56 protein-coding genes and 4 tRNA genes (2 of these 60 cut by a window edge) are annotated in these 54,860 nt (G+C 74.2%); 28 read left to right on the forward strand and 32 right to left on the reverse strand.

Features of this window, described 5'->3' with window-relative positions:
• On the forward strand, positions 1 to 2,560 hold the 3' portion of the coding sequence (locus ACZ4MO_RS02510) for an ExeM/NucH family extracellular endonuclease (RefSeq protein WP_255436942.1). It extends 2,201 nt beyond the left edge of the window; only the last 2,560 of its 4,761 coding nucleotides appear in the window; the start codon falls outside the window, past its left edge; its stop codon occupies positions 2,558 to 2,560.
• Positions 2,561 to 2,703: 143 nt separating this feature from the next.
• Complete coding sequence (locus ACZ4MO_RS02515) at positions 2,704 to 3,195, forward strand: hypothetical protein (protein ID WP_175007555.1); 492 nt, start codon at positions 2,704 to 2,706, stop codon at positions 3,193 to 3,195.
• A 4-nt stretch (positions 3,196 to 3,199) separates the two neighbouring features.
• Here ACZ4MO_RS02515 and ACZ4MO_RS02520 read toward each other — a convergent pair whose 3' ends face one another.
• From ACZ4MO_RS02520 to ACZ4MO_RS02535, 4 genes are read right to left on the reverse strand one after another with little or no spacing between them, the layout of a single operon-like run.
• Complete coding sequence (locus tag ACZ4MO_RS02520; RefSeq protein ID WP_175007556.1) at positions 3,200 to 4,258, reverse strand: TOBE-like domain-containing protein; 1,059 nt, start codon at positions 4,256 to 4,258, stop codon at positions 3,200 to 3,202.
• Positions 4,255 to 5,148, reverse strand: coding sequence for a sulfate ABC transporter permease subunit (locus ACZ4MO_RS02525; protein WP_175007557.1), 894 nt, complete (start codon positions 5,146 to 5,148; stop codon positions 4,255 to 4,257). The genes ACZ4MO_RS02520 and ACZ4MO_RS02525 overlap by 4 nt, the downstream gene beginning before the upstream one ends.
• A complete protein-coding gene (gene cysT / locus ACZ4MO_RS02530) occupies positions 5,141 to 6,031 on the reverse strand; it encodes a sulfate ABC transporter permease subunit CysT (protein WP_175007558.1) in 891 nt (296 codons plus the stop codon). Before cysT ends, ACZ4MO_RS02525 begins: the two co-directional genes overlap by 8 nt.
• 3 nt (positions 6,032 to 6,034) lie before the next feature.
• Entirely contained in the window at positions 6,035 to 7,093 is a 1,059-nt protein-coding gene (locus ACZ4MO_RS02535; protein ID WP_175007559.1) for a sulfate ABC transporter substrate-binding protein, read from the reverse strand.
• 276 nt (positions 7,094 to 7,369) lie between these two features.
• Between ACZ4MO_RS02535 and purF the strand changes: the two genes are divergently transcribed.
• Together purF and purM are read left to right on the forward strand one after the other, a co-directional pair.
• Positions 7,370 to 8,878 carry an amidophosphoribosyltransferase gene (purF, locus tag ACZ4MO_RS02540; RefSeq protein WP_021479808.1) on the forward strand — a complete coding sequence of 503 codons (1,509 nt, stop codon included), beginning with the start codon at positions 7,370 to 7,372 and terminating at the stop codon, positions 8,876 to 8,878.
• 57 nt (positions 8,879 to 8,935) lie between these two features.
• Entirely contained in the window at positions 8,936 to 10,069 is a 1,134-nt protein-coding gene (gene purM / locus ACZ4MO_RS02545; protein ID WP_175007560.1) for a phosphoribosylformylglycinamidine cyclo-ligase, read from the forward strand.
• A gap of 228 nt (positions 10,070 to 10,297) precedes the next feature.
• On the opposite strand, the gene ACZ4MO_RS02550 is transcribed toward purM, so the two are convergent.
• Positions 10,298 to 10,504: a DUF3073 domain-containing protein gene (locus ACZ4MO_RS02550; RefSeq protein ID WP_021482112.1), complete on the reverse strand. Its 207-nt coding sequence runs from the start codon at positions 10,502 to 10,504 to the stop codon at positions 10,298 to 10,300.
• Between the two features lie 408 nt (positions 10,505 to 10,912).
• Between ACZ4MO_RS02550 and ACZ4MO_RS02555 the strand changes: the two genes are divergently transcribed.
• Entirely contained in the window at positions 10,913 to 11,125 is a 213-nt protein-coding gene (locus ACZ4MO_RS02555; protein ID WP_074805891.1) for a BldC family transcriptional regulator, read from the forward strand.
• A gap of 225 nt (positions 11,126 to 11,350) precedes the next feature.
• On the opposite strand, the gene ACZ4MO_RS02560 is transcribed toward ACZ4MO_RS02555, so the two are convergent.
• The 5 genes from ACZ4MO_RS02560 to ACZ4MO_RS02580 all read right to left on the reverse strand — a co-directional run bounded on the left by ACZ4MO_RS02560 (position 11,351) and on the right by ACZ4MO_RS02580 (position 12,672).
• Entirely contained in the window at positions 11,351 to 11,659 is a 309-nt protein-coding gene (locus ACZ4MO_RS02560) for a DUF3618 domain-containing protein (RefSeq protein WP_074805523.1), read from the reverse strand.
• Positions 11,656 to 12,078, reverse strand: a complete 423-nt coding sequence (locus tag ACZ4MO_RS02565; protein ID WP_175007561.1) for a phage holin family protein — start codon at positions 12,076 to 12,078, stop codon at positions 11,656 to 11,658. The genes ACZ4MO_RS02560 and ACZ4MO_RS02565 overlap by 4 nt, the downstream gene beginning before the upstream one ends.
• 161 nt (positions 12,079 to 12,239) lie before the next feature.
• Positions 12,240 to 12,312, reverse strand: a tRNA-Phe gene (locus tag ACZ4MO_RS02570).
• 50 nt (positions 12,313 to 12,362) lie between these two features.
• A tRNA-Asp gene (locus tag ACZ4MO_RS02575) sits at positions 12,363 to 12,436 on the reverse strand.
• 163 nt (positions 12,437 to 12,599) lie between these two features.
• Positions 12,600 to 12,672 (reverse strand) — tRNA-Glu (locus tag ACZ4MO_RS02580).
• 81 nt (positions 12,673 to 12,753) lie between these two features.
• Between ACZ4MO_RS02580 and ACZ4MO_RS02585 the strand changes: the two genes are divergently transcribed.
• From ACZ4MO_RS02585 to ACZ4MO_RS02625, 9 genes are all read left to right on the forward strand, one after another.
• Positions 12,754 to 13,107 (forward strand): metallopeptidase family protein, encoded by a 354-nt coding sequence (locus ACZ4MO_RS02585; protein WP_061268312.1) that lies wholly within the window; start codon positions 12,754 to 12,756, stop codon positions 13,105 to 13,107.
• A 40-nt stretch (positions 13,108 to 13,147) separates the two neighbouring features.
• Positions 13,148 to 13,465, forward strand: coding sequence for an ArsR/SmtB family transcription factor (locus ACZ4MO_RS02590; protein ID WP_186810318.1), 318 nt, complete (start codon positions 13,148 to 13,150; stop codon positions 13,463 to 13,465).
• A 92-nt stretch (positions 13,466 to 13,557) separates the two neighbouring features.
• Positions 13,558 to 14,484, forward strand: a complete 927-nt coding sequence (locus tag ACZ4MO_RS02595; protein ID WP_074805531.1) for a cation diffusion facilitator family transporter — start codon at positions 13,558 to 13,560, stop codon at positions 14,482 to 14,484.
• Between the two features lie 88 nt (positions 14,485 to 14,572).
• Positions 14,573 to 15,580: a UDP-glucose 4-epimerase GalE gene (galE, locus tag ACZ4MO_RS02600; RefSeq protein ID WP_175007562.1), complete on the forward strand. Its 1,008-nt coding sequence runs from the start codon at positions 14,573 to 14,575 to the stop codon at positions 15,578 to 15,580.
• Between the two features lie 88 nt (positions 15,581 to 15,668).
• On the forward strand, positions 15,669 to 16,583 hold the full coding sequence (locus tag ACZ4MO_RS02605; RefSeq protein WP_175007563.1) for a squalene/phytoene synthase family protein: 915 nt from the start codon (positions 15,669 to 15,671) through the stop codon (positions 16,581 to 16,583).
• Positions 16,580 to 18,250 carry a phytoene desaturase family protein gene (crtI, locus tag ACZ4MO_RS02610; RefSeq protein ID WP_175007564.1) on the forward strand — a complete coding sequence of 557 codons (1,671 nt, stop codon included), beginning with the start codon at positions 16,580 to 16,582 and terminating at the stop codon, positions 18,248 to 18,250. The genes ACZ4MO_RS02605 and crtI overlap by 4 nt, the downstream gene beginning before the upstream one ends.
• Positions 18,247 to 18,585 (forward strand): lycopene cyclase domain-containing protein, encoded by a 339-nt coding sequence (locus tag ACZ4MO_RS02615; RefSeq protein WP_031317163.1) that lies wholly within the window; start codon positions 18,247 to 18,249, stop codon positions 18,583 to 18,585. Before crtI ends, ACZ4MO_RS02615 begins: the two co-directional genes overlap by 4 nt.
• A complete protein-coding gene (locus ACZ4MO_RS02620) occupies positions 18,582 to 18,938 on the forward strand; it encodes a lycopene cyclase domain-containing protein (RefSeq protein ID WP_175007565.1) in 357 nt (118 codons plus the stop codon). Before ACZ4MO_RS02615 ends, ACZ4MO_RS02620 begins: the two co-directional genes overlap by 4 nt.
• Positions 18,935 to 19,804 carry a prenyltransferase gene (locus ACZ4MO_RS02625; RefSeq protein ID WP_175007566.1) on the forward strand — a complete coding sequence of 290 codons (870 nt, stop codon included), beginning with the start codon at positions 18,935 to 18,937 and terminating at the stop codon, positions 19,802 to 19,804. Before ACZ4MO_RS02620 ends, ACZ4MO_RS02625 begins: the two co-directional genes overlap by 4 nt.
• Positions 19,805 to 19,893: 89 nt before the next feature.
• On the opposite strand, the gene ACZ4MO_RS02630 is transcribed toward ACZ4MO_RS02625, so the two are convergent.
• The 3 genes from ACZ4MO_RS02630 to ACZ4MO_RS02640 all read right to left on the reverse strand — a co-directional run bounded on the left by ACZ4MO_RS02630 (position 19,894) and on the right by ACZ4MO_RS02640 (position 23,456).
• Positions 19,894 to 21,357, reverse strand: a complete 1,464-nt coding sequence (locus ACZ4MO_RS02630; protein ID WP_175007567.1) for a D-alanyl-D-alanine carboxypeptidase family protein — start codon at positions 21,355 to 21,357, stop codon at positions 19,894 to 19,896.
• A gap of 348 nt (positions 21,358 to 21,705) precedes the next feature.
• Positions 21,706 to 22,986, reverse strand: coding sequence for a threonine/serine exporter family protein (locus ACZ4MO_RS02635; RefSeq protein WP_186810319.1), 1,281 nt, complete (start codon positions 22,984 to 22,986; stop codon positions 21,706 to 21,708).
• Between the two features lie 53 nt (positions 22,987 to 23,039).
• Positions 23,040 to 23,456, reverse strand: coding sequence for a hypothetical protein (locus ACZ4MO_RS02640; protein WP_175007569.1), 417 nt, complete (start codon positions 23,454 to 23,456; stop codon positions 23,040 to 23,042).
• Between the two features lie 124 nt (positions 23,457 to 23,580).
• On the opposite strand from ACZ4MO_RS02640, the gene ACZ4MO_RS02645 reads away from it, so the two are divergent.
• Complete coding sequence (locus ACZ4MO_RS02645; protein WP_175007570.1) at positions 23,581 to 24,303, forward strand: antibiotic biosynthesis monooxygenase; 723 nt, start codon at positions 23,581 to 23,583, stop codon at positions 24,301 to 24,303.
• Positions 24,304 to 24,332: 29 nt separating this feature from the next.
• Complete coding sequence (locus ACZ4MO_RS02650; RefSeq protein WP_175007571.1) at positions 24,333 to 25,937, forward strand: mechanosensitive ion channel domain-containing protein; 1,605 nt, start codon at positions 24,333 to 24,335, stop codon at positions 25,935 to 25,937.
• A 54-nt stretch (positions 25,938 to 25,991) separates the two neighbouring features.
• On the opposite strand, the gene surE is transcribed toward ACZ4MO_RS02650, so the two are convergent.
• The 5 genes from surE to ACZ4MO_RS02675 form a co-directional block, all read right to left on the reverse strand.
• The gene (surE, locus tag ACZ4MO_RS02655; protein WP_175007572.1) at positions 25,992 to 26,765 is read right to left on the reverse strand and encodes a 5'/3'-nucleotidase SurE; all 774 of its coding nucleotides are present in this window, start codon (positions 26,763 to 26,765) and stop codon (positions 25,992 to 25,994) included.
• Between the two features lie 60 nt (positions 26,766 to 26,825).
• Entirely contained in the window at positions 26,826 to 27,836 is a 1,011-nt protein-coding gene (locus ACZ4MO_RS02660) for a PfkB family carbohydrate kinase (RefSeq protein WP_175007573.1), read from the reverse strand.
• 9 nt (positions 27,837 to 27,845) lie between these two features.
• Complete coding sequence (locus ACZ4MO_RS02665; protein WP_175007574.1) at positions 27,846 to 28,733, reverse strand: glycerophosphodiester phosphodiesterase family protein; 888 nt, start codon at positions 28,731 to 28,733, stop codon at positions 27,846 to 27,848.
• Positions 28,734 to 28,759: 26 nt separating this feature from the next.
• Positions 28,760 to 29,323 (reverse strand): TIGR03086 family metal-binding protein, encoded by a 564-nt coding sequence (locus ACZ4MO_RS02670; RefSeq protein ID WP_175007575.1) that lies wholly within the window; start codon positions 29,321 to 29,323, stop codon positions 28,760 to 28,762.
• Between the two features lie 121 nt (positions 29,324 to 29,444).
• Positions 29,445 to 30,503 (reverse strand): 2,3-butanediol dehydrogenase, encoded by a 1,059-nt coding sequence (locus ACZ4MO_RS02675; RefSeq protein ID WP_021483082.1) that lies wholly within the window; start codon positions 30,501 to 30,503, stop codon positions 29,445 to 29,447.
• A 273-nt stretch (positions 30,504 to 30,776) separates the two neighbouring features.
• Between ACZ4MO_RS02675 and ACZ4MO_RS02680 the strand changes: the two genes are divergently transcribed.
• A complete protein-coding gene (locus ACZ4MO_RS02680; protein ID WP_175007576.1) occupies positions 30,777 to 31,922 on the forward strand; it encodes a VanZ family protein in 1,146 nt (381 codons plus the stop codon).
• On the opposite strand, the gene ACZ4MO_RS02685 is transcribed toward ACZ4MO_RS02680, so the two are convergent.
• The gene (locus tag ACZ4MO_RS02685; protein ID WP_074805561.1) at positions 31,909 to 32,091 is read right to left on the reverse strand and encodes a hypothetical protein; all 183 of its coding nucleotides are present in this window, start codon (positions 32,089 to 32,091) and stop codon (positions 31,909 to 31,911) included. The two genes, ACZ4MO_RS02680 and ACZ4MO_RS02685, sit on opposite strands and share 14 nt — an antisense overlap.
• A gap of 264 nt (positions 32,092 to 32,355) precedes the next feature.
• Here ACZ4MO_RS02685 and ACZ4MO_RS02690 point away from each other — a divergent pair, with 264 nt between their 5' ends.
• Both ACZ4MO_RS02690 and ACZ4MO_RS02695 read left to right on the forward strand, forming a co-directional pair.
• The gene (locus ACZ4MO_RS02690; RefSeq protein WP_222592332.1) at positions 32,356 to 33,969 is read left to right on the forward strand and encodes a methyltransferase domain-containing protein; all 1,614 of its coding nucleotides are present in this window, start codon (positions 32,356 to 32,358) and stop codon (positions 33,967 to 33,969) included.
• A 198-nt stretch (positions 33,970 to 34,167) separates the two neighbouring features.
• Positions 34,168 to 34,773 (forward strand): ASCH domain-containing protein, encoded by a 606-nt coding sequence (locus tag ACZ4MO_RS02695; RefSeq protein ID WP_175007577.1) that lies wholly within the window; start codon positions 34,168 to 34,170, stop codon positions 34,771 to 34,773.
• Between the two features lie 139 nt (positions 34,774 to 34,912).
• Here the strand turns inward: ACZ4MO_RS02695 and ACZ4MO_RS02700 are convergent, their stop codons facing one another.
• Positions 34,913 to 35,515: a pyridoxamine 5'-phosphate oxidase family protein gene (locus ACZ4MO_RS02700; RefSeq protein ID WP_175007578.1), complete on the reverse strand. Its 603-nt coding sequence runs from the start codon at positions 35,513 to 35,515 to the stop codon at positions 34,913 to 34,915.
• 48 nt (positions 35,516 to 35,563) lie between these two features.
• Between ACZ4MO_RS02700 and ACZ4MO_RS02705 the strand changes: the two genes are divergently transcribed.
• A complete protein-coding gene (locus ACZ4MO_RS02705) occupies positions 35,564 to 36,178 on the forward strand; it encodes a DinB family protein (RefSeq protein WP_175007579.1) in 615 nt (204 codons plus the stop codon).
• Between the two features lie 25 nt (positions 36,179 to 36,203).
• Here ACZ4MO_RS02705 and rlmC read toward each other — a convergent pair whose 3' ends face one another.
• The gene (rlmC, locus tag ACZ4MO_RS02710) at positions 36,204 to 37,328 is read right to left on the reverse strand and encodes a 23S rRNA (uracil(747)-C(5))-methyltransferase RlmC (protein ID WP_175007580.1); all 1,125 of its coding nucleotides are present in this window, start codon (positions 37,326 to 37,328) and stop codon (positions 36,204 to 36,206) included.
• A 244-nt stretch (positions 37,329 to 37,572) separates the two neighbouring features.
• On the opposite strand from rlmC, the gene ACZ4MO_RS02715 reads away from it, so the two are divergent.
• Complete coding sequence (locus ACZ4MO_RS02715; protein ID WP_175007581.1) at positions 37,573 to 39,219, forward strand: glucan endo-1,3-beta-glucosidase; 1,647 nt, start codon at positions 37,573 to 37,575, stop codon at positions 39,217 to 39,219.
• A gap of 114 nt (positions 39,220 to 39,333) precedes the next feature.
• Here the strand turns inward: ACZ4MO_RS02715 and ACZ4MO_RS02720 are convergent, their stop codons facing one another.
• Together ACZ4MO_RS02720 and ACZ4MO_RS02725 are read right to left on the reverse strand one after the other, a co-directional pair.
• Entirely contained in the window at positions 39,334 to 39,621 is a 288-nt protein-coding gene (locus ACZ4MO_RS02720) for a DUF4287 domain-containing protein (protein ID WP_034651273.1), read from the reverse strand.
• Between the two features lie 71 nt (positions 39,622 to 39,692).
• Entirely contained in the window at positions 39,693 to 39,932 is a 240-nt protein-coding gene (locus ACZ4MO_RS02725) for a three-helix bundle dimerization domain-containing protein (RefSeq protein ID WP_043655044.1), read from the reverse strand.
• A gap of 193 nt (positions 39,933 to 40,125) precedes the next feature.
• Between ACZ4MO_RS02725 and ACZ4MO_RS02730 the strand changes: the two genes are divergently transcribed.
• Entirely contained in the window at positions 40,126 to 40,587 is a 462-nt protein-coding gene (locus ACZ4MO_RS02730) for an ATP-binding protein (protein WP_209828309.1), read from the forward strand.
• A 44-nt stretch (positions 40,588 to 40,631) separates the two neighbouring features.
• Here the strand turns inward: ACZ4MO_RS02730 and ACZ4MO_RS02735 are convergent.
• Positions 40,632 to 40,704, reverse strand: a tRNA-Lys gene (locus ACZ4MO_RS02735).
• 383 nt (positions 40,705 to 41,087) lie between these two features.
• On the opposite strand from ACZ4MO_RS02735, the gene ACZ4MO_RS02740 reads away from it, so the two are divergent.
• Complete coding sequence (locus ACZ4MO_RS02740; protein WP_021479822.1) at positions 41,088 to 41,369, forward strand: HesB/IscA family protein; 282 nt, start codon at positions 41,088 to 41,090, stop codon at positions 41,367 to 41,369.
• A gap of 166 nt (positions 41,370 to 41,535) precedes the next feature.
• Here ACZ4MO_RS02740 and ACZ4MO_RS02745 read toward each other — a convergent pair whose 3' ends face one another.
• Complete coding sequence (locus ACZ4MO_RS02745) at positions 41,536 to 42,360, reverse strand: M50 family metallopeptidase (protein ID WP_499278586.1); 825 nt, start codon at positions 42,358 to 42,360, stop codon at positions 41,536 to 41,538.
• Positions 42,361 to 42,547: 187 nt separating this feature from the next.
• On the opposite strand from ACZ4MO_RS02745, the gene ACZ4MO_RS02750 reads away from it, so the two are divergent.
• The gene (locus ACZ4MO_RS02750; RefSeq protein ID WP_175007583.1) at positions 42,548 to 44,062 is read left to right on the forward strand and encodes a DEAD/DEAH box helicase; all 1,515 of its coding nucleotides are present in this window, start codon (positions 42,548 to 42,550) and stop codon (positions 44,060 to 44,062) included.
• A 133-nt stretch (positions 44,063 to 44,195) separates the two neighbouring features.
• Complete coding sequence (msrB, locus tag ACZ4MO_RS02755; protein WP_175007584.1) at positions 44,196 to 44,624, forward strand: peptide-methionine (R)-S-oxide reductase MsrB; 429 nt, start codon at positions 44,196 to 44,198, stop codon at positions 44,622 to 44,624.
• On the opposite strand, the gene ACZ4MO_RS02760 is transcribed toward msrB, so the two are convergent.
• From ACZ4MO_RS02760 to ACZ4MO_RS02780, 5 genes are all read right to left on the reverse strand, one after another.
• On the reverse strand, positions 44,593 to 45,054 hold the full coding sequence (locus ACZ4MO_RS02760) for a DUF2809 domain-containing protein (protein WP_175007585.1): 462 nt from the start codon (positions 45,052 to 45,054) through the stop codon (positions 44,593 to 44,595). The genes msrB and ACZ4MO_RS02760 overlap by 32 nt on opposite strands.
• A gap of 19 nt (positions 45,055 to 45,073) precedes the next feature.
• Complete coding sequence (locus ACZ4MO_RS02765; RefSeq protein WP_061266562.1) at positions 45,074 to 45,571, reverse strand: MarR family winged helix-turn-helix transcriptional regulator; 498 nt, start codon at positions 45,569 to 45,571, stop codon at positions 45,074 to 45,076.
• 167 nt (positions 45,572 to 45,738) lie between these two features.
• Positions 45,739 to 47,454: an MFS transporter gene (locus ACZ4MO_RS02770; protein WP_175007586.1), complete on the reverse strand. Its 1,716-nt coding sequence runs from the start codon at positions 47,452 to 47,454 to the stop codon at positions 45,739 to 45,741.
• Positions 47,455 to 47,594: 140 nt separating this feature from the next.
• Entirely contained in the window at positions 47,595 to 48,095 is a 501-nt protein-coding gene (locus ACZ4MO_RS02775; RefSeq protein ID WP_499278587.1) for a MarR family winged helix-turn-helix transcriptional regulator, read from the reverse strand.
• A gap of 180 nt (positions 48,096 to 48,275) precedes the next feature.
• On the reverse strand, positions 48,276 to 49,730 hold the full coding sequence (locus ACZ4MO_RS02780; RefSeq protein WP_175007588.1) for a sugar porter family MFS transporter: 1,455 nt from the start codon (positions 49,728 to 49,730) through the stop codon (positions 48,276 to 48,278).
• A 158-nt stretch (positions 49,731 to 49,888) separates the two neighbouring features.
• Between ACZ4MO_RS02780 and ACZ4MO_RS02785 the strand changes: the two genes are divergently transcribed.
• The 3 genes from ACZ4MO_RS02785 (at position 49,889) to ACZ4MO_RS02795 (ending at position 52,817) form a co-directional block, all read left to right on the forward strand.
• Complete coding sequence (locus ACZ4MO_RS02785) at positions 49,889 to 50,569, forward strand: hypothetical protein (RefSeq protein WP_499278588.1); 681 nt, start codon at positions 49,889 to 49,891, stop codon at positions 50,567 to 50,569.
• 620 nt (positions 50,570 to 51,189) lie between these two features.
• Complete coding sequence (locus ACZ4MO_RS02790; RefSeq protein ID WP_021482999.1) at positions 51,190 to 51,810, forward strand: DUF47 domain-containing protein; 621 nt, start codon at positions 51,190 to 51,192, stop codon at positions 51,808 to 51,810.
• A 5-nt stretch (positions 51,811 to 51,815) separates the two neighbouring features.
• Positions 51,816 to 52,817, forward strand: coding sequence for an inorganic phosphate transporter (locus ACZ4MO_RS02795; protein WP_021482998.1), 1,002 nt, complete (start codon positions 51,816 to 51,818; stop codon positions 52,815 to 52,817).
• A gap of 118 nt (positions 52,818 to 52,935) precedes the next feature.
• Here ACZ4MO_RS02795 and ACZ4MO_RS02800 read toward each other — a convergent pair whose 3' ends face one another.
• Both ACZ4MO_RS02800 and ACZ4MO_RS02805 read right to left on the reverse strand, forming a co-directional pair.
• The gene (locus ACZ4MO_RS02800; RefSeq protein ID WP_175007589.1) at positions 52,936 to 53,973 is read right to left on the reverse strand and encodes an NUDIX domain-containing protein; all 1,038 of its coding nucleotides are present in this window, start codon (positions 53,971 to 53,973) and stop codon (positions 52,936 to 52,938) included.
• A 3-nt stretch (positions 53,974 to 53,976) separates the two neighbouring features.
• Positions 53,977 to 54,860, reverse strand: partial view of an RNA degradosome polyphosphate kinase gene (locus tag ACZ4MO_RS02805; protein ID WP_085386554.1) — the 3' portion only. Its footprint extends 1,381 nt past the window's final position; the window shows 884 of its 2,265 coding nt (coding positions 1,382-2,265); the start codon falls outside the window, past its right edge; it ends in the stop codon at positions 53,977 to 53,979.

Here is a 54,860-nt window from a genome sequence, read left to right on the forward strand (position 1 = left end):
CCTGCTCGCGGGCGACTTCAACTCCTACGAGCAGGAGGACCCGCTGCAGGTGCTCAAGGACGCCGGCTACACCGACCTCGGTGCGTCGACGGGCGAGCACACCTACCTGTTCGACGGGTACGTCGGGTCGCTCGACCATGTGTTCGCGTCGTCGGCCGCGGCGGACGCAGTCACCGGCACCGACGTGTGGAACATCAACTCGGTCGAGCCGATCGCCAACGAGTACAGCCGGTACAACTACAACGCGTCGATCCTCTACGACACGACGCCGTTCCGGTCGTCCGACCACGACCCCGTCCTCGTGGGCCTCCAGCTCGGCGCCGCCGAGCCCGGCACCACGCAGCTCGACCTGCTGGCGATCAACGACTTCCACGGTCGCATCGACGCCAACACGGTGAAGTTCGCGGGCACGATCGAGCAGCTGCGCGCGGCGAACCCGGACGGGACGGCCTTCGTCTCGGCGGGCGACAACATCGGCGCCTCGCTGTTCGCGTCGGCGCTCCAGGAGGACCAGCCGACGATCGACGTGCTGAACGCGCTCGACGTCGCGGCGTCCGCGGTGGGCAACCACGAGTTCGACCAGGGCATGGACGACCTCACGGGTCGTGTCACCGACGAGGCGGACTGGGCCTACCTGGGCGCGAACGTCTACGACAAGGGCACGACGAACCCGGCGCTGCCGGAGTACCAGGTCGTCGAGATCGACGGCCTCGACGTCGGCTTCGTGGGCGTCGTCACGGAGGAGACCCCGACGCTCGTCACGCCGTCGGGCATCGCGGACGTCGACTTCGGCGACCCCGTCGAGGCGCTCAACCGCGTCACCGCCCAGCTCCAGGACGGCGACCCGGCGAACGGCGAGGCGGACGTCGTCGTGGGGCTCGTCCACGAGGGCGCGTCCGCGGGCACGCCCGACGGCGCGACGCTCGAGGAGGAGGTCGCCGCCGGCGGCGCCTTCGCGGACATCGTCACCGAGACCGACGCGCGCGTCGCGGCGATCTTCACGGGCCACACCCACAAGCAGTACGCGTGGGACGCGCCCGTCCCGGGCGCCCCGGGCAAGACCCGCCCGATCGTCCAGACCGGCAACTACGGCGAGTTCATCGGGCACGTGTCGCTCACCGTGGACACCGCGACCCACGAGGTCACGGCGTACACGGCGCAGAACGTCGCCCGCACGACGGCGGACGACGCGACCCTGGTCGCGACGTACCCGCGCGTCGCGGAGGTCAAGACGATCGTCGACGCGGCGCTCCAGCAGGCCGAGGTCATCGGCGCGACCCCGATCGGCGAGGTCACCGCGGACATCACGACGGCGTTCTCCGGCGGCTCGTACGCCGGCCCCGGCGGGACGTACGTGGGCTCCGGCCCGCTGCCGACCACGGGTCGTGACGACCGCGCCTCGGAGTCGACGCTGGGCAACCTCGTCGCGGACTCGCTGCTCGCCACGCTCGCCGACCCGGCGCGCGGCGGTGCGGACATCGGCGTCGTCAACCCGGGCGGTCTGCGCAACGAGCTCTTCCACAACGGCGACGGCGTCATCACCTACGCCGAGGCCAACGCGGTGCTGCCGTTCGTCAACAACCTGTGGACCGTGACCCTCACGGGCGAGCAGGTCGTCGAGATGCTCGAGCAGCAGTGGCAGACGAACCCGGACGGCACGCGCCCCTCGCGTCCGTACCTCGCCCTGGGGCTCTCGGACAACGTGTCGTGGACGGCGGCCACCGCCGACCCGCTCGCGGCGCCGGGGAGCAACGTCTCGTCCGTGACGATCAACGGCGAGCCGATCGACCCCGCGGGCGAGTACCGCGTGGCGACGTTCTCCTTCCTCGCGACGGGTGGTGACAACTTCCGCGTGTTCACGGACGGCACCGACCCGCGCGACTCCGGTCTGGTCGACCGGGACGCGTGGATCGCGTACCTGCAGCAGAGCTCGCCGGTCTCGCCGTCGTTCGACCGCTCCCGCGTGGTCGTCGACGAGCTCCCCGGCACCGTGACGGCGGGCTCCGACGTGAGCGTGGGCCTCTCGGGCCTCGACCTCACCTCGCTCGGGTCGCCGGCGAACACGTCGGTGGACGGGTACCTCGTCGCGGCGGACGCCACGTTCGACCCGGCGAACCCGGGCACTCCGGCGGGCACCGCGACGGTGACGGGCGGGGCCGCGACGCTGACGGCGACGGTCCCGGCCGACGCCGCGGCGGGCGAGTACGACCTGTGGGTCGTCGCGTCGCCGAGCGGCACGACGGCGCGCATCCCGGTCACGGTCGAGGCCGCGGCCCCGACGGTGGAGCTCGTGAACCTCGAGGCCACCGCGCGCTGCACCGGCAAGTTCGTCCACGTCGCGGTCCGCGCCACCAACGGCGAGGACGTGCCGGTCGAGGTCGTCCTCCAGACGCCCTACGGCTCCAAGCGGTTCCCGAACCTCCAGCCGGGCAAGAACGCCTACCAGTCGTTCAACACCCGGGCCACGTCGGTCGAGGGCGGCACGGTCACCGTGACCGCGACGCTCGACGGCGTGACGCAGGAGTACGAGATCCCCTTCGAGGGGCAGACCTGCGGCTGACGCCTGCCTGACGCCGTGCGGCGCCGCCGACGAGGCGACGCCACGTCCCGCGACCCGGGTCCCGTCCGACGGGCCCGGGTCGCGGTGCGTCCGGGACGAGGACTCTGCGGGGAGTCCCAGGAAGCGCGGGTAGGGTCGTGCCCGTGAGCTCCGAGCAGTCCCGCGTGCCCGACGGCACGGCCCCCGACCCGTCCGCCGCGCCCGACGCCGTCGTGCCCGAGGCTGCACGCCCCGAGGCCGGGTCTGAGGCCGCCGAGCCCGCGCCCGCCGGGCCCGCGCCCGCCGGGCCCGCGGCCGCCGGGCCGGAGACGGGGGCGGACGAGACGCCGGGCGCGGCGTCCGACGACGCCGCCTCCGCCGGTGGCGAGGAGGTCGAGATCGAGTCCGTGGTCGACCCGGCGGCCGTCCGCCGCGCCCCCCGCTACCGGGCGTTCTTCACGGTCGGCATCCTCCTCGGCACGGTCCTCGGCCTGGGCATCGGCGGTGCGTGGCTCCAGTCGCCCGCCGCGGCGCCGGTCTTCAAGCCCGGCGTCTACTTCACGGTCATCCTCGTGACGTGCGCGGCGCTCGGTGCCGCGGTCGCGGGCGTGTGGGCCGTCGTCGCCGACCGCCGCAGCCTGCGCGGGCGCCGCTGACCGCTCAGCGGGCGAGCGGCTCGGCCACGCGCCGGGCCGCCGGCTCGGGCGCCGATCCGGTCGGGGCGCCCGCGGCGGGGGAGAGCCGCACCGCCACGCCGGGCGCCAGGCCCAGCGTCCGCGCCTCCGCGCGGGTCACGACGACGGACACCACCTCGTCCCCGGCGGTCACCTCGGCGCGCACCTCGAAGCCCACGCGCGTCGTGCGCGTCACGACGCCGGTCACGCTCGCCGCGTCCGCCGTCTCCCCGGCCGCTACGTCTTGGTGCGCCGACCGGTCGAGCCCGGGCCCGCCGTCGGGCAGCACCTCGACGTGGACGTCGTGCGGGCGCACGAGGACGCCACCGAGGCGGGTCACCGGGCCGAGGAAGCCCATGACGAAGTCGTTCGCGGGACGGTCGTAGAGGTCGTCGGGCGTGCCGACCTGCTCGATGCGGCCCTCGTTGACGACGACGATCTCGTCCGCGACCTCGAGCGCCTCCTCCTGGTCGTGCGTGACGAACACCGTGGTGACGGGGATCTCGTCGTGCAGGCGGCGCAGCCAGTCGCGCAGCTCCTTGCGGACCTTCGCGTCGAGCGCGCCGAACGGCTCGTCGAGCAGGAGGACGCTCGGGCGGATCGCGAGCGCGCGGGCGAGCGCCATGCGCTGGCGCTGCCCGCCGGAGAGCTGCGAGGGCAGCCGGTGCGCGAAGCTCTCGAGGTGCACGAGCCGCAGGAGCTCGTCGACGCGCTCGGCGACCTCGGCCTTCGGCGTGCGGCGGATCTCGAGCCCGAACGCGACGTTCCGCGCGACGGTCAGGTGCTTGAAGGCCGCGTAGTGCTGGAAGACGAAGCCCACGTTGCGACGACGCGCGGGCAGGTTCGTGGCGTCGCGGCCCTCGATCTCGACCTGGCCGGAGTCCGGCACCTCGAGCCCGGCGACGACGCGCAGCAGCGTGGACTTGCCGCCGCCGCTCGGGCCGAGCAGCGCCGTGAGGCGGCCGGTCGGCACGGAGACGGAGACGTCGTCGAGCGCGACAAAGTCGCCGAAGGTCTTGCGGACGTCGCGGATCTCGATGCTCATGCGTCGGCCTCCGTGGGGGCGGCGGGGCGGGTGGACCTGAGGGTGCGGGGGGAGATCGCGGTGCGGGGGGAGCGGCGGGGCCGGGGGCCGGCGGCGTCGTCGGAGCGCAGGAACGTCACGGCGACGATGCACGCCACGGACACCGACGCGAGGAGGAACGCGACGGCGTAGGCGGTGCCCTGCTCGAAGTCCTGGTACCGCTGCTCGACGAGCAGCGTGGACGTCTGCGTGCGGCCCTCGAAGTTGCCGGAGACGACCTTGACCGCGCCGAACTCGCCGAGGGCGCGCGCGAGCGTGAGCACGACGCCGTAGACGACGGCCCACCGGATCGCCGGCAGGGTGATGCGCCGGAACGTCTGGAGGCGGCTCGCCCCGAGGCTCGTCGCGGCGAGCTCCTCGTCGGTGCCGAGCTCCGTGAGGACCGGCACGACCTCGCGGATGACGAGCGGGAGGCACACGAACGCGGTGGCGAGGACGATGCCCGGCGGCGCGAAGATCACCTGGAGCCCGGCGTCCTCGAGCGCGCCGCCGAACCAGCCGTTCTTCCCGTACACGAGGACGAGCGAGAGCCCGACGACGATCGGGGAGACGGACAGCGGGAGGTCGAGCAAGGCGTTGAGGAGGGCCTTGCCCGGGAAGTCGTACCGGACGATGAGCATCGAGATCCCGACGCCGAACACGGTGTTGATCAGCACGACCTGCACCGCGACGGCCGCGGTGAGCTGGAGCGCGAAGACGACGGACGGGTCGGCGAGGGCACGCTGGAACGTCTCGAGCCCGTCGGCGAACGCGCCGCGCACGACGAGCGAGACCGGCCACCCGACGAGCAGCACGAGATAGATGACGACGGCGGCGCGCAGCGTGCGGCGCACCCAGGGAGAGCTATCCACGGCGGGCCACCCTGCGCTGGAGGAGCTGGATCGTCGCGATGACGAGCAGCGAGACGAGGAGGAGCACCGACGCGACGGCCGCCGCCTGCTCCGGCTGGCCGTTCTCCAGGTAGCTGAGGATGCGCACGGAGCCGACCTCGGTGCGCATCGGCAGGTTCCCGGAGAGCAGGACGAGCGCGCCGTACTCGCTGATGGCGCGCGCGAACGACAGCGCGGCGCCCGCGGTGATCGCGGGCGCGAGGGCCGGGAGGACGACGCGGCGGAAGGTCGTGGCCCGCGTGGCGCCCAGCGACGCGGCGGCCTCCTCGACGTCCCGGTCCAGCTCGGCGAGCACGGGCTGCACGCTGCGCACCACGAAGGGCAGCGTGACGAACAGGAACGCGAGGAAGACGGCGGCGCGGGTGTTCGCGACGTCGATCCCCAGCGGCCCCGACGGCCCGTACAGCGCGAGCAGCACGAGTCCGGCGACGATCGTGGGGAGCGCGAACGGGATGTCGATGAGCACCTCGAGGAGCCGCTTGCCGGGGAACCGGTCGCGCACGAGGACCCACGCGATCAGCGTGCCCATGACCACGTTGACGGCGGTCACGGCGAGCGCCTGCGTCACCGTGAGGGTCAGCGCCGCGGCGGTCTGCGGCTGCGTCACGGCGGCGACGAAGGCGGGCCAGCCGCCGACGGACGTCTCGACGAGCACGGCGACCAGCGGGACGAGGGCGAGGGCCGAGAACCACACGAGCGCGACGCCGAGCCCGAGGCCCGAGGTCGCCGTGAGCCGGTAGGGGCCGTTGGGCGCCCGACGGCGCGTGCGGCCGGGAGGCGCGGCCGGGGCCGGACGGTGCTCGCGCGCCGCCCGGCCCGGTCGTTCAGCGAGGGTCGAGGCCACGGTTCACTGCTTCCCGGTCTCGGCCTGGATCTTCGTCACGAGGCCCTCGTCGCCGAAGAACTTGTCGTTGGTCGCGGACCAGCCGCCGAAGTCGTCGGCGATGGTGAGGAGGGTGGGGACGGTCGGGAACGGGTCGCTCGGGTCGTTCGCGCCTTCGACCTCGACGTCGACGTCGCCGGTGAGCGGGCGGAAGCCCACGTGCGCGAACGCCTCCTGGCCCTCGGGCGTGAGGACGAAGTCGAGGTAGCTCTGCGCCTTCGGGTCGGCGTCGACCGTCACCGCGGCGGGGTTCTCGATGAGGAGCGTCTGGTCGGGGACCACGTAGTCGAACGTCTCGCCGTTCTGCCGCGCGAGGATCGCCTCGTTCTCGTAGGAGAGCAGGACGTCGCCGGTGCCGGACGTGAAGGCCGTCGTCGCGTCGCGGCCGCTGCCGGGCAGCGCCACCGCGTTGCTGAAGAACTTCCGCAGGTACTCGGTCGCGTCCTCCTCGGAGCCGCCGTTCGCGATGACGCTGCCCCACCCGGCGAGGATGTTCCAGCGGGCCGAGCCCGACGAGCCGGGGTTGGGGGTGACGATCTCGACCCCGGGCCGGACGATGTCCTCCCAGCTCCGGATGTTCTTCGGGTTGCTCTCGCGGACCACGAGGACCACGACGGACTGGCTGACGATGCCCTGGTTCTCGCCCGCGTCCCAGTCCTCGGCGACGAGGCCCGCGTCCACGAGGCGCGTCACGTCGCCCTCGAGCGAGAAGTGCACGTAGTCGGCCTCCAGCCCGTCGGCGACCGCGCGGCTCTGGTCGCCGGACGCGCCGTACGACGTCTCCCAGGTCACGCCCTGGCCGTCCTCGGTCTCGCCCCAGAGCTCCTGCGCCGCGTCGTTGCCCGCCTTGGGCACGGCGAAGCCGACGAGCGAGAGCGTCGTGGGCTCGACGTCGGAGCCCCCGTCGCCGCCCGCGTCGCCCCCGCCGGACCCGTCGACGGCGGTCGGCGCGCAGGCGGTGAGGACCAGGGCGGTGGCTGCCGCGGCAGCCGCGAGGGTGATCGTCGTCCGGAGGCGTCGCATGGTGTCGTCCTTCGTCGGGTCCCGGGAGGCGGGAACGGTGGTGGTGCGGGCCCGGCGCGGTGGCGATACTTGACTCGCTCGGTCCGGTAAGTCGAGATTCAAGCGCGGCGTTCCCACGCAGCGAAACCCCCGACCGGCAGATGGGACGACGTAACGCCACCGTGAACGACGGCGGGCCGCCGTCCGCCTGCTCGTCCGCTTCCGCCCTCGCTCGCACGCTGTGGGACACTGAGGTACGTGGCCCCCCGCGGAGATGGACTTCTCAACCACGACCTCATGCCCGGCGAGAAAGGCCCCCAGGACGCCTGCGGCGTCTTCGGTGTCTGGGCGCCCGGCGAGGAGGTCGCCAAGCTCGCCTACTTCGGGCTCTACGCGCTGCAGCACCGCGGCCAGGAGTCGGCGGGCATCGCGACGAGCAACGGCGAGCAGATCCTCGTCTACAAGGACATGGGCCTCGTCTCCCAGGTCTTCGACGAGACGGCCCTCAACGCCCTGACGGGGCACATCGCCGTCGGGCACTGCCGCTACTCGACCACGGGCGGCGTGACGTGGGAGAACGCGCAGCCCACGCTCGGCGCCACCGCGTCCGGGACCGTGGCCCTCGGGCACAACGGCAACCTCACCAACTCCGCCGAGCTCGTCAACCTCGTCGCCGAGCGCTACGGCAGCCAGCGCCGCGGCGAGCTCGCGCGCGGCAACACCACGGACACCGCGCTCGTCACCGCGCTCCTCGCGGGCGACGCCGACCACACGCTCGAGGCGACGGCGCTCGAGGTGCTCCCGCGCCTGCGCGGCGCTTTCTCGCTCGTCTTCATGGACGAGCGCACGCTCTACGCCGCGCGCGACCCGCAGGGCGTGCGCCCGCTCGTGCTCGGCCGTCTCGAGCGCGGCTGGGTCGTCGCGAGCGAGACCCCCGCGCTCGACATCGTGGGCGCGTCCTTCGTGCGCGAGGTCGAGCCCGGCGAGCTCATCGCGATCGACGCCGAGGGGCTCCGCTCGCAGCGGTTCGCGCCCATCGAGCGCGCGGGCTGCGTCTTCGAGTACGTCTACCTGGCCCGCCCGGACACGAGCATCAACGGCCGCTCGGTGCACGCGGCGCGCGTCGAGATGGGCCGCCAGCTCGCCCGCGAGCACCCGGTCGAGGCGGACCTCGTCATCCCGGTCCCCGAGTCGGGCACGCCTGCCGCCGTGGGCTACGCCGCCGAGTCGGGCATCCCGTTCGGCCAGGGGCTCACGAAGAACGCCTACGTGGGTCGCACGTTCATCCAGCCGTCGGACACGCTCCGTCAGCTCGGCATCCGCCTCAAGCTCAACCCGCTGCGCGACGTGATCCGCGGCAAGCGGCTCGTCGTGGTCGACGACTCGATCGTGCGCGGCAACACCCAGCGCGCGCTCGTGCGCATGCTGCGCGAGGCCGGCGCCGCCGAGGTGCACGTGCGCATCAGCTCGCCGCCCGTGAAGTGGCCGTGCTTCTACGGCATCGACTTCGCGTCGCGCGCCGAGCTCATCGCGAACGGCCTCTCGCCGCACGAGATCGGCCAGTCGCTCGGTGCCGACAGCCTCGGCTACATCTCGACCGAGGGCATGATCTCGGCGACCGAGCAGCCGTCGTCCCAGCTCTGCACGGCGTGCTTCACGGGCAAGTACCCCATCGAGCTGCCGCCCGACGACCAGCTCGGCAAGCACCTCCTCGAGCAGGCCGAGCTCCCGCTCGGGGCGCCCGAGGACGGGCTGCGCAGCCTCTCGGTGACCGCCGGCGGCGCCGGCGCCCTCCAGCACCCCTGACCCGCACCCTCCGCACCACCGGCGCGCGCGCCGCGAGACACCTTTGGAGCCGACACCATGACTGCCGACTCGCCCCGCACGGGCCTCACCTACGCCGCCGCGGGGGTCGACACCGAGGCCGGTGACAAGGCCGTCGAGCTCATGAAGGACGCCGTCCGCCGCACCCACGGGCCGCAGGTCCTCGGGGGCGTCGGCGGGTTCGCCGGGCTCTACGACTTCTCCGAGGTCGCGACGTACCGCCGTCCGCTGCTCGCGACGTCGACCGACGGCGTCGGCACCAAGGTCGCGATCGCGCAGGCGCTCGACGTGCACGACACGATCGGCTTCGACCTCGTCGGCATGGTCGTCGACGACATCGTGGTGGTGGGCGCCAAGCCGCTGTTCATGACCGACTACATCGCGTGCGGCAAGGTCGTGCCCGAGCGCATCGCGGGCATCGTCCGGGGCATCGCCGCCGCCTGCGAGGTCGCCGGCACGGCGCTCGTCGGCGGGGAGACGGCCGAGCACCCGGGCCTGCTCGGCGAGGACGAGTACGACGTCGCGGGCGCGGCCACGGGCGTCGTCGAGGCGGACGCGCTGCTCGGCCCGGATCGCGTCCGCGAGGGCGACGTGCTCGTCGGCATGGCGTCGTCGGGCCTCCACTCGAACGGCTACTCGCTCGTGCGCGCCGTGCTGAAGCACGCGGGCTGGGGCCTCGAGCGGCACGTGGACGAGCTCGGCCGCACCGTCGGCGAGGAGCTGCTCACCCCGACGCGCGTCTACGCGAGCGACTGCCTCGCCCTGGCCGCCGACGACGCGGCCCAGGTCCACGCGTTCACGCACGTCACGGGCGGCGGCCTGGCCGCGAACCTCGCGCGCGTCCTCCCGGCCGGGCTCGTCGGCGTCGTGGACCGGGGGAGCTGGGACGTGCCGCCCGTCTTCCGCCTCGTGCGCGAGCTGGGCGGGGTCCCGCGTGGCGACCTCGAGAACACGCTCAACCTCGGCGTCGGGATGGTCGCGGTCGTGGGCGCGGACGGCGTCGACGCCGCCCTGGCGCGGTGCGCCGCGCTGGGCGTGCCCGCATGGGTGCTCGGCACGGTCGAGGCCTTCGACCCGGGGGCGTCCCGCGACCTGGCCGACGGTGACCTGGTCGCCGGCACCAAGGGCGTCCAGGCGGGCGCGGTGCGCCTCGTCGGCGACTACCGGTCCTGATCACCGCCCGGTCGGGTCGGCGCGCGGGTCCCGCGGCGTCCGGCCCGGCCTGGGCTGCGTGCCCGCGGGCGCGACGTCGCGGTGGTCCGTCGCGGACTCGCGGTGGGGTGCTCTGTCGTCGGCGCCACGGACGCACGACGACGGCGCCACCGCCTGCGGGCAGGCGACGGCGCCGTCGAGGTCAGATGCGTCCGTGCGAGACGGCGGAGGGGGTGTCGCGGACGACCGTCAGCGGTCGTCGGACCAGTCGTTGTAGCGCTGGTCGTAGCGCTCGAGGTCGTCCGGCTCGGCGCCGAAGCGCGAGTCCGTCACGACATCCGTACGGCTGTGACCCGTGAGCTCCTGCTCGAGCGCACTGTAGTTCGTCTCGGGGCTGTAGTACTTCAGCGCGCGAGCGACCTTGGTCTGCTTTGCCTTCTGACGGCCGCGGCCCATGGCTCCGACCCCCTCAACGTAGAAGCGGGGCGGCAACGTACTCAGACGTGCGGCCCCGGGGTGTAGTTTCGTCTGTTCAGGGTCCAACGGTACATGCTCAGGGCCTATTCCATCCACTCAGGACCCCGGCCGAGCCGCGGACGTGCCTACCGTCACACAGTCTCCACCGCGCGGGCTCGCGCGGACCGGGTCCGGCGGTCGGAAGAGCCCTTACGGACCACCTGCGGCAACGCTCTCGTATGCCGCAGGAGCGCCTATCCGGCCGATCCGACCATAGAGCGCCTAATTCACCCGTCCGTCAAGTCGCCCGAAATCCGCATGCTGCGACAATGGAAGGTACTGGCGTCGTGCTGTCGTCGTGATCCGGGGTATCTGCCGGACCAGCGCGTACCAGGAGGAGGTGTCGTGATGTCCATGCACGGAGAGTCCGAGGTTCTGCTCACGCCCGCCGAGGTCGCCAGCCTCTTCCGCGTCGACCCCAAGACCGTCACCCGCTGGGCGAAGGCGGGCAAGCTGTCGTCGATCCGCACCCTGGGCGGCCACCGGCGCTACCGCGAGTCGGAGGTCCGAGCCCTGCTCGGTGCCGCGAGCGAGCCCGCGGAGGGCAACGACAAGTCCTGACCCGGCGCGGGCCGCGCCCACGGCTCTCGCGCGGCGGCACGACGTCGCACGGATGCCGGTACGACGCGCGCCCTCGCGCCTCGCGCTGGCCGCGCCCCGGTCGCGTGCGTCGTCGAACATCCCGGACGTCCCGCGTGACGGACACCTCCCGCACGCCGGAACGCCGTCGACCCCGCGTCCGATGGAGCATCGGCGCGGGGTCGACGGCGTTCGTCGACGGGTTCGCTACGAGCGGCGACGGAGGATCGCCGCGGCCACCAGCGCGACGCCGACCACGGCAGCACCCAGCAGGAGCTTGACGTTGCGGGACCGGTCCGGGTCCTCCTCGGGCAGGCCGTTGCCGGAGAGGAACGCCCCGGTGTCGCTCGCCGCCTGCTTCGCCTGCTGCGCGGCGGCCTTGGCCTGGACGCGCGGGTCGAGGCGCGTGGTGAGCTCGTCGATCGTCCCCGCGAGCTCCTTGCGGGTCCGGGCGATCTCGTCCTCGAGCTGGGACGGGGAGAGCTGAGGGTCGGGGGTCTCGCCGTTTCCGCTCACGGGCGCAGTCCTTCCTTGATGGTCGCGACGTCTTCCTTGATGCTCTCGACCGCGCCGGTCGGCGTCGGGGGCACGCCCCGCTGGAGCTGCTTGACGCCGACGAACGCGAGCGTACCGGCGACCAGGACGAGGGCGCCGCCGACGATCAGCGCGGCGAGCCACAGCGGCATCGCGGTCGCGAGGCCCTCCATGGCGGAGTGCAGCAGGAAGCCCAGGCCGTACAGCACGAGCACACCGCCGACGACGAGCAGGCCGATGCCGATGCCGGCGTGCTTCGCCTTCGTCGTCAGCTCGGCCTTCGCGAGGGCGATCTCCGAGCGGACGAGCCGGGTCGCCTGCTCGGACAGGCGCTCCACGAGCTGTCCGACCGTCGGCTTCTGCTCCTCGGGCGGGATGCGCCCGTCGATCCAGTCGCTCATCTCTCAGCCTTTCCGCAGGTGATCCCCCACCACTCAACCGGCACCGGGGTCGGCGCGCAACTTCCCCGGGGGTGTGCGTGGTGCCCCGGGGCGAGACGGGCGCCGTTCCGGCTCGGGACGCAGAAGACCCCCGACCGGAATCCCGGGCGGGGGTCTCTCGGTGGCTCCGACCGGCGTCGATCCGGTGACCTTTCGATTTTCAGTCGAACGCTCTACCAACTGAGCTACAGAGCCATGGGGGAAGAGCCCGGCCGGCCGATGCCGACCGGGCTCTTCGCCTCACGCGACCCTGACGGGACTTGAACCCGCGACCTCCGCCGTGACAGGGCGGCGCGCTAACCAACTGCGCTACAGGGCCTTGCTGTTCTTCGCGAGACACACCTTAGCACCAGGGAACCCGGTGATTTTCACCAGTGATCCTGGTGGCGTGGTGGCCCGCATTCGAACCGAGAGGATCGTACCGTACCGGTGAGCCGATCCGTAAATCCGCCGGTGGCCACCGGTCCCGACGCGATCTCGCGTACCCCCAACGGGATTCGAACCCGTGCTACCGCCGTGAAAGGGCGGGGTCCTAGGCCGCTAGACGATGGGGGCTCAGGAACGACGGCCAGTGTACAGCGGCGTCGCCGGGCGTTCCTCGTCGGATCCGCCTCCCGCGCGGGGGAGGATGGGCGGGTGGTGGAGATGACGCGGGCCGAGTTCGAGGACGCCGTGCGCGACGGGCTGGACCTCGTCCCCGAGGACCTGGCGGCGCAGATGGACAACGTCGTGGTGCTCGTCGAGGACGACGCGCCCGACGACGACCCCGAGCTGCTCGGGCTCTACGAGGGGGTGCCGCTCACGGAGCGGGACCACATGTGGGCGGCGGGCGCGCTGCCCGATCGCATCACGATCTTCCGCAACCCGACGCTCGCGATCTGCGAGACGCGCGAGGACGTGGTCGAGGAGGTCGCGGTGACCGTCGTCCACGAGATCGCGCACCACTTCGGGATCGACGACGACCGGCTGCACGAGCTCGGCTGGGGCTGAGCCCGGGCGGTCCGCGGGTGCCGATCGCTAGGATCGGCGGGTGACGACGAGCGCCGCGAGCGACCCCCGGCACGACGGCGCGCACGACCACGAGGCGGTCGCGCGCCTCCTGCACGCGCTCGCCGAGCCGCGCCGCCTGGCGATCGTGCACCTGCTCACGGGCTCCGAGCGGCGCGTCGTCGACCTCACGCGCGAGCTCGGGCTGGCCCAGTCGACCGTCTCGGCGCACCTCACCACGCTGCGCGACGTGGGGGTCGTGGCGGTGCGACGGGAAGGGCGGTCGTCCTGGTACCGGCTCGTGCGGCCCGAGGTCGCGCACCTCCTCGCCGACGCGGAGCACGTCGCACTCGCCCCCTGACCCCTGCGCGTGGCGCGCCTCACGGTGCACTCCGTCTAGAAAACATCGATGATCACCGATAACATCGGTACATACCGATGAATGGAGGATCGATGGGAGCGGGTCACGACCACGGCGCAGGTGGCCTCGACGCGCCCGACCACCGCAGACGGCTCGCCGTCGCGTTCGGCATCACCGCGACGATCCTCGCGGCCCAGGCCGTCGGCGCGGTGCTCACGGGGAGCCTGGCGCTCCTCACGGACACGGCGCACATGCTCACCGACGCGGTCGGGCTGGCCGTCGCGCTCGTCGCGGCGTCGCTCGCGCTGCGCCCGGCGACCAAGCACCGCACGTGGGGCTTCCGCCGCGTCGAGGTGCTCGCGGCGCTCGCGCAGGCGGCCCTGCTCCTGGCGGTCGGCGCGTACGCCGCGGTCGAGGGCGTCCGGCGCCTGCTCGAGCCGCCGGAGGTCCCCTCCTCCGAGCTGCTCGTGTTCGGGATCGTCGGCCTCGTGGGGAACCTCGTCGCCATCGCGGTCCTCGCGTCGGGGCGGCGCGCGAACCTCAACCTGCGCGCGGCGTTCCTCGAGGTGGTCAACGACGCGCTCGGTTCCGTCGGCGTCATCGTGGCCGCTGTCGTGATCGCCACGACGGGCTACCAGCGGGCCGACGCGATCGCCGGCCTGCTCATCGCGGTCCTCATCGTGCCCCGCGCTTTCCGGCTCCTGCGCGAGGCGACGGCCGTCCTCATGGAGTTCACGCCCGAAGGGCTGGACCTCGACGACGTACGCCGGCACATCCTGTCCCTCGACCACGTCGAGGACGTCCACGACCTGCACGCGTCGACGGTCGCGACCGGGCTCCCGACCATCTCGGCGCACGTGGTCGTGGACGACGCGTGCTTCCGGGACGGGCACGCGCTGGAGATCGTCGAGCGGGTGCGCACGTGCGTGGCGCACCACTTCCCGGTCTCCGTCGAGCACTCGACCTTCCAGCTCGAGACCGCGGCCCTGCGCGACCGCGAGGCCCACGGCCACGCCTGAGGGCGCCGTCGGGCCTTCTCGCGACGCGCGACCGGACACCCGGGGGACGGGCCGCCGTCGGGCGGGACGCGCGCACTAGGCTGGTGGCATGACGATCCTCGTGACCGGCGGAGCCGGGTACATCGGCGCGCACGTGGTGCGCCTCCTGCAGGAGCGCGGCGAGAAGGTGGTCGTCGTCGACGACCTGAGCACGGGTCGCGCGGACCGCGTCGGCGACGCGGTGCTCGTCGAGGTCGACGTCGCGTCGCCCGAGGCCGTGGACGTCCTCACGCGCGCGATGGCCGAGCACGACGTGCGCGCGGTGGTCCACTTCGCGGCGCGCAAGCAGGTGGGGGAGTCGGTCGAGAAGCCGGCCTGGTACTACCAGCAGAACGTCGGTGGCTTCACGAACCTCGTCACCGCGATGCAGGCGGCCGGTGTCGACCGCCTGGTCTTCTCCTCGTCGGCGGCGACGTACGGCATGCCGTCGGTGTCCCTGGTCGAGGAGAAGCTGCACGCCGAGCCGATCAACCCCTACGGCGAGACGAAGCTCGTCGGGGAGTGGCTCGGCCGGGCCGCGACCCGCGCGTGGGGCCTGCGGTTCGTCGCGCTGCGCTACTTCAACGTCGCCGGCGCGGGCTGGCCGGACCTCGGCGACCCTGCGGTGCTCAACCTCGTGCCCATGGTGCTCGACCGCCTGGAGCGCGGCGAGCGGCCCAAGATCTTCGGGGACGACTACCCGACGCCGGACGGCACGTGCATCCGGGACTACATCCACGTCCTCGACCTCGCGCAGGCCCACCTCGCCGCGCTCGAGTACCTCGACGTGGACGAGCGTCCGTTCGACGTCTTCAACGTCGGCACGGGCGAGGGCTCCTCGGTGCGCGAGGTGATCGACGAGATCGGGCGCGTGAGCGGGCTCGACGTCACGCCTGAGGTCCTGCCCCGTCGCGCGGGCGACCCGCCGCAGCTCGTCGGGAACCCGCGACGGATCAACGAGCTCTTCGGCTGGCGCGCCACCAACGGGCTGCCGGAGATCATCTCGTCGGCGTGGGAGGCCTGGCAGTCCGGGCCTCGCCGCATCGACACGACGCGCGAGGCCGCCTCCGAGGTGTGAAATCCGGCGTCCCGTGCGACCCTACATCCCTCAGCATGCTGAGGATTGACCGGGGAGGTGCCCCGGCGACGGAAGGCGGGACGACGACGTGGGTGACGAGAGCGACGCGGCACGGCTGTACGACCTGACCGCCGCACGCACGAGCCGGGTCGTGCTGGCGGCGTACTCGACCTCGTTCGGGCTCGGCGCACGCCTGCTCGACGCGCCGACCCGCGACGGGATCGACGCGGTGTACGGGCTCGTGCGGATCGCGGACGAGGTCGTGGACACGCGCCGCGGCGACGGTGCGGCGGACCTCCTCGACGAGCTCGAGGCGGAGACGGCGCGGGCGCTCGACCGCGGCTGGTCGACGAACCTCGTCGTCCACTCGTTCGCGCGCGCCGCGCGCCGCTGCGGCTTCGGGCACGACGAGGTCGACCCGTTCTTCGCCTCGATGCGCACCGACCTCACGGTCCGCGTGCACGACCGGGAGAGCTACGAGCGGTACGTCTACGGCTCGGCGGAGGTCGTCGGCCTCATGTGCCTCGAGGTGTTCCTCAACGCGCGCCGCCGACCGGGAGAGCCGCTGCGCGTCCCGGACCCGGTGCTCGTCCGGGGCGCCCGCGCGCTCGGCGCGGCGTTCCAGAAGATCAACTTCCTGCGCGACCTGCGCACCGACCACGACGAGCTCGGGCGCGCGTACCTGCCCGGCGTCGTCCCCGGCCGCCTGCGCCGCCGGGACGTCGAGGCGTTCTGCCGCGAGGTGGAGGGCGACCTCGCCGCGGCCCGCGCCGCGCTGCCCGGCCTCCCGGTGCGCCCGCGCATCGCCGTGGCCGCGACCGTCGCCGTCTACGAGCGGCTCCTCGCGCGTCTCGCCGCGACGCCGCCGGAGGACATCCTGCGTGCGCGCGTGCGCATCCCGGACACGATGAAGGTCGCGCTCGCGGCGCGCGCCGCCGGCGGCCAGCTCCTCGGCCAGGTGGCGTCCGCCCGGTCCCCGCGCCCGCGGAAGGTGCTCGCGTGAGGGCTCCGCGCGTCGTCGTCGTCGGGGGCGGGATCGCCGGGCTCGCCACCGCCGCCCTGCTCGCGCGCGGCGGCGCCCGGGTGACGCTGCTCGAGCGGCACGACGAGGTGGGCGGCCGGGCCGGGACGCTCGAGGTGGACGGCTTCCGCTTCGACACGGGCCCGTCCTGGTACTTCATGCCCGAGGTGTTCGAGCACTTCTTCGGGCTGCTCGGCGCGCGCGTCGAGGACCACCTCGACCTCGTCCCGCTCGACCCGGCGTACCGGGTCTTCTTCGAGCCGGGCGCGGACGGCGCGGCGTCGACGTTCGAGCTGTCCGGCAACCCCGGCGTGAACCGGTCGCGGCTCGACGCGATCGAGCCGGGTGCCGGAGGCCGGGTCGCCGCGTACGCCGAGGACGCGAGCGAGGCGTACGGGCTCGCGCTCGACCACTTCCTCTACACGACCTTCGAGCGCCCCGACCGGGCGCTCTCGCCCGCGGTGGTGCGCCGGCTGCCGCGCCTGGCCGCGCTCCTGCGCGAGTCGCTCGCCGACCGCGCCGCGCGCGCCGTGGAGGACCCGCGGCTCCAGCAGCTCCTCGGGTACCACGCCGTGTTCCTCGGGTCGTCGCCCTACCGCGCGCCCGCGCTCTACTCGCTCATGAGCCACCTCGACCTCGTCGACGGCGTCCAGTACCCCCGCGGGGGCATGTACACGCTCATCGAGGCCGTCGAGCGGCTCGCGCGCGACGCGGGCGCCGAGGTGCGCACCGGCGCCGACGTCGCCGGCATCGAGGTCGTGCCCGGCGGCGGTCGCCGCGGTCGGGTCACCGGCGTGCGCCTCGCGTCGGGCGAGCTCGTCGAGGCGGACGTCGTCGTCTCGGCCGCCGACCGGCACCACACGGAGACCGCCCTCCTCGAGCCCCGCTGGGCCGACCTCCCCGCCGCGGCGTGGGAGGACAAGGGCCCCGGTATCTCGGCGCTGCTCGTGCTCGCGGGCGTCCGCGGCGAGCTGCCCGAGCTCGCGCACCACTCGCTGTTCTTCACGAAGGACTGGCCCGCCAACTTCGACGCGGTGCTCGGCCCGGACCGTCGCAGCGACCCCCGTGGCCTGCGCGTGCCCGAGCCCGCCTCGCTCTACGTGTCGCGCACGAGCGCGACCGACGGGCCGACGTCGGCCGCGCCCGCGGCGCCGCCCGGCCACGAGAACCTGTTCCTCCTCGTCCCGTTCCCCGCCGACCCCACGCTCGGCGGGGACGAGCCGTCGCGGCGCACGCTCGACGGGCTCGCCGACCGCTACCTCGCCCAGGTGGGGCGCTGGGCGGGCGTCGAGGACCTCCCGGGGCGCGTCGTCACGCGGCGCGTGCTCGGGCCCGCGCACTTCGCGACCGAGCTCTCGGCCTGGCGTGGCGGCGCGCTCGGCATGGAGCACACCCTGCGGCAGTCCGCCCTGTGGCGCCCGGGGAACGCGTCCCGCCGTGTCGACGGGCTCTACCACGCCGGAGGTGGCACGATCCCGGGCGTGGGACTGCCGATGTGCCTGATCAGCGCCGAGCTCGTCGCCAAGCGGCTGCTCGGCGAGACGTCCGCGCGTCCGCTGCCCGAGCCGCTGCGCGAGGGCTTCCTCGCCGCGAGCCGCCGGCCCGAACGGCTCCGGCCGGCGGACCGGCCGGTGGCGGTCCGCCGGTGACGGGCCTCGCCTACCTCGGTGCGCTCGCGGTCTCGCTCGGCGGCCTCGCCGTGCTCGACCGCCGGTTCCGGCTCGCGTTCTGGTCCGACCCCCGGCGTGCGGCGCTCACGGTCGGTCTCGGCGTCGTCGGGTTCCTCGCGTGGGACGTCGCGGGCCTCGCGCTCGGGATCTTCGCGCGCGGGGAGAGCCCGTGGATGACCGGGCTGCTGCTCGCCCCCGACCTCCCCGTCGAGGAGGCGGTGTTCCTGACGCTCCTGTGCTACAACGCGCTGCTCGTCTGGCGGGGCGCCGAGCGGGTGCTCGCGGCCCGCCGCGCCGGGGAGGACGACGCGTGACGAACATCGTGCTCAACGTCATCGTCCTCGCGGCGCTCGTCGTGGTGTCGTGGCGCGTGCTGCGTCGGCTGCGACCCGGGCCGCTCGTGTGGACGGCCGTCGTCATGTGCGTGCTCACCCTCGTGTTCGACACGCTGATGATCGCCGCCGACCTGTACGTCTACCACCCCGACAAGATCCTCGGCGTCTACCTCTGGGGGGCGCCGCTCGAGGACTTCGCGTACGCGCTCGCCGCCGCGCTCGGGATGCCGGTGCTGTGGACCGTGCTCGGCGCGCGCGGTCGCGACCGCACCGCGGGCCGCGGGCCCGGGCGCGGAGCCGGGCGCGGGCGTGCCGCGGAGGACGGCCGATGAAAGAGGTCCTCGCCGCCTCGCGGCCGTTCTCCTGGATCAACACGGCCTACCCGTTCGCTGCCGGGTACCTCGTCGCGACCGGCGGGCGCGTCGACCTCGCGCTCGTCCTCGGGACGCTCTACTTCCTCGTGCCGTACAACCTGCTCATGTACGGCGTGAACGACGTCTTCGACTACGCGAGCGACCTGCGGAACCCGCGCAAGGGCGGGATCGAGGGCGCGCTGGCGGACCCGGCGACCGCGCGCGTCACGCACCGTCGCATCCTGCGCGCGTGCGTCGCGACCAACGTGCCGTTCCTCGTCGCGCTCCTGCTCCTCGGCGACCCGCTCGCGGGCGCGGTCCTCGCGCTCGTGGTGTTCGGCGTCGTCGCCTACTCGGCGCCCCGGCTGCGGTTCAAGGAACGCCCGTTCCTCGACTCGTTCACCTCCGCGATGCACTTCGCGGGCCCGCTCCTCTACGCGCTCGTGCTCGTCGACGCGGACCTCTCCGCGCGCTCCGTCTGGCCCGTGCTCGTCGGCTTCGTGCTCTGGGGCATGGCGTCGCACGCGTTCGGCGCGGTGCAGGACGTGCGCGCGGACCGCGAGGGCGGCATCGCGTCCGTCGCGACGGCGATCGGCGCGCACGCGACCGTGCTCGCCGCGGCGGCGGCGTACGTCGGGGCGGCCGTCGTGCTCGCGGTGCTCCCGTGGCCCGGCGTCCTCGCCGCGCTGCTCCCGCTGCCGTACGCGGTCAACGTGCTGCGCTTCCGCGACGTGCGCGACGACGACTGCGAGCGCGCGAACGCGGGCTGGCGCGCGTTTCTGTGGCTCAACCTCGTCACCGGGTTCCTCGTGACGATGCTGCTCCTCGCGGACGCCCTCACCTGACGGGCCCCGCGTCGGCGGACAGGGACGACGACGGCCCCGGTCCGCGAGGTCGTCGCGGACCGGGGCCGTCGTCGTGGTGGTGCGGCTCGTCAGGAGATGTCGCCGTACTCCCAGTGCCAGGGCTCGTTCTTCGACCCGCCGGCGCGAGCCCACTCGGGGTTGTCCCACCCGTAGGCGGGCGCGTTGGCGCGCATCCACTCGTACTGCGCGGTGCCGTAGCTCTGGATGCCGCCGCCGAGGTCGAGCGCGAGCGCCCAGCCGTGGTTCGACATCCCGGGCGGCGCCGCGAAGTAGCCGCGGGACGCCTTCACGGCGACCTGGGACGCGTACGAGCGGTAGGAGTCCGTCACGGAGAGGTTCGCGCCGAACGTCTCGCGGAACTTCTCGTTGAGGGCCTCGATCTGGTGGGCGGCGTCGCAGCGGAGCTGCTCCCCGGGCGCGAACGACAGCTCGCAGAGCGCGCTCGCGGGGATCTGCCCGTTGCCGAAGCCCGCGGTGGAGGTGGCCCACTGGTCGAGCTGGGCGGCGACCTCCTCGGGCGACGGCGGTCCGGGCACGACCTGGACGGTCACGCCCGAGCCGGCGGCGTCGAGCAGGGTCGTGAGCTCCGCCGTCAGCGCGGCGATCTCCTCCGTGCCGCCGGTGCCGACGGGAGCCGTCGGCGCCTCGTCGGCGTCGGGCGCGTCCTCGGCCGGGGCGTCGGCGGGCGCGCCGGTGCCGAGGTCCGGTGCGTCGGTGGCCGTGTCCGCGGCTGCCGCGTCCTCCTCGGGCGACTCGGTCGCCGCGTCGGCGTCCGCCGACGGCGTGGCCGCGTCCGTCCCGGGCGCGGCGTCGTCGGCCGTCTGGGCGAGGTCCGGCGTCGCGGGGTCGAGCGTCGGGACGGCGGCCCCCAGCTCGTCGAGCGGCGTGCGGGCCGAGGACCGGCTCGCACGGTCGTCGCCGCGGCCGTCGAGAGCGGGCACGCTCGCGCCGAGCGTCTCGGCAGCGGTGAGGGCGTCGTCGGTCGGTGGCTCGTCGGCGGCCTCGGCGGACGCCGTGGCGTCGTCGGGGCTCGCGAGACCCGGCCCGGCGGGGGAGCCGAGGAGCGCCGCGTCCTCGGGCGCGGACGCCTCGGTCACGGCCTCGCTGAGGCGCGTGCGCGCGTCCTCGATCTGGGCCACCTGCTCGGGCGTGAGCGACGCGGCGCCCTCGCCGGTGAGGAACTGGGCTCGGACGAGCACGTCGCTCGCCGCCTCCACGGTCGCCGGGTCGGCGGTCGCGAGGTCGGCGGGCGCGCCGAGGACCACGGGGGCCACGGCGGTGCCGGACGTCGGGGCGTCGGCGGGCGTCGCGCCGCTCGCGTCCGTCGTGGCGGACGACGCGGACGGCGCCGCCCCGTTGGCGAAGGCCGCCGCGGCGGTGCTCGCGGTGAGCGCGACGGCCGCGACGGCGGCGCCGGTCCCGAGGGTGCGGCGACGCCGGGTCGCGGCGGTGCCGGTCCCGGGCGTGCCACGGCGGGCGGCGGAGACGAGTGCGGCGGGGAACGAGGCCCGGCGCGCGGTGTGGCGGCCCATCTAGCGCGCCTCGCCGCGGACGGCGGGGTACGCGCCGGTGGTGCCGGTCGGGGTGGACGTGAGGTGCTGTGCAGTGGTCAAGCGGACGATCCGATCATCGGGTCGTGGTCGCGGGCGGTCGAGCGCGGCGCGCTCCGGTCCCTGGGCACCTGCGCAGGGGAGCGCGGGGTGACCACGACGGCGTGCGGTCGGGCGGGACGCGAGCGCGCCCTCTCACCACGACGCCGACAGGCACGGTCTCGGGGTGGACCGCGGAGGCCTGTCGGCTGTTCCATCTTCAACTAGACGGACGTCCAGAGAAGTGGTCTCACGAGGGGAACCCCCGCGAATGGCGTGGGGACCGTGTGCTCAGGACGTGAAGAGGGTACGTGTCACGCGTCCTGCATCGCGCGTGACGGCCGATCCGACGAGCGTCCCGAGCGCGATCCCGAACACGGCGACGACCGCGTTCGCGATCTCCTGCGCGGCCTCGGGGCCGCCGTTCACGAGGTCCGAGAGGCCCAGGAGGCTCAGCGCACCGGGCACCAGGAGCCAGAACGCGGGCAGCGTCGTGACCGCTGCGGGCGGCCCGTGCCGCGAGCGCTCGACCAACGCGGCGAGCGGGGCGATGACGAATGCCCCGAAGAACCCGGCGAGGGGCGCCGCGGCGAGCGACCCGAGGAGCTGGGCCGCGTAGGCGCCGAGCAGCACGAGCAGCACCCAGGGGAGCGACCCGCGCGGGGACGACGCGAAGAGCATCTGCCCCAGCCCGACGGCGAGGATCCCCACCCACGGAGCCCACCACCCGAGGTGGTCGCCCTGCGGCGCCGCGACGAGCGGCCCCCCGACGGCGGCCCCGGCGACGACGCCGAACACGAGGAGCAGGAGCTGCGCGATCCCGTAGACGAGCCGGCTCGCCCCCGCGACGATCTGGTTGCTCGTCAGCTCGATCGCCGCGACGGTGAGGACCGACCCGGGCAGGAACGAGACGAGCGGGGGGACGAGAACGCTCAGCGGGTCGTCGCCCAGCCGCGGGTGCACCACGTCCACGGCGAGGAGCGTGACGACGAACGCGGCGACGACGGGCAGGGCGGTCGCGAGCGTCGGCCAGCGCGTCCCGAGCCAGCGCAGCGCGCCGACGAGCAGCCCGAGGGCGAGGTAGACGGGCAGGAGCGGGCCCGTCGGGTTGAGCACGAGCCCGAACCCGACGGTGAGCAGGCCGTGCCCGACGACCGTGAGCGCGGGACCGAAGCGGGGCGGGCGCCCGACGATCGCGCGCAGCTGCGCCCGTGCGTCGGCGAGCGGGACGTCCGACGTGCGCAGGCGGCGCACGAGCGTCATGAGCGCCCCGATCTGGTCGAGGTTGAGCCCGCTCGCCTCCGCGGCCGAGAAGTCCGCCACCGTGCCGCTCGCGGTGCTCACCCGGACGAAGACGCCCGTGGGCAGGACGAGGGTGCCGACGGTCGAGGCGCCCGACCTCCGGGCGACCGCCTCGAGGTCGTCCTCGACGTCCGTGACCGAGCGACCGGAGTCGAGGAGCGCCGTCCCGAGCTCGCGCAGGAGGGGCACGAGGTCGGGCGAGACCTCGGGCGGCTCGGTCTCGACGGCGAGGGGCGGCTCGTCGCCCAGCGCGCGCAGGACCCGGCGCACGACCGACGGAGCTCGGCGGACGTCGTCGAGCCAGGTCGCGTGCCGGCGGCGGGTCAGGGCGGGTCCTCCGTGCTCACGGCGACGAGCGCGAGCAGCGCATCCGCGTAGGCGTCCGCCGGGTCCGTGGCGCGGTGCTCGGCCGCCTCGCCGAGCACCTCGGTGCGCACGACGTAGCCCTCGGCCGTGCGCTCCAGCCGGCGGAACGTGCCGCCGAGCAGCTCGCGGAGCTGTCCCTCCAGCGGGTGCCACAGCGCGTCCTCGAGCGCGACCGAGTCGAGCGCCCACTCCGTCGTGCCGTTGAAGCCGAGCACGACGCCCGTGTCGAACTCGTGCGGCTCGATGGTCATGTCGCTCACGGTGAAGACGTCGCCGTCGGCGCCGGTGGTGAGGAGGCGGAAGCGGTCGCCCGAGGCGGGGGACCACCGCACGCCCGCGTCGCGCAGGGCGAGCGCGTGCTCCCACGAGATCATGCCTGCCACGGTAGGCCCGGCCCGGCTGCCGCGCGCGTCGGCCCGTGTCCCGACCAGCGGGACGATCCGTCCCGCGCCCGCGCGCGTTCACGACCCGGAAACACCGGCGCCGTTCACTCGTCCCATGACCCACGACGTCCCCGGGGACGTGCGGCGGACCGGCGGCGACCCCGCCCCCGCCCTGGCCCCGAGCCCGCCCACCCGACCCCGATCCGGACCGCCCGTCACCGGCGCCGGTCCCGTGACCGTCGCGATCGAGCGCCGCGTCCGACCCGAGAACGTCCCCGCCGTCACGCGCTGGGTGCAGGACGGGGTCAACCTCGCCAACCGCTACCCGGGCTTCCTCGGCTCCGGCTGGGTGCGCGCGTCCGCCGGGTCGCACGACTGGCACATGCTCTACCGGTTCGCCGACGCCGCGACGCTCGACGCGTGGGAGACGTCGTCCGACCGGGTGGGGTGGCTCGCGCAGGGCCGGGACCTCGTCGAGGAGACGCGGGTCGAGCGCCGCACGGGCATCGAGGGCTGGTTCGACGCCCCGACGACGCCCGCGCCGTCGCCCGCGACGTCGAGCCCGGCGGTCGCCGCGGCGCCGCCCCGCTGGAAGCAGTCCGTGAGCATCTGGCTCGGGTTCTTCCCGGTGAACCTCGCGTTCACCGTGCTCGTCGGGAGCACGGTCCCCGCGTGGGACGACGTGCCCGTCGTCCCGCGCGTGCTCGTCACGACGCTCGTCCTCACGCCCGTCATGACCTACCTCGTGCTGCCGCGCGTCACGCGGCTGCTCGCCCCGTGGCTGGCCCGCCCCCCACGGTCCCGGGTGCCCCGCGCCCGCCGCACGGCCCGGAGGTGACGGTCTCGCACCCTGCCTAGCCTGGGGGGATGGACACCGAGCTCGAGAGCACGACCGACGTCCTCGTCACCCTCGGGGCGGTCGCGGCGGGCGTGGTCCTGGCCTTCGTGCTGGGGACGGTGATCTCGGCCGTCGTCCGGCGGGCCGGGCGGCGCAGCGAGCTGGCCCGGGACCTGTCGCGACGGCTCCGGCGACCGGACCGCGCGGTCCTCACCGTCGTCGCCGTCTGGATCGCCGTGCGCGTCACCACCGACGCAGGGACGCCGTGGCGGCCCGCCGTCGAGCACCTGCTGCTCATCGCACTCATCGTGGTGGGCGCGTGGTGGGTGGGCGCGATCGCGTTCGTGCTCGAGGACTCCGCGCTCCAGCGCTACCGCATGGACACGGCCGACAACCGGCACGCGCGCCGCGTGCGGACGCAGATCACCGTGCTGCGGCGGCTCACCGTCGCGGTGATCGTCGTCTGCGCGGTCGCGGGCATCCTGCTGACGTTCCCCGCCGCGCGGGCGGCGGGGGCGAGCCTGCTCGCGTCGGCCGGGCTCATCTCCATCGTCGCGGGGCTCGCGGCGCAGACCTCGCTCGCCAACGTCTTCGCCGGCATGCAGATCGCGTTCACCGACGCGATCCGCGTCGACGACGTCGTGGTGCTCGAGGGCGAGTGGGGCCGCATCGAGGAGATCACGATGACGTACGTCGTCGTGCACCTGTGGGACGACCGCCGGCTCATCATGCCGTCGACCTACTTCACGACGACGCCGTTCCAGAACTGGACCCGGCGCGCTGCCGACCTGCTGGGCACGGTCGAGCTCGACCTCGACTTCGAGGTGCCGGTCGGCCCGATGCGCGCCGAGCTGCGGCGCCTCCTCGGGCTCACGGACCTGTGGGACGAGCGCGTCGGCATCCTCCAGGTGACCGACGCCGTCGGGGGGCTCGTGCGCGTGCGCGCGCTCGTCAGCGCGCACGACGCCCCGACGCTGTTCGACCTGCGGTGCTTCGTGCGCGAGGGTCTCGTCGACTGGTTGCAGCGCGCCGCGCCCCAGGGCCTGCCGCGCACCCGGCTCGAGCGCGCGGTGGACGCCCTGGACCTCGACGGACCGGACGAGCGCGACGGGCTCGGCGCCGGGGGTCCGGACGTGCCCGGCGGCCCCGGTCGCGACGCCACGGACGACGACGGTCCCGTCGCCCCGGCGCGCCCGCCCCGGCTCCCCGCCGAGCGGGGTGCGCGCCGTGCCGACGCGCCCGTCGTGCTCGGCACGATCCGGCGTGCGGGCCGGGGCGCGGGCGCCGCGCCGAGCGAGGACCCGACGCGGCTCGTCGGGGTCGTGCCGGGCCCCCGGGACGGCGCGGGTCGTCCCGGCCACGCCGGAACCCGGGCGACGGACGGGAGCGTCGGCGACGCCGAGGCGCCGGGCAGCACCCGGCCGCTGCCCGCCGTCGGGCACGACGACGACCTGCCCGAGGCCGCGGAGTCCGCCTTCTTCAGCGGGACGCCCGAGGGCGAGGAGCGATCGCGGGCGTTCGCGGGTCCCGGCCAGGACGTCATCGAGGAGCGCGAGCGCACGGCCGAGCACGAGACGGTGCCGGACGACGACGCCCCCGACCACGGGACCGGCGACGGTCGAGCACGGGCCTGACGACCGGATTCGCCGCGACGCGGTCGCGGACCCCGTGCTCGATGGCGGGGCTCGTCAGGGGAGAGCGGGGAGGGGCGGGACCTCCAGGCTGGTGTCCGCGTAGGGGGCGACGAGGAGCGTCGCGGTCGCCCAGCCGCGCGTCAGCAGGCCCGTGTCGGAGTCGGGCTCGGAGTGCCGCTCGGTGCCCGAGTACTGGAGCACGAGGTGCCGGTCGCCGTCCTCGTGGATGTTCGCCTGGACGAGCCCGAACGACGCGAGCGGCGCCTGCCGCAGCCCCCGCAGGCGGTCGGGGGCGACGTCGGGCACGTTGACGTTGAGCGTGCGGCGGTCGAGCGGGACCCCGGCGGGCGCGCCGTCCATCCACGCGAGCACGTGGTCCGTGACGAGCCGCGCGGTGTCCCAGTGGCGGGGCTCGGCGGCGTCGACGGACACGGCGAGCGAGCGGATGCCGTGCGTCATCGCGGACAGCGCCGCGCCGACCGTGCCCGAGTGCAGGATCGCGTTGCCCGTGTTCGCGCCCTTGTTCGCCCCCGAGAGCACGAGGTCGGGACGCGGGCCGAACCCGCCGTAGGCGGCGACGAACGCGATGAGCGCGGGCGCGGCGCGCACGGCGTAGGAGGTGACGTCGTCGGGCAGGCCGGGTGCCCGCCGCGGCTCGACGGCGAGCCGACCGTCACGCTCCGCGCCCAGCAGCGCGGCGCTCGCGCCCGACGACTCCCGGGCGGGCGCCGCCACGACGACCTCGTACCCGGCGTCGAGCGCCGCCCCGGCGAGCACCGCCAGGCCGGGGGAGTCGATCCCGTCGTCGTTGGTCACGAGTGCGCGCACGAGGTCCTCCTGGGGGTCGGGTCCGGGTACTGGTGCGGGGTCACGCTCCGCGGGGTGGCGTCAGGTCACGTCCTCGACCGTGACGCTGCGCGCGAAGCGCTCGATCTGGTCGCGGCGGCCGGTCCCGAGGCCTCGCCGCGTGACGTTGAGCGCCCCGGCCGCGGCGCCGAGACGCACGGCGTCGGGCAGGCCGAGCCCGCGCCCCAGCCCGACGGCGATCCCCGCCGTCATCGAGTCGCCCGCGCCCCGGTGGTCGACGGTGGTGACGCGGGGCGTCGTGACCCGGTACGTGTGCTCGCGCGTGACGAGCAGCGACGGGTCGTGCGCCCGGGACACGACGAGCGCGCGCGGGCCGGCGTCGACCATGGCGCGCGCGGACCGCAGGAGCGTCTCCTCGGACTCGTCGTCGCTGAAGCCGCCCTCGACGAGCTCCTCGTGGCTCATCTTCAGCACGACCCCCGGCGCGTCGGCGACGGCCCGTGCCTGGTCGGCGGAGAGGTCCGCGACGACCTGGCTGTCCGAGGCGTGCAGGTCGTGGGCGAGGCGGCGGAAGAACGACGCCGGGACCCCGACGCCCGTCTCCGAGCCGGTGAGGATCGTGACGGCCGCGTCGAGCGCGCTGACCAGGACGGTGCTGTAGAGGTCGTCGACCTCGTGCCGGTTCAGGGGGTAGGGGTCCATCGTCACGAGCTCGGTGCGCTGACCGCTGCGCCGGTCGTGGACGAACGCCCCGTTGCCGCCGGTGCCGACCGTGCGCAGCTCGAGGTTCTCGGTGCGGGCGAGGTGCGCCGCGACGCTGCCCGTCTCGCCGCCGAACGGCCCGCAGACCACGACGTGCGCCCCGAGCGAGTACGCCATGCGGGCGAGCCACAGACCCTGCCCGCCCGGGTGGACGTGCACCTCGGGCGACGTCTCGGTCGGCCCGGCGGGCTCGATCTCGATCGCGAGCAGGGGCGTCAGGGCGAGCACGCACACCGCGGGCGAGCGGGGCGCGCCGCCGGGCGCGGCAGGGCTCGTCGCGGTGCCGGGCGGGTGCGCACCCGGGGGCGTCGGCGGGGTCGTCGCGCTCATCCGTCGAGGCTAGGGCGACGTCGCGAGGTCCACCTCTCGGGCGCCCGGACGCCCGGCGTGGCCGAGCCGTGCGTCGAGCCAGCCGACGAGACGGTCGGGTCGGTCGGTCATGATGCCGTCGACGCCCTGGACCAGGAGGTCGTCCCACTCGTCCGGCGCGTCCGCGGTCCACACGTGCACCCGCAGGCCCGCGTCGCGCAGCGTCCTCACGAGGCCCGGCTCGTGCGCGAGCAGCGCGACCTCCGGGTTGCACGCCACGACCTCCAGGTCCGCGCACACCGCGACCAGCTCGTCGAGGCTGTCCGGGTGCAGCGCGAGGAGCAGCGCCCGGTCGAGGTGCGGGGCGGCGTCGCGCAGCGCGGCGACCGTGGGCGGCCAGAACGACTGGACGACCACCCGGTCCCCGATCCCGGCGGCGTCCACGACCCCCGTCACGAGCGCCGCGTCGTCGATCGTCCACACGCCCTTGAGCTCCACGAGCAGCTCGATCCCGGGCCGCTCGGCGACGAACCGCGCCGCCTCCTCGAACGTCGGGACGCGCTGGCCCGCGAACGCCCGCGCGAACGACGACCCGGCGTCCAGCGCCCGGACCTGCGCCAGCGTCAGCGCGTCCACGCGGCCGGTGCCGTCCGTGGTCTCGTCCACGACCTCGTCGTGCAGCACCACGACGTGCCGGTCGGCGGTGAGGTGCACGTCGAGCTCGATCGCGTCCGCGCCCGCGCGCCACGCCGCCTCGAACGCCGCGAGCGTGTTCTGCGGCGCGACGGACGAGTTGCCCCGGTGCCCGACGACGAGGGGCCGGCCCGCGCGGTCGGCGGCCGGTTCGAGGAGGCGGGGGCGGCGCGGTGGGTCGGACGGCTCCGCGGGCGTCCCGGGTGCGGTGCGGTCGAACGGCATGGTGCCAGTCTCGCGCGGGGTGGTGGTCAGCGCGCGCGACCGGTGAGCGCGAGGAGACGCGTGAGATCGTCGGCGTCGTCGTCGACGTCGAGGGGGCCGCGGAAGAGCGGGCCGGGCTCGAGGAACGTCGAGCGCGCCTCGGCGTAGCGGAGCGCCCACGCGACGAGCGCCGGGTCGAGCTCCTCGTCCCCGCCTGTCGCCCGGGCGAGGTCCCAGGCGTGCACCACGAGGTCGAACGTCATCTGCGCGCAGTACTCCGCGCCCGACTCGTCGCCGTACGAGAGGTGCACGCGACGGTCGAGGGCGTCGGGCGCGAGGAACGCCTCGCGCGCCTGGACGGACGCGTCGACCCAGCGGTCGACAGGGTCGTCGCCGAGCACGTCCCCGTCGAAGACGCCACCGACGTCCTCGATCCAGCGGCCCGCGAGGAGCTCCGGGGCCCACAGCTGCTCGGCCGTGACGTGGTTGACGAGGTCGCGCACGGTCCAGTCCGCGTCGGGCGTGGGGAGCGGCCACCGGTCGTCGCGCAGCGGGCGCACGAGCGCGTCGAACGCGCCGATCGCGTCGCCGTGGGCGGCGAGGACGTCCATGCGGGCCTCCCGGGGCCGGGTGCTGCGGTGAGCCTCCACCGTGGCACGCCCCGTCGCGCGCCGCAGGTCGAGCAGCGCGGCCCGCGGCCCCCGGGGACGGTGGGGGCCGCGGGCCGCCGTCTCACACCGACACGACGATCTTCACGTGGTCGTCCTTGTGGTCGATGAGCTCTCGGTACCCCTTCTCCACGACGTCCTCGACGGCGATGCGGCTCGTCACGAAGGGGGCGAGGTCCACCTTGCCCTCCTGCACGAGCCGGATCACGGCCGGGTGGTCGTCCGCGTACCCGATCGCGCCCTTGATGGTCAGCTCGCGGAGCAGGACCGTCATGACGTCGAGCGTCGGCGGCTCGGAGAACAGCGCCACGATCTGGAGCGTGCCGCCCGCCTTGAGCGCGCGGGTCAGCGTGTCGAGCACGGGCTGCGCGCCCGAGCACTCGATCGCGACGTCCGCGCCGCGACCGTCCGTGAGCTCGAGGACGCGGGCGGCGACGTCGACCTCGCGCGGGTCGAGCACGTCGTCGGCCACCCCGGTCTCGAGCGCCTTGGCCTTGCGCGCCCCGCTCACCTCGGTGACGATCGCGCGTGCCCCGATCGCGTGCAGCACCGCGCACGTGAGCAGGCCGATCGGCCCTGCGCCGCCGACGAGGACCGTGTCGCCCGCCTGCGCACCCGACAGCCGGACGCCGTGGTACGCGACGGCCAGCGGCTCGATGAGCGCCGCCTGGTCCAGCGGGACGTCGCCCACCGGGTGCACCCACCGCCGCTCGACGACGACGTGCTCGGCCAGCCCGCCGCCGCGGCCCGAGATGCCGATGAAGCCCATCTTCACGCACGCGTTGTAGAGGCCGTCGCGGCACGGCGGGCACTCGCCGCACACCATGAACGGCTCGACGACGACCGCGTCCCCGACCGCGAGGCCCTCGACGCCCTCGCCGAGCTCCTCGACCACGCCGGAGAACTCGTGCCCGAACACGACGGGCAGCGTCTCGCCCGACAGGGGGTGCGGCTGCGTCTCCGACGGCGCGGGCGGGAACGGGCCCTCGAGGTAGAGGTGCAGGTCCGAGCCGCAGATCCCCGTCCACGCGGGCCGGATCTTCACGGTCCCCGGCCGGGTCTCGGGCTCCGGGACGTCCTCGATCCGGAGGTCTTCCTTGCCGTGGTACCGCGCCGCCTTCATCGTGCTCACCTCGTCCGTCGTGCCGCGCGCACCGGTCGGTGCGCGGCGGCCGGTCCGGACGGGTCCTCGGTGCACCCTCGGCGACCCGTGATTCCCGACCGCACCTCCACGGTAGGCGGGCGCCCTCGCCCCGGGCTGCGCCGAAGGTCCCGCCGGACGGGGCCGGTCGTCGTCGACCGCGATACTGGGGCCCGTGACGCCGACCTCGACCCCGACCCTCGACCCGACCGCGCCCGGCGCCGGGCGCCGGCCCGCGCAGGGCGGAGCCGCCGCGTGACCGACCGGTGGACGTGGCCCGCGTACGTCGGCCTGCTCGGCGGCGCCCTGCTCTTCGCCGCCTTCCTCGTGCCCGCGCTCGCGTGGCAGTACCGGCGGTACGGACGCCTGAGCGGCCGGCGTCTCGCCGGTGCGGCGGCCGTCGCGGTCTACGGCGTCGCGCTCGTGGCGTACACGCTCCTGCCGCTCCCGAGCGGCGACCTCGCGCGGTGGTGCGCGCAGTACGGCGTCGCGGGCGCGGAGCTCGTGCCGTTCCACTCGCTCGCGGACGTCCGGCGGGAGACGGCCGGGCTCGGGCTCGGCGCGACCCTGCGCAGCACCGCCGTGCTCCAGGTGGTCTTCAACGTCGTCCTGTTCGTCCCCTGGGGTGTGCTCGTGCGGCGCTACCTCGGCCGCGGGGTGCTCGTCACGACGCTGTCCGGCCTGCTCGTGTCGCTCCTCGTCGAGACGACGCAGTACACCGGGATCTTCGGAGTCATCCCGTGCTCGTACCGCGTCGCCGACGTCGACGACGTGCTGACCAACACGCTCGGCGCGCTCCTCGGGGCGCTCGCGGCGCCCCTCCTGCTGCGCTGGATGCCGCGCGCGGGAGAGCTCGAGGCGCGCCGGGAGGAGGCCCGCCCGGTGACCGTGTGGCGGCGGTGGCTCGGGATGCTGCTCGACGCGCTGCTCGTCACGGCGCTGGGCGTCGTGCTGCAGGTCGCCTACCGCACGGTCCTGTACGCCCTCGGGCGGCCGCTGCCCGACGGCGCGGACTGGGCCCAGTGGATGCTCGGCACGCTCGTGCCGTTCGCGGTCGTGTTCGTGGTGCCGACGTTCCTGGGCGGCGGTGCCTCGTGGGGCCAGCGGACGGTGTGGCTCGCCCCGCGCTGGGCCGGTCGGCGCGGCACGACGGCGCAGCGCGTCGCGCGGGCGGCCGCGGGCGGCGCGCTGTGGGGAGCGCTCGGTCTGCTGAGCGACCTGCCGGCGGAGGTGCCGGCCGCGGTGGGGGTGGCCGCCTCGGTCGCGGCGCCGCTCGCGGCCCTGTTCGCGGTGGTGTCGGTCGTCGCGGTCCCGTTCACGCGGGGGCGCCGCGGGCTCTCGGGCGCGGTGAGCGGGGCGGAGCTCGTGGACGCGCGGGAGGTCCCGGTCAGCCCTCGGTGATCAGCCCGACGAGCAGCGCGACGGCGCCCCAGACGACGAGGCCGCCGCCGACCGCGATCGCGATGCCGCTCGCACCCGTCGACCCGGCGCGGCGCGCGCCGCGGACGGCCGTCGCGGCGATCGCGAGGCCGGACACGACGAGCACAGCCCCTGCCACGATCCAGAACATCGCCCATACCGTCGCATACGCCACCCCGTGCTGCATCGTGGACGACCGTCCAGGTCGGGCGTGTCGCACGGTGCGGACGCGTGCCCGGACCCACAGAACCGCGCCGTTCCGCGCCTCGTGAGCGGCCGTGCCCCGGATGCGCGCCCTCTGGGTGCTGCGCCCGGGCGCCCGAGACGTGAGACGGGTCGTGCCCAGGTCTGCGGCTGGCGGCCCGAGACGTGAGACGGGTTGCGCCCGGGTGTCGCCTGGCCGCACCGTGTGCGGGTGCCCCTCCCCACCGACGGCCCGCCCGTGCGCCGCATCCTCTTCCCCGGCCGCCACCACGTCGTCACGCGCTACCAGGTCGACTACCTCCGCGCGCTGCGCGCCGGGCTGGTGCACGACCTCGACGGGCGGCGCGTGCGCTGCGCCCCTGACGTGGAGGTCGTCTGGGTCGTGACGTCCGCCAACCACGCGGGCACGCGCCGCAACCCGCTGCCCGGGCACCGGCGCGAGGCGCTCGTCGAGAACGTCACGACCCGGGAGGGCCTCGCGTCCGTCGTCGTGCCCGTGCCCGACGTCGCGCCCGACGACCGCTTCGCCCACCTCGTCGTGACGAGCGTCGCGACCGCGACCGGCGTCGCGCCCGACCCCGCCGACACCGTCGTCGCGTGCTCGACGCCCGCGCTCGTCGACGCCTACCGCGCCCTCGGCTACCGGGTGGCGGGGGTCGAGCTCGACGCCGCCGAGCCGGGAGGCGACCTCCCCGCGCGGCCGTGGGACGTCGTCGAGCAGATCGCCGCGGGGGACGAGCGCTGGCGCGACGTCGCGCACCCCGCCGTGCCGGAGTTCTTCGCGCGCTACCGGTTCGTCGAGGACGTGCGGCGCATCTTCGCCGACCCGGTCGTGTCCGGCGACGGCGACCTCACGTCGACGCGCGACTACCGCACCTACGCCGCCGCGTTCGAGGACGCGTCGGCCCGCAAGTGGGCCCAGGTCGCCCCGCACGTGCGGCCCGGGCGGATCGTCGACATCGGGTGCGCGACGGGCGGGCTGCTGGAGCACGTGGCGCGTGAGCCGCGCCTGCACGAGTCGGACCTGTTCGGGGTCGACGTCGCGCGGCACCTCGTCGCGGAGGCCGAGCACAAGAAGGCGCAGGGCGTGTTCGCGAACCCGCACGTGTGGTTCGTGCAGGCCAACATTCTCGACCGGTCCGTGATGCCCGACGCCTCCGTCGACACGACCCTCACCGTCGCGCTCACGCACGAGGTGTCGTCGTACGGGGACGGCGTGCGCGACGTCGAGACGTTCGCGCGCCGCGTCCACGCGCACACGCGGCCCGGGGGTGTGTGGATCAACTCGGACGTGTGCGGCCCCGCGGAGCCGGACCGGGTCGTCGTGCTCACGCTGCGGACCGACGACGGCGTCGCCGCGACCGGCGACGGACCCGGCGGCGCGCGCACCGACCTCGACGACCTCGGGCGCGAGGACGTCGCGGCGTGGGTCGGGGAGCTCTCGACCGACGCCCGGCTCGTCCAGTTCGCGCACGACTTCCCCCGCCTCTCCGGGGCCGACTTCCGGCCCGAGCGCGTGCGCCCCGGGTCGTGGCGGCTCACGCTGCGCGAGGCGATGGAGTTCCTCACGCGCAAGGACTACGTCGACAACTGGCTGTCCGAGAGCCACGAGCGCTTCTGCGACCTCACCGGCCCGCGGTGGGCGGACCTCCTCACCGCCGCCGGGTTCGAGCTCGAGCCGGGGAGCGGGGCGTGGCGCAACGAGTGGGTCGTCGCGCACGCGTTCGCGCCCGTCGCCGCGCTGCACGACGCCACGACCGGCGAACCCGTCGACTGGCCCGACACCCACGTCCTCACCGTCGCCCGCCGCCCCGAGCTCGCCTGACCTGCCCGCACTGCCGGGGTAGGGCCCCGGTCTCACGGCGTGCGCGAGGTAGAGCCCTGGTCGCGCGAGGTGGAGCCCCGGTGGGTCGAGGTAGAGCACCAGCGGGCTGAGGTAGAGCCCAGGTCGTGACCTCGGCTCTCCCTCACCGGACGGGCTCTCCCTCGGGAGGGCGTGGCGGCGTGGTCGTAGGCTCGGAGCGTGCTCCTCGACGCCCGCACGCTGCGCGGCCTCCAGGACGGGACGGTGACGCTGGCGTTCCGCCGCTGGACGACGCCGCGCGTGCGCGTCGGGACGCTCCAGCGCACGCGCGTCGGCGTCGTCGAGGTGACGTCGGTCGAGCGCGTGCCCGTCGGTCCGGACGGCAAGCCCGCCGTGTCCGACGACGAGGCGCGGCTCGCGGGGATGGCCTCGCCCGAGCGCGTGCTGGCGCGGGGCGCCGGGCGCGAGGGCGACCTCTACCGCGTGGGCCTGCGGCTCGCCGGCCCGGACCCGCGCGTCGCGCTGCGTGGGGACGCGGACCTCGACGCGGACGCCGTCGAGCACATCCACGCCGCGCTGGCGCGGAAGGACCGGGCCGCCGCGGAGCCGTGGACCCGCCGGTACCTCGAGCTGATCGGTGCGCACGAGGGCGTCGTCGCGCGCGAGCTCGCCGCCGGGCTCGGGACGGCCCGCGACGACTTCAAGGTGCGCGTGCGCCGGCTCAAGGAGCTCGGCCTCACCGAGAGCCTCGACGTCGGGTACCGCCTCTCGCCGCGCGGGAGTGCCTACCTCGCCGCGACGGAGGGCGACGACCCTTCCTCGTGAAATCAGGGCTCCGCCGCGCACGACCTGGCCTCTACCTCGCGAGACCAGACCTCTACCTCTCGTGACCAGGCCTCTACCTCGCGTGACCTGGGCTCTACCTCGGCGAGGTAGAGCCCAGGTCGTGCCTGACGGCGAGGCGTCAGCGCCTGAGGGCTTCCTGTGGCGTCGTCGTGTCCGCGATCTGCGAGCCGTCGCCGATCGCCGGGAGGCCGTCGATGCTCGTGGTGTTCTTCGTGACGCGGTAGGCCTCGAGCTGTTCCGGGGTCTTGCGGTCGGCCCAGCGGTCGAGCAGGTCCCGGTCCTCGACGAGCGCCATGCGGGGCACGGAGAACCCGCACGAGTCGGAGACCCGCGTCACGTCGACGACCACGACGCCGCGCTGGCCCGCCGTCTCGCGCTTGGGGAAGCGGGAGCGCAGCGCGTCGAACTCCGGGCTGCCGGCCTCGACGTACCGACCGGTCCCGTGGAAGCGGACGATGTTCGGCGGGCCGTCGAACGCGCAGAACATCACGACGATCCGACCGTTCTCGCGCAGGTGCGCGGGCGTCTCCGCGCCCGAGCCGGTGTAGTCCAGGTAGGCGACGCGGTGCGGCCCGAGCACGGCGAACGTCCCGGCCATGCCCTTGGGCGCGACGTTCACGTGACCGTCCGCCGCGAGGGGGGCGGTGCCGACGAAGAACACCGGCTGCGCGAGGACGAACGCCGCCAGCCGGTCGGTGATCTCTGCGTGCACGGTGGCCATGAGGGGAGTCTGGCACCGGTGTGGGAGGGCGTCGATAGCGTCCGGTGGATGAGCACGAGGACGGCACCGGACCACGACCCGAAGGCGACGCTGCTGCGGTACCTGAGCCGGGAGCGCGACGCGCTGCTCGCCACGGCGGAGGGGCTGAGCGAGTACGACGTCCGCCGTCCGCTCACGCGCACCGGCACGAACGTCCTGGGCCTGGTGAAGCACGTGGGCAGCGTGCAGCTCGGCTACCTGCACGAGGCGTTCGGCGGCACGCACGACCTCGACATGCCCTGGTTCGCCGACGACGCCGAGGTGAACGCCGACATGTGGGCCACGGCCGACGAGAGCCGGGAGGAGATCCTGGAGCTCTTCCGCCGGTCGTCGGAGCTGTGCGACGCGACCGTGGCGTCGCTCGACCTCGACGCGCCCGGGCACGTCCCGTGGTGGCGCCCGGCGAACCGCGACGTCACGCTCCACCAGGTGCTCGTGCACGTGCTCGCGGAGGTGGCGCACCACGCCGGGCACGCGGACATCGTGCGCGAGCTCGTCGACGGTGCGGCGGGGAACGGCCCGAGCAGCCTGCCCGCGCTGGACGACGACGCGTGGGTCGCCTACCGCGCGCGGGTCGAGTCCGCGGCGGTCGAGGCCTCCCGCCGCGCGGGGGAGCGACCCTGAGCGGCGCTCGCCACCACGGTCGGGGTCAGGCGCGCTCGAGCAGGACCGCGACCTCGTAGTGCGACGTCTGCGGGAACATGTCGAGCACGCGCGCCTCGCGCGGCCGGAGCGACGGCATGAGGGCCAGGTCGCGCGCGAGCGTCGTCGCGTTGCAGCTCGAGTAGACGACGTGCCCGACGCCGGACCGCTCCAGCCAGGTGCTGAGCGTCTCCCCGATGCCGCGCCGTGGCGGGTTCACGACGACGAGGTCCGGCACGTCCTGCCGTGAGAGGGCGAACGCGGTCGCGTCCTCGGCGAGGAAGGTCGTGCGGTCGAGCCCGGCGTCGCGCGCGGTGAGCCGCGCGCTCGCGACGGCCTCCGCGCTCGTCTCGACGCCGACGACGTCGCGACCGGGCCCCGCGACGTGCAGCGCGAACCCGCCGACGCCGCAGTAGAGGTCCCAGACCGAGGCGGGTGCGGCGTCGTCCACCCAGGCCCGGCCCTGGCGGTAGAGGGCCGCGGCGACGTCGGTGTTGGTCTGGAAGAAGCTCTGCGGGCGCAGGTGGAGGTCGATCCCGTTGACGTGCATGCGCAGCGTCTCGGCCTCGGTGAGGACGATCTCGGTCTCGCCCTCGACGACGGCCTTGTGCTCGGGGTGCAGGTTCACGGACACGACGCGCAGCGACGGGAGAGCGTCGAGCAGGGACGGCAGGTGCTTGCGGACCCGCGGCACGGACTCGGTGGACCGCAGGACGAACCGCGCCATGAGGTCGCCGTCGGGGGAGAGGGTGACGAGAACGTACTTGAGCTCGCCGCGCCGGGAGCGGACGTCGTAGGGGACGAGCCGCGCGCGCGTCACGAACTCCGCGAACGCGGGGAACGACGCCTGGAGCGCGGGCGGGTAGAGGGGGCAGTCGGTGAGGTCGACGCCGCCGCCCTCCGCGAGGATCCCGAGCACCGGGGCGTCGGTGGTGCCGGTGACGACCATCTTCGCCTTGTTGCGGAAGCCGGACTCCGCCGACCCGACCGTCGGCAGCCAGGCGAGGTCCGGGGCGAGCGGGGCGAGGAGCTCGGCGCAGTGCTCCTGCTTGCCGGTGACCTGCGTGGGGTAGGCGAGGTCGAGGAGGGTGCACGACCGGCACCGGCCGGCGTCGTAGTGGTGGCACTGCACTCGTTCGAGTCTACGGGCGACCCAGGTCCGTCCCGAGGCGCGCGGACGCGCCCGGACCGCGGCGGCGTCCCGCGCGGACGTGGCGCGAGGTGCGCCGCAGAAATCTGAGGGAGCGCTCCCTGGCGTCGTGAGCCGTCGTCCGTTACCGTCGTGGCAGCGCTTCCACACCTCCTGTGGCAACGCTGTCGCCGGGACGGTCCGGCGACCGGTTTCGACGGAGCAACCGAACAGGAGCAGATCCCGTATGCCTCACGACAGGAAGAACAGCAGCAGACGAGCGTGGGCCGCGCTGTGCGCCGTGGTCCTCGCGGTGAGCGGGGCGCTGGTCGGCGTGGCGGCGCCCGCGAGCGCGGTCCCCGCGACCATCCCGCTGACGATCACCAACGACTCGGGCAGGGGGCCGATCTACCTGTACGTCCTCGGCGAGCGCGACGGCGTCGCCGGCTGGGCGGACGCGGGCGGCACGTTCCACCCGTGGCCCGGCGGGGTCGGGCCCGTGCCCGTCCCGGCGCCCGACGCGTCGATCGCCGGCCCCGGCCCCGGCCAGTCCGTGACGATCCGGCTCCCGAAGCTGTCCGGGCGCGTCTACTACTCCTACGGCCAGAAGATGTCGTTCCAGATCGTGCTCGACGGGCGGCTCGTCCAGCCCGCCGTCCAGAACGACTCCGACCCCAACCGGAACATCCTCTTCAACTGGACCGAGTACACGCTCAACGACGGCGGCCTGTGGATCAACAGCACGCAGGTGGACCACTGGTCCGCGCCGTACCAGGTGGGCGTCCAGCGCGCCGACGGGCAGGTCCTCAGCACGGGCATGCTCAAGCCGAACGGCTACGAGGCGTTCTACACGGCCCTCGAGAGCGCGGGGTGGGGCGGGCTCGTGCAGCGCGCGCCCGACGGGAGCCGCCTGCGCGCGCTCAACCCGTCGCACGGGATCGACGTCGGGAAGATCTCGTCGGCCTCGATCGACTCCTACGTCACCGAGGTGTGGAACTCGTACCGCACGCGCGACATGGTCGTCACGCCGTTCTCCCACGAGCCCGGCACGCAGTTCCGCGGCCGGGTCGACGGCGACTGGTTCCGCTTCAGGAACGGGTCCGGACAGGAGGTCGCCGCGTTCAAGAAGCCCGACGCGTCGAGCGTGTACGGGTGCCACAAGGACCTCCAGGCGCCCAACGACCACGTGGTCGGGCCGATCGCCCGCACCCTGTGCGCGGCGCTCGTCCGCACCACGGCGCTGACGAACCCGAACCAGCCCGACGCGAGCAACGCCGGCTTCTACCAGGACGCCCGCACCAACGTCTACGCGAAGCTCGCGCACCAGCAGATGGCGAACGGCAAGGCGTACGCATTCGCGTTCGACGACGTCGGCGCGCACGAGTCGCTCGTCCACGACGGCAACCCTCAGGCCGCGTACATCAAGCTCGACCCGTTCACCGGCACGGCGACACCCATCGGGAACGGCGGCAGCACCGAGCAGCCGGGCACCCCCGGCGGTCTGCCCACCGGGACGGGCGCGCTCCGCATCGGGAGCACCCTGTGCCTCGACGTCCCGTGGGCCGACCCGACCGACACCAACCAGGTCCAGCTCGCCACCTGCAGCGGCAACGCGGCGCAGCAGTGGACGCGCGGCACCGACGGGACGGTGCGCGCCCTCGGCAAGTGCCTCGACGTCGCGCGCAGCGGGACGGCCGACGGCACCGCCGTGTGGATCTACACGTGCAACGGCACGGGCGCGCAGAAGTGGACGTACGACTCCGCGACCAGGGCGCTGCGCAACCCGCAGTCCGGCAAGTGCCTCGACGCCCAGGGCGGCGCACCGCTGCGTGACGGCCAGAAGGTCCAGCTCTGGACCTGCAACCAGACCGACGCCCAGCGCTGGACGCTCTGACCGCGTTCGTCGCCCGAGCGGCACCGCACCCCGGTGCCCGACGACGCCCGCTCCCGGGACGTCGTCGGGCACCGGCGTGCGGGCCGGGGACGGCCGTGCCGGGCGCGCCGGGTGTCAGGCCGGCCGGGTCGCCTTGCCGTCGAGCCACAACGTGTCCGAGTCGTCGCGGTGCGAGCCGTCCGACCCCACGTGCTTCGACGAGATCTGCGGACCCTTCGTGATGACGTGGACCATCGCCATGCCGTGCCCGCGGCCGAGGCCGTAGTCGTCCCGGAGCCACTCGAGGATCGGGGTCGCCTTCGTCGTCTCGTCGAACCCGCGCTCGTGCGCGAGGTCGACCAGCTGGCGCGGGGTCAGACCGGTCTTGTCCTCGACCGCGTCGAGATAGGCCTGGAAGGACATGCGAGCTCCTCGTCGTCGGGGCAGGTCGATCGACCCGCCGCGAACCTACCGACGACCGCCCACACCCGGACTCATCGGTCGGGGCGCACGCTCCCGCGGGGCGGCCGGTGCGCCCGCTCGCCCGAGCGCAGCACGTCCATCACCGCGTTCTCCACCAGGACCGGCACGAAGTCGCGCACGTGCGCGGCCTGGTACCGGCCCAGCTCCGCGAGCACCTGCTCGCGGACGTCGTCCACCGGAACGTCCGGGAAGCGCGTGCTGACCCGCTCCACCACGACGTCGATCTCGCGGTCCTCGTCCTCGATCGCCATGGTCCGACGGTCCGGCCGCACCCCTCCCGCGCGCAACCAACAGGGGATGAACAGGCGGCGGCCAGCCGCCGATCCGCCAGGGGCCGACGGCAGGGCGCGGCCCCGGGAGAGCCGGACGGGACGGGGTGCGGGTCGGAGGTTCGCGTGTCAGGGTGGCCGCTCCGCTCCTTCAAGCCGCTGGAGGTACCCCCGCGTGGACGACCAGACCCTGATCGACGTCCCCCTCGACGACGCCGACCTCATCACGTCGATGCCGCCCGAGGAGTACCAGCCCGTGGAGGAGTGGGTGCTCTCCACGACGGAGGAGCTCTCCGCTCTGCGCGCCGGCCTCGTCGCGCGGCTCGAGCACGAGGGCGTCGCGTCGACCGGTCGGCTCTCGTCCACGCCGGACAAGCTCGTCCTCATCGCCTCGGAGCTCGCGACCAACGCGCTGCGCCACGGCCTGCCCCCGACGATCGTGCGCCTCGCCCGCAGCGGTGACCGGTTCCTCCTCGAGGTCGCCGACCACGACGTGTCCACCGAGCCCGTCTACGCCGGGCGCCGCATCCCCGGCGCGGGCGGCGTCGGCCTGCACATGGCCCGCCAGCTCTCGCTCGACGTCGGCTGGTACCGGACCGACGACGTCAAGACCGTCTGGGCGACGTTCACGGCCTGAGCGTCCGCGGATGAGCGAGGTGCTGACGCGTCCCCGGCGGGAGGTGGGCCCCGTGGGGTTCGAACCCACAACCTACGGATTAAAAGTCCGCAGCTCTGCCGATTGAGCTAGAGGCCCTCGACGCCGGTGGCGTCCACGCACAGGCTACCCGCGCCCCGCCGTCGGCAGTCGCGACCGAGATCGGCAGTCCCGACCCGGATCGGCACCTCCGGCTGCCGATCCCGGCACGAGCTGCCGATCCCCGCAGAACCTGCCGACCCGTCGTCGACCCCCGCGGGCGCGCACCCTATGCGGCGCTCCGCGACGTGTCACCCGCGGTCTTGCTCCGTGAGAAATGTGGTGAGAACCGGGCGTCTCGCTTGCGACGACCGCGAGTTCTTGTTTCGGTGGAGAAGACCGAGGAGCCCGCGGGAGGGTGCACCGACGGCAGGTCACGCCGGCCAGGCGTGGGCCGCACGGACGTGTCCCGCAGGTTCCGCCCGGCGACGAGAGGAGCTCTCGTGCTTACCCTGACCGACAACGCCCGTACCGCTGTCCACGACCTGCAGACCCAGGCCGGCGTCCCCGAGGGAGGCGGTCTGCGGATCGCCGAGTCCGCGGACCAGGCGGGCAGCTTCGAGCTCGCGCTCGTCCCCGCCCCGCAGCCCGACGACACGGTCGTGGAGAACGGCGAGGCGAAGGTGTTCGTGGAGTCCGCCACGGCCCCGACCCTCGCGAACCTCACGCTCGACACGGACCCGAACGCGCAGGGACCGGCGTTCGTCCTGACGCCGCAGGGCTGACGGGACGTTCCCGGCGCTCGCGCCGGACCATCTCGACGACGCGTCCTCCTCCTCCAGGCGCGTCCTCGGTCCCACGACGGGCCGCTCGCTCCGGCGGGCGGCCCGTCGTCGTGTGTCGACCGGTGTGCGAGGGCCGCTCGACCGGGGTGCGACCGGGGTGCGAGGGTCAGGCGGCCGGGCCGACGATCCACGACCCGCCGAGCACGGCGGCGCCGACCGTCACGACGAGGAACACCCCGACCCAGAACAGGCCGGGCAGGCGGGTGAGGCGCGCGAGGATGTCGGCGTCGGAGGTGCCCGCCCGGCCGCGCGACCGCTCGGACTGCAGCTCCAGCACCGGCCGCACGGCGCCCAGCAGCAGGAACCACGTCACGGCGTACGCGACGGCGCTCTGCACGGGCGGCGTCGCCCACCACGACACGCCGACGAGCGCGGCGCCGGTGACGAGCACGGACCAGAGCCCGAACCAGTTGCGGATCTGCAGCAGCATGAGGGCGAGCAGCACGACGAGCAGCCACAGCAGCCCGACGGCGTACCCCTGGCGGAGCAGCGCGGCCGCCCCCAGACCGATGAGGCCGGGGCCGACGTACCCCATGAACGCGGTGAGGACCATGCCGAACCCGCGCGGGCGCCCGGACGACACGGTGAGCCCCGACGTGTCGGAGTGCAGGCGGATGCCCGCGAGCCGACGGCCGGTCAGCAGGGCTGCGATCGCGTGCGACGCCTCGTGCGCGATGGTCACGACGTGCCGGGCCACGCGCCACACGGGCGTGACGAGCACGACGACGAGCGCGAGGGCACCCATCGCGACGACCACGGCGGCCGCCGGGGGAGGGACGGGCGTCGTCGCGGCCTCCCACACCTGCCCGACGACGTCCCCCACGGACGCGGCGACGTCACCGCCCGCGGTGGAGGCGTGGTCGAGCGATCCTGTGACCAGGTCTCGGGGGAGGCCGGGCAGGGCGGTGAGGGCGTTCGCCAGGGCGTGCACGCGCGACATTCCACCACAGGGCCCTGTGCCCGAGGGTGCCGAGACGCACCTCACCCGGCCGCCCGTCGTCGGGCATGAGACACTGGACGTTCGAGGGCAGCGCGATCCCGCGCGCCCGGCGTCGTGGAGATCCCCCCGGATTGCGTGCGGCGGACCCCGACCTTGAGCCCCGAGAGGCCCATCACCTGTGACTTCCTTTGCCGACTTCGGCCTGCCCACCCCTGTCGTGCGCGAGCTCTCGCGCCAGGGCATCGACTCCCCGTTCCCCATCCAGACCGCCACGCTGCCCGACTCGCTGAAGGGCCGTGACGTCCTCGGCCGCGGTCGCACCGGCTCCGGCAAGACGCTCGCGTTCTCGCTGCCGACCGTCGCCCGCCTGTCGTGGGCGAAGTCGTCGCGCCACCCGCGCCGGCCCCGCGCGCTCGTGCTGTGCCCGACGCGCGAGCTCGCCAACCAGATCAACGCCACGATGGAGCCGGTCGCCAAGGCGCTCGGGCTCGTGACGACGACGATCTTCGGCGGCGTCGCGCAGTCGCGCCAGGTCGCCGCGCTCGACAAGGGCGCCGACATCGTCATCGCGTGCCCGGGGCGCCTGGAGGACCTCCTCAACCAGCGCCTGCTCACGCTCGACGGCATCGAGATCACCGTGCTCGACGAGGCCGACCACATGGCCGACCTCGGCTTCCTGCCCGGCGTGAAGCGCATCATGGACAAGACGCCGAAGCAGGGGCAGCGCATGCTGTTCTCCGCGACGCTGGACAACGGCGTCGACCAGCTGGTCAAGCGGTACCTCAGCAACCCCGTGCGCCACTCGGTGGACGACGCCGCGGCCGCGCCCCCGCAGATGACGCACCACATCCTCGCGGTGCGCGACGCGGACGCGAAGAAGCAGATCGTGCACGAGCTCGCCTCGGGCACGGGCCGCCGCGTGCTGTTCATGCGCACCAAGCACCAGGCGAAGAAGCTCGCGAAGCAGCTCACCGCCGCGGGCGTCCCCGCCGTCGACCTGCACGGCAACCTCGGCCAGGGCGCGCGCGAGCGCAACCTCGAGGCGTTCTCGTCGGGCGCGGTCAAGGTGCTCGTCGCGACGGACATCGCGGCGCGCGGCATCCACGTCGACGACGTGGAGCTCGTCGTGCACGTCGACCCGCCGGCGGAGCACAAGGCGTACCTGCACCGCTCGGGCCGCACGGCCCGCGCCGGGTCGGAGGGCGTCGTCGTCACCGTCATGCTCCCGGAGCAGCGCGGCGACGTGCGCGACCTCACGCGCAAGGCCAAGATCACGGCGCAGCCGCAGCAGGTCGCGCCCGGCGACGCGACGATCCAGGGGCTCGTCGGCGAGGTCGCGGAGTACGTGCGCCCGGCCGACATCACGCCGCCGCAGACGCAGGCGAAGCGCGGCACGGGCTCGACCAACGGCGGGTCGCGCGCGTCGCGCCGTGGGCGGGGCGGCCAGGGCGGCGCACGCCCGGCCGCGCAGCCCGCGGGCCAGGGCACGACGGCGTCGCGCGCCGGGGGTGCCTCGCGGCCGGCGCGCTCGTCCGGCGGCCGTCCCGAGGGTGGCCGCGGCGCGTCGACCGGTGCGGGCAGCGGTGCGGCCGGGGCGGGCCAGTCCGCGGGCCGCCGTCGCGGCGGCCGCGGCCGCGCGCAGCGCCCGGCCGGCGGATCGAGCACCGTGTACTCGACCTCCAGCCCGCGCTGACGCCCCCACGCTGAGTGCAGGAAAAAGTCGCGGTCGAACCGATTCGGCCGCGACTTTTTCCTGCACCCAGCGGGTGGGGTGGGGCCGGGAACACGGGAGCGGTCGGCGTGGTTGGGACCGTCGGAGGTGGATCATGACCAGCCAGACCCACGAGAACCAGCCCTACGAGGTCGCGAAGACCGACGCCGAGTGGCGCGCCGAGCTGTCCCCGCAGGAGTACGCCGTGCTGCGGCAGGCCGGGACGGAGCGCGCGTGGACGGGCGAGCTGCTCGACGAGAAGCGCGTCGGCGTGTACGCGTGTCGCGCGTGCGGGAACGAGCTGTTCCGCTCCGACACGAAGTTCGACTCGCACTGCGGGTGGCCGAGCTTCTTCAGCCCGCTCGCGGGCGACCGCGTCGAGCTGCTCACCGACCGCAGCCACGGCATGGTGCGCACCGAGGTGCGCTGCGCGCGCTGCGGCTCGCACCTGGGCCACGTGTTCGACGACGCGCCCCAGACCCCGACGGGCGACCGGTTCTGCATGAACTCGGTCAGCCTGACGTTCGAGGCCGACGAGCGGTAGCCGACCGGGCGCCGACGCCCGCGTCCACCGCGCACGCGAGCGCCACGCCCACCAGATAGCAGACCAGGTCCCGCACCGCGAACGTGCTGCCCAGCAGCCACGCCGCGGGCGGGACCGCGTCGTTCACGGCGGCGGCGACGCCCGTCGCCTGGAGCGCCTCGACCGCCCAGCACCACCCCAGCGCGACGGCGCCCGCCACGAGCGGGCGCACGCGGGCCGCCACCAGGACCACGAGGACGTAGGTCGCGACGGCGTAGAGGACGTCGCCGCCGACGTCGCCCCACGGGTCGGGGACGCGCGTCGCGACGACGAGGCCCAGCACCACGACGGCCGCGAGGACGAGCGCGACGACGGGCCGCCGTCGGGCTCGGGACCCCGCGCGAGCCGGCGGGGCCACGCGGGGCGGCCGGGCGCCGTCGGACGCTGTCATGCGGCCCCGGGAGACAGGGTCACCGGTTGGCGGCCCAGCGCACGACGTCCTCCGAGTACCGGTGCAGGAGCGTCGCGAGCGTCGCGACGTCGCGCCGGTCCCAGCCGTCGAGCGCCTCGGTGATCGACGTGACCCGCCCGCTGTGCGCGGCGTGGAGCCGGGCCTCGCCGTCGGACGTCAGGGTGATGAGCTGCCCGCGCGAGTCGTCGGGGTCGACCTCGCGCGCGACGAGGCCGAGGTCGTGCAGGCGGCTGAGCTGGCGCGAGATCGTCGCGCGCCCCACGCCGAACTGCGCCGCGAGCTCCGAGCCCCGGACGCCGGGATGGTCGGCGATGTGCGCGAGCAGCGGGTAGGCGCTCGCCTCGAGGTCGGGGTGGATGCGGCGCGCCATGCCCGTGGCGACCGCGCCCGCGCGGCGCAGCAGGATCCGCAGCTCGCGTTCGAGGTCGACGTACGCGTCGTCGTCGACGCGCGCGGTGTCGGGAGCAGGGCGGGCTGGAGCGGTCTCGGGGGGCACAGGGCCATCATGGCGCGAACGGGACGGCCCGGTCACCTTCCTCCCGCGAACCTCACCCGCGCGGGGCGACGGGAGCGCCCCGCGCACGACCGCGGGGGTGGTCCCGGAAGGTCGGGACCACCCCCGCGGGGTGTGGCAGCGGCGCCCCCGCGGCGGGGGCGCCGACGTCAGCGCGACCGGCGCGCGGTCGCCTCGTCGTCGACCACGCCCGCGGGCTCGTAGGCACCGAGCAGCGTGGACTCCGTCTCCTCGGCGAGCGTCACGCGACCAGGGGTGGCGTCGATCGGGGCGTCCGCGCCGAGCAGGGCCGCCTCCTTCTCGAGGCGCTCCTGGAGGCCGGTCTTGGTGCCGAGCGGCACCTCCTTGAGGAACGACACGGCGATGAGCGCGACGAGCGCGAGCGGCACCGCGACGAGGAAGATCTCGGCGATCCCGTCGCCGTAGGACTTCTCCACGAGGTCCTTGACCGGTGCGGGCAGGGTCGAGACGTCGGGCACGGCGTTGCCGCCGCCCATCGAGCCGGCCGGGACGCCGAGCTGCGTGAGGCCGTCCTGGATCGACGTCGTGACCTTGTTCGCGAGCACCGCGCCGAGCACGGACACGCCGATCGCGCCGCCGAGGCTGCGGAAGAACGCCACGGTCGAGGTCCCGGCGCCCATCTCCTCCACGGCGAGCGTGTTCTGCACGGCGAGCACGAGGTTCTGCATGAGCATGCCCATGCTCACGCCGAGGAAGAACAGGTAGACGCTGATCAGGGTGAAGCTCGTGTGGTAGTCGATCGTCGACAGCGCGAACAGCGAGGCGACGAGGACCGCGCCGCCGGTGACCATGAAGGCCTTGTAGCGGCCGTAGCGCGTGATGAGCTGGCCGAAGAGGGTCGACGCGACGAACGTGCCGACGATCATCGGGATCGTGAGGAGGCCGGACTCGGTCGGGGTCTTGCCCCGCGCCACCTGCATGTACTGGCTGAGGAACACGGCGGTGCCGAACATCGCGACGCCGACCGCGACGGACGCGACGACCGCGAGGACGAACGTGCGGTTCTTGAACAGGTGCAGCGGGATGAGGGGCTCGGGCGTCACGCGCTCGACGAGCACGGCACCGACGAGCGCGACGACCGCGCCGCCGACCATCGCGAAGGTCTGCCACGAGAGCCACTCGAAGTTCTGCCCGGCGAACGTGACCCACAGCAGGAGCGAGGAGACGCCGGCGCTGATGAGGATCGCGCCCCAGTAGTCGATCCGGACGACGCGGCGCGCGACCTTCGGCAGGTGCAGCGTGCGCTGGAGGACGATGATCGCCGCGATGGCGAACGGCAGGCCCACGAAGAAGTTGAGGCGCCAGCTCACGGCGTCGGTGAGGACGCCGCCCAGGAGCGGCCCGCCGATCTGGCTGACGGCCATGATGCCGCCCATGAGGCCCATGAACTTGCCGCGCTCGCGCGGCGAGATGATGTCGGTGATGAGCACCGTGGCGAGCGCCATGAGGCCACCGGCGCCGATGCCCTGGAACGCGCGCAGCGCGATGAGGGTGCCGACGTTCTGCGAGAGCCCCGCGAGCGCGGAGGACACGACCGCGACGACGAGCGCGATCTGGATGAGGACCTTGCGGTTGGTGAGGTCGGCGAGCTTGCCCCAGATGGGGGTCGAGATCGTCATGGCGAGGAGGGTCGAGGTGACGACCCACGTGTACGACGACTGCGAGCCGTCGAGGTCGCTGACGATCTTCGGGAGCGAGCTCGAGACGATCGAGCTCGCGAGGATCGCGACGAACATGCCGAGGAGGATCCCGGAGAGGGACTCCATGACCTCGCGGCGGGTCATCGGTGCGGGGGCGCCGGCGGTGCCGGGCGGTGCGGTGGTGTCTGCGGGGGTGCTGGTCATCAGGCGCTGGGTTCCTTGCTCACGAGGCCGAGGCGGGGCGCACGTGTCGGGGGCGGTGTCAGGGGGGTCGGGGGCCGGCCCGCGGTGCGGTCGGCGGTCGGGGGACGTGCCCGACGGCGCAGGGCCGCCGGGCGCCGTGGTCACCCGGCGCTGCGGGGGGAGTCGTGGACCGCGACGACCGCCGCGGCGACGCGCTCGATGTGGCGCGTGGCCTCGACGATCTCGTCGTCGCCCCACTCCGCGAACGTCGTCGCGGCGAGGACGTCGATGTGCGCGTACGCCCGTACGAGGAGCGCACGACCCTCCTCGGTGAGCTCGACGGTCCGGGCCCGCCGGTCGTCGTCGTCCACCGTGCGGCGCACGAGGCCCGCGTCGACCAGGTGGCTCACCTGGCGGCTCGCGACGGAGAGGTCGACCCGGAGCCTCGCCGCGACGTCCCCGAGCTGGACGGGGCCGCAGTGCTGGAGCATCCGGAGGAGCCCGAACGACGCGCGCGGCATGTCGAGGTCGCGGGCGATCCGGACGGCGGACTCTCGCTGGGCGCGCGCGAGGTCGTCGAGCGCGCGGACGAGACCCGCCGCGGGGGACGGGTCGGGGGTGAGTCCGGGGGCCGCGACGTCGGTCGCGGGAGGGGCGGTCACAGGCACGGGCACTCCTTGGTTGCTGCAGGCAAGCATACTCCGCGAAGTTGCTTTCAGCAACCATTGTGCGGGGCAAGGAATTCCCGCCGGTCGAGCCTGCGCGTGCACGACGGAGCCCGGGCCCTCCTCGTCGCCGCAGCGGCGAGGTGGGCCCGGGCCCGGTGGCGACCCGGAGGGCGGTCAGCGCGCGGAGCGGCCCCCGGCCTGGTTGCCCATGTCCTCCAGCTCGACGCCCTTCGTCTCCGGCACCTTGCTCAGGACGAAGACGAACGACAGGGCCGCGAAGATCGCGTACATCAGGTAGGGGATCGAGGCGCCGAAGGTGGCGAGCATCGGCGGGAACGTCAGGGTGATGGCGAAGTTCGCCAGCCACTGCGCCATGGCCGCCACGCCCAGGGCGGCGGCGCGGATGCGGTTCGGGAACATCTCGCCCAGCAGGACCCAGACGAGCGGGCCCCACGACGCCCCGAAGAACACGACGAACGCGTTCGCCGCCACGAGGGCGATCGGGCCCCACGGGTCCGGCAGGCTGATGTTGTCCCCGCTCCCGCTGGCCTGCGTGAAGGCGAGCGCCATGATGCCGAGCGAGAGCGTCATGCCCGCGGAGCCGATGAGCAGGATCGGGCGTCGACCCACCTTGTCGACGAGCGCGATCGCGATGAACGTCACCGCGACGTTCGTCACGGACGTGATCGTCGAGACGAGGAACGACTGGCTCTCGTCGAAGCCGACGGCCTGCCAGAGCGTCGTCGAGTAGTAGAAGATCACGTTGATCCCGACGAACTGCTGGAACACCGAGAGCAGGATGCCGACCCACACGATCGGCTTGAGGCCGAGCGCCGAGCCCTTGAGCGTGCCCTCCTGCGCGTTCTGCTCGTCGACGGCGATCGAGCGGTGGATCTGCGCGATGCGGTCGTCGACGTCCTCGTCCGGTCCGAGCACGGACTCGAGCACGGCGCGCGCCTCGTCGTCCCGGCCCTTCGCCACCAGGTACCGGGGCGACTCGGGGATGCGCAGGGCGAGGATGCCGTAGACCGCCGCGGGGATGACGCACACGAGGAACATCCAGCGCCACGCCTCCCACCCGAGCCACAGCTCGTTGGACGCTCCGCCGGCCGTCTCCGCGAGGAGCTGGTCGGAGAGCAGCGCGGCGAAGATGCCGATCGTGATGGCGAGCTGCTGGAGCGAGCCCATGCGGCCGCGGAGCCGGGCCGGCGCGATCTCCGCGATGTACGCGGGCGCGATGACCGACGCGATACCGATGCCGACACCCGCCATGAACCGCCAGATCGCCAGGTCGAAGGCCGACCAGGCGATCGCCGACAGGATCGAGGAGGCGAAGAACAGCACTGCGCCGAACACCATGACGCGGGTGCGGCCCCACCGGTCGGCCAGGCGTCCGCCCGACCACGCGCCGAGCGCACAGCCGAGGAGGGCGATCGCGACGACGAGCCCCGTCACCGCGGAGTCGAGGTCGAACTGTCCCTCGATCGCCGCGACGGCGCCGTTGATGACCGAGCTGTCGAACCCGAAGAGGAAGCCGCCGACCGCGGCGGCGACGGCGAGACCGATCGCCTTCCGGTGGGCGCTCCGCTCGCTCACGGTCCTCTGACCTGCTGCGCCGCTGCTCGACATCTCGCCCTCCGCTCCGTCCCGGAGCCGGTGGCAGCTCCTGTCGTCCCTCTGTCGTCACTGTAGGGCGGGGTCCGGACCGTGGCGCGGTGAACGAGGGTGGGCCCCGAGCGGTGCCCCGGAGGCTGCGCGCGTCCCGGCGCCGGGTGGAGACTGGGCGGGTGCCAGACGACGTCCCCACCCCCGGCGGCCGGCCCGACCCCGGTCGGTCCGACCGCACGCAGCGACCCCGCCGCCCCGCCATGCTCGACCCGCGCGACGCCGACGAGCTGCCCGGCGATCTCGACCCCGCGCTCCGCGACCGGGTCGCGCACACCACCGCGCACGCGATCGTGCACCGCGCCCGCGACACGGAGGACCCGGAGGTCGTCGAGCGGCTCGTCCACCTCGTCGAGACCGAGGGTCTCGACGTCGTCGCCGGCTTGTGGTCCGACGCCGCGCCCAACTCCTTGCCCGGCGCGCTGTGGCGGCTCTACGTGCTGCGCGAGTGGGTTCGCCGCGACCCGCAGACCGTCACCCTCCGTTACCGGCTCGGCGTCGACGCCGCGCCCGTCCACGAGGCGATCGCGGGCGTGCCCCGGCCGCCGGGGCCGCAGGACGTGCGCGACCTCGCCGACGCGGTGCTGTCCGGCGTCTTCACGGGCGACCTCGCGGTCGCGCTCGAGCGCGCGGGGTCGTTCTGCCGCATCCTCGCCACCGGCGCCGCGTTCGACGCCGACGCGCGCGAGGTCGCCGACCCCGACGGCGCCCTGCGCACGACCCGGGGCGCGGGCTCGCTGCTGCGGACCGCCCAGGAGCTCGAGCACGCCGCCGAGCTCTGGCGCGCCGACCGACTCGACTGAGCGCACGCTTCTCCCCGCTGTGGAGGCCCCGGTCGTCGCCGAGCAGGCGGACCTGGCGCGTCCGTGCCATGTCACGAGCCGAGACCGCCTGCTCGGCCGACCAGAACCACCTGGTCGGGCCTGTCGGGACCTCGCAGGCGCGGAGGGTGCGGGATCGACGGCGCCCCCGCACGGCGGGCGGGGGCGGTCTCGCGGAGCGCGAACACGGGTACCCCGGGCGGGGTGCGGCACGTACGATGGATCTCGACGCCGGGCCGCGGTAGCCCCGGGCTCCACACTCAGCCGCTACGAGCGGCCACGCGCCGAGAGGCGCTCCCGGTCCGGCGTCACTACCTCCCCCCGCCCACCGCCTCGTGCGGTGCGCGGGTGCGGTGGCCGCACCGGCGAAGACGCCGGGCGCAGGCTGTGGGCGTCCTGAGCATCCGGGACCTTGGACCCGACGATTCCAGCATCGCTCCGCGCGTCGGCTACATTTGACGAGAGTTCGACGTGCGTTCACCGAGAGATCATCCGACCAGAGATCGTGACCACCCCGACCGTCCGGTTCCCCCGGCGGCCGAGCGGCCCTCGCGGCCGACGCCAGCTCAGACCCCTACCCCGCGTCCCTTCCGGAGCCCCCCGTGCGCCTGCGCCTGACACCGCGCGACACCTCGTTCTTCGACCTCCTCGCCGCCTCGGCGCAGCATCTGGTCACAGGGTCCACGCTCCTCGCGGAGCTGCTGGGGGCGGACCGCCCCACGCGCAAGCAGCTCGCGAAGCAGCTGAGCGAGACCGAGCACCTCGCGGACGACGCGACGCACTCGATCATGCGACGCCTCAACCAGACGTTCGTCACGCCGTTCGACCGGGACGACATCTACGCCCTCGCGTCGGCGCTCGACGACTGCATGGACTACATGGAGGAGGCGGCGGACCTCATCGTCCTCTACAAGGTCGACGAGCTCCCGGCCCGCGTGTCCGAGCAGGTCCAGGTGCTCCAGCGGGCGTCCGAGCTCACGGCCGAGGCGATGCCGCGCCTGCGCTCCATGGACGACCTCCCCGAGTACTGGGTCGAGGTCAACCGCCTGGAGAACCAGGCGGACAAGGTCCACCGCAAGCTGCTCGCCGAGCTCTTCGACGACGTGTCCGACCCGGTCCTCCTCATGAAGCTCAAGGAGATCGTGGAGGTCCTCGAGCAGGCGGCCGACGCCTTCGAGAAGGTCGCCAACACGGTCGAGACCATCGCCCTCAAGGAGTCCTGAGCCCCGTGGAGGCAGTGCTCGTCGTCGTCGTCGTGGCCTTCGCCCTGGCGTTCGACTACACCAACGGGTTCCACGACGCCGCGAACGCCATCGCGACCTCGGTGTCGACCCGGGCCCTCACACCGCGCGCGGCGCTCCTCATGGCGGCGGTGTTCAACCTCATCGGCGCGCTGCTCGGCACGGCCGTGGCGCAGACCATCGCGGAGGACATCGTCGCCGTCGGTGACGTGCCACCCCACCAGGGACTCGTCATCGTCCTGTGCGGGCTGGTCGGTGCCATCACCTGGAACCTCATCACGTGGTGGCTGGGCCTGCCGTCGTCGTCGACGCACGCGATCATCGGCGGCCTCGCGGGCGTCGGGCTCGCGTCCGGGATCACGGTCCACTGGGACGCGATCCTCGACAAGGTCGTGCTCCCCATGATCTTCTCGCCGCTGATCGGCTTCGGCCTCGCGTTCGCGCTCATGGTCCTGCTGCTGTGGGTGTTCCGGAACGCGGCGCCCGCCCGGGCGTTCCGCCGGTTCCGGATCGCGCAGACCGCCTCCGCCGCCGCGATGGCGCTGGGCCACGGTCTGCAGGACGCGCAGAAGACGATGGGCGTCATCGTGCTCGCCCTCGTGGCGGGCGGGTTCCAGGACGACAACACGATCCCGCTGTGGGTCAAGCTGTCGGCCGCGACGGCGATCTCGCTCGGCACCTACGCGGGCGGCTGGCGCATCATGCGCACGCTCGGCCGCAAGATCATCGAGCTCGACCCGGCGCGCGGCTTCGTCGCCGAGTCGGTGTCGGCGGTCGTGCTCTACGCGAACGCGTTCATCTTCCACGCGCCCGTCTCGACGACGCACACCATCACCTCGGCGATCATGGGCGTCGGCGCGACCAAGCGCCTGTCCGCGGTGCGCTGGGGCGTCGCCAAGAACATCGGCGCCGCGTGGGTGCTGACGATCCCCGCCGCCGCGCTCGTCGCGGCCGTCGTCTACTGGATCCTCAGCCCGATCCTGCTCTGAACCGCCGGCGACGCCGGTCCCCGCACGACGACGGCGCCCCGTCGGAGGGCTCTCGCCCACCGACGGGGCGCCGTCGTGCGTCCGGACGTCGCCCGCGCGGCGACGTCGGCCCCGGGTCTCAGTGCAGCGGCGGGGCGACCTTCTCCGCCGCGACGACGCGCGGGCCCTTGGGCGTGCGTGCCACGTGGGCCACGATCATCTCGCCGGGCTCGAGGAACGGGTCGTGCGCGGGGAGGGCGTTCGCGACCGGTCGGCGCGAGTGCTGGCCGAGGACGTCGAGCACGGTGGGCAGCACGGGCCGGTGCGTGCACAGCACCGACGACCGCTCCGCCTCGAGCAGCTCCCGGACCGTCCGTGCGACGCGCGCGGGGGACCGCTCGTGCTGCGCCTCGGTGAGGTGGTCGATGCTGACCGTGGCGAGGCCGGAGGCGGTTGCGTAGGGCGCGATCGTCTGGGCGCAGCGGTCCCAGCGGCTCGTGACGATCGTCTCGACGCCGTAGGCCGCGAGCACCGGCACGAGCGCCACCCCCTGGGCGTGGCCCGCGGGCGTGAGCGGGCGGTCCTGCTCGTCGCCGTGCCACGCCGACCGCGCCACGGCCTTGCCGTGGCGCGCGATGACGACGACGTGCGTCGCGAGCCGGCCCTCGTCACGCTCGCGCACGAGCGCCTCGAGCGGCGCCCGGTCGGCCTGCCGGGTGAGGCGCCGCGCGGCGTCGTCCGTGGAGAGCCACGCGGCGCGGTCGATCTCCTGGGGCGACACCGGCGGGACGGGGGCCCGCGCGGCGAGCGCGCCGGCGTCGGACCGGCCCGACGCCCGGCGCGCGGCCCAGTAGTGCACGCGCTTCACGCGGCCCTCGGGCGTGAGGTACTGCAGCCCGGGCAGCGGGACCCCGAGCACCACCGGCTTGCCCGTCTCCTCGGCGACCTCGCGCGCGGCGGCCGCCTGGAACGTCTCGCCCGGGTCGAGCTTGCCCTTGGGCCACGACCAGTCGTCGTAGCGCGGCCGGTGGACGAGGCGCACCTGGAGCTCGTCGTCGCGCACGCGCCACACGAGCGCCCCGGCAGACTCGATGACGGGCGCGTGCGACACGTGCGTCGGGCCGAGCGCGTCCACGAGGGGCACGCCGCCGCGCAGCGCGGAGGACGGCACTCCCATCCGCTACCGCCTCCCGACGAGCCGGCGGCGCTGTCGCTGGACGAGGCTGGCCTGCAGGTCGACGAGCGGGGAGCCGTCGGGCGCGGTGTCGGGGCGGTGCCACGTGCCGTCGGCGTCGAGGTGCCACGACGCCGTGCGCTCGGACATCGACGCGTCGAGCAGGTCGAGCAGCTCCATGACCTGGTCGGGGTCGGTGATCCGCACGAGCGCCTCGACGCGGCGGTCGAGGTTGCGGTGCATGAGGTCGGCCGACCCGATGAACACCTCCGGGCCGCTCTCCGGGCCCTCGCCGATGGCGGGGCCGGCGGAGTTGGCGAACGCGTAGATGCGCGAGTGCTCGAGGAACCGGCCGAGGATCGAGCGCACGCGGATGTTCTCGCTCAGCCCGGGCACGCCCGGGCGGACGGCGCAGATGCCCCGCACGACGAGGTCGACCTTCACGCCCGCCTGCGACGCGCGGTAGAGCGCGTCGAGCGTCGTCTCGTCGACGACGGAGTTGACCTTGATCTTGACCCACGCCTCGTGGCCCTCGCGCGCGGCGACCGCCTCCCGGTCGATCCGCTCGACGAGGCCGGAGCGGACGGTGCGGGGCGCGACGAGCAGGCGGTGGAACCGCGACTGCGGCGCGTACCCGGAGAGCTGGTTGAACAGGCGCGTGAGGTCCTGACCGACGTCGGGATCGCACGTGAGCAGGCCGTGGTCGGTGTAGAGGCGCGCCGTCTTCGGGTGGTAGTTCCCGGTCCCGACGTGGCAGTAGCGGCGCAGGCCGTCCGACTCCTGGCGCACGACGAGCGAGAGCTTGCAGTGCGTCTTGAGCCCGACGATGCCGTACACGACGTGCACGCCCGCCTGCTCGAGCTTGCGCGCCCACGAGATGTTGGCCTGCT

The sequence above is a fragment of the Sphaerisporangium cinnabarinum genome (assembly GCF_055567015.1).

What these genes read in the sequence shown, in the direction of transcription:
- ACZ4MO_RS02685 (WP_074805561.1), bottom strand. Translation starts at nt 32,091, where the DNA reads ATGTTCTGGATCGTGGCAGGGGCTGTGCTCGTCGTGTCCGGCCTCGCG.
- ACZ4MO_RS02520 (WP_175007556.1), bottom strand. Translation starts at nt 4,258, where the DNA reads ATGAGCATCGAGATCCGCGACGTCCGCAAGACCTTCGGCGACTTTGTC.
- ACZ4MO_RS02625 (WP_175007566.1), top strand. Translation starts at nt 18,935, where the DNA reads ATGAAAGAGGTCCTCGCCGCCTCGCGGCCGTTCTCCTGGATCAACACG.
- purF (WP_021479808.1), top strand. Translation starts at nt 7,370, where the DNA reads ATGCCCGGCGAGAAAGGCCCCCAGGACGCCTGCGGCGTCTTCGGTGTC.
- ACZ4MO_RS02665 (WP_175007574.1), bottom strand. Translation starts at nt 28,733, where the DNA reads ATGCCGTTCGACCGCACCGCACCCGGGACGCCCGCGGAGCCGTCCGAC.
- ACZ4MO_RS02555 (WP_074805891.1), top strand. Translation starts at nt 10,913, where the DNA reads ATGTCCATGCACGGAGAGTCCGAGGTTCTGCTCACGCCCGCCGAGGTC.
- ACZ4MO_RS02565 (WP_175007561.1), bottom strand. Translation starts at nt 12,078, where the DNA reads ATGAGCGACTGGATCGACGGGCGCATCCCGCCCGAGGAGCAGAAGCCG.
- ACZ4MO_RS02595 (WP_074805531.1), top strand. Translation starts at nt 13,558, where the DNA reads ATGGGAGCGGGTCACGACCACGGCGCAGGTGGCCTCGACGCGCCCGAC.
- ACZ4MO_RS02725 (WP_043655044.1), bottom strand. Translation starts at nt 39,932, where the DNA reads ATGGCGATCGAGGACGAGGACCGCGAGATCGACGTCGTGGTGGAGCGG.
- ACZ4MO_RS02645 (WP_175007570.1), top strand. Translation starts at nt 23,581, where the DNA reads ATGACCCACGACGTCCCCGGGGACGTGCGGCGGACCGGCGGCGACCCC.
- ACZ4MO_RS02670 (WP_175007575.1), bottom strand. Translation starts at nt 29,323, where the DNA reads ATGGACGTCCTCGCCGCCCACGGCGACGCGATCGGCGCGTTCGACGCG.
- ACZ4MO_RS02705 (WP_175007579.1), top strand. Translation starts at nt 35,564, where the DNA reads ATGAGCACGAGGACGGCACCGGACCACGACCCGAAGGCGACGCTGCTG.
- galE (WP_175007562.1), top strand. Translation starts at nt 14,573, where the DNA reads ATGACGATCCTCGTGACCGGCGGAGCCGGGTACATCGGCGCGCACGTG.
- ACZ4MO_RS02715 (WP_175007581.1), top strand. Translation starts at nt 37,573, where the DNA reads ATGCCTCACGACAGGAAGAACAGCAGCAGACGAGCGTGGGCCGCGCTG.
- ACZ4MO_RS02535 (WP_175007559.1), bottom strand. Translation starts at nt 7,093, where the DNA reads ATGCGACGCCTCCGGACGACGATCACCCTCGCGGCTGCCGCGGCAGCC.
- msrB (WP_175007584.1), top strand. Translation starts at nt 44,196, where the DNA reads ATGACCAGCCAGACCCACGAGAACCAGCCCTACGAGGTCGCGAAGACC.
- purM (WP_175007560.1), top strand. Translation starts at nt 8,936, where the DNA reads ATGACTGCCGACTCGCCCCGCACGGGCCTCACCTACGCCGCCGCGGGG.
- ACZ4MO_RS02770 (WP_175007586.1), bottom strand. Translation starts at nt 47,454, where the DNA reads ATGACCAGCACCCCCGCAGACACCACCGCACCGCCCGGCACCGCCGGC.
- ACZ4MO_RS02640 (WP_175007569.1), bottom strand. Translation starts at nt 23,456, where the DNA reads ATGATCTCGTGGGAGCACGCGCTCGCCCTGCGCGACGCGGGCGTGCGG.
- ACZ4MO_RS02660 (WP_175007573.1), bottom strand. Translation starts at nt 27,836, where the DNA reads ATGAGCGCGACGACCCCGCCGACGCCCCCGGGTGCGCACCCGCCCGGC.
- ACZ4MO_RS02550 (WP_021482112.1), bottom strand. Translation starts at nt 10,504, where the DNA reads ATGGGCCGCGGCCGTCAGAAGGCAAAGCAGACCAAGGTCGCTCGCGCG.
- ACZ4MO_RS02800 (WP_175007589.1), bottom strand. Translation starts at nt 53,973, where the DNA reads ATGGGAGTGCCGTCCTCCGCGCTGCGCGGCGGCGTGCCCCTCGTGGAC.
- ACZ4MO_RS02675 (WP_021483082.1), bottom strand. Translation starts at nt 30,503, where the DNA reads ATGAAGGCGGCGCGGTACCACGGCAAGGAAGACCTCCGGATCGAGGAC.
- ACZ4MO_RS02780 (WP_175007588.1), bottom strand. Translation starts at nt 49,730, where the DNA reads ATGTCGAGCAGCGGCGCAGCAGGTCAGAGGACCGTGAGCGAGCGGAGC.
- ACZ4MO_RS02760 (WP_175007585.1), bottom strand. Translation starts at nt 45,054, where the DNA reads ATGACAGCGTCCGACGGCGCCCGGCCGCCCCGCGTGGCCCCGCCGGCT.
- ACZ4MO_RS02720 (WP_034651273.1), bottom strand. Translation starts at nt 39,621, where the DNA reads ATGTCCTTCCAGGCCTATCTCGACGCGGTCGAGGACAAGACCGGTCTG.
- ACZ4MO_RS02700 (WP_175007578.1), bottom strand. Translation starts at nt 35,515, where the DNA reads ATGGCCACCGTGCACGCAGAGATCACCGACCGGCTGGCGGCGTTCGTC.
- ACZ4MO_RS02650 (WP_175007571.1), top strand. Translation starts at nt 24,333, where the DNA reads ATGGACACCGAGCTCGAGAGCACGACCGACGTCCTCGTCACCCTCGGG.
- ACZ4MO_RS02630 (WP_175007567.1), bottom strand. Translation starts at nt 21,357, where the DNA reads ATGGGCCGCCACACCGCGCGCCGGGCCTCGTTCCCCGCCGCACTCGTC.